The following is a 55,340-nucleotide window of genomic DNA, read 5'->3' as shown; positions in this document are numbered from 1 at the left end:
GAGCAGTGCCTTCAGCCTGGTTCGCGAAGGTGTCGGCGTGACCCTGGTGCCGGAAATGACCCTGCCAGCCCAACGCCAGGGCCTGCGGGTGATGCCACTGGCCGTGCCCGTGCACCGCGAGTTCTCCCTGGTCGCAGCGCAACACTGTCCGCCCTCCGCTGCTGCCGGCGCATTGTTAAAAATGCTGGCTGACTAGTGGCCTTGCATAGCGCCAAGCCGTGTCTATGCTCACCCAGAACCGTTGATGACGCTTGGCATATAAAGCGATTTGGATGGTTATTTCCCCATGAAGGTGTGCCAGCAATAGCCAACAAATGAATGGAATGCGCCTTCTGGGCGCCGGTAATCAAGGGTGATCTGACCATGTTCAACCGCCATCACAAATCCGACCTGCAACAAATCGAACGTTTCTCCTGCGCACTCACTGAATCCAACGCCAAACTCGCCGCCATCAGCCGTTCCATGGCCATGATCGAGTTCGACCCCAGTGGCGTGATCCTCGACGCCAACGACAACTTCTGCAAAACCATGGGCTACAGCGCCGAGGAGATTTGCGGCAAACATCACCGCCTTTTTTGCGACGAGGCCTACACCCAAACCGACGCCTACGCCAAGCTTTGGCGTGACCTGGCGCGGGGCGAGGCGCTCAGTGGCACCTTTATGCGCTTGAACAAACAGGGCCAGGAAGTCTGGCTCGAAGCCAGCTACATGCCGGTGCTGGACAAAGACAATCACGTATTGAGCGTGATCAAAGTCGCGTCGGATATTTCCGCACGGGTTCACCATGAGCATGAAAACCAGAGCCTGATCGACGCCATCGGCCGCTCTATGGCGGTGATCGAATTCACGGCCCAGGGCCAGATCCTCAACGCCAACGACAACTTCCTGAAAACCGTGCAGTACTCCCTGGATGAGATCGTCGGCCAGCACCACAGCCTGTTCTGCCACCGCAGCGAAGTGGAGTCGCCCGCCTATAAGGCGTTCTGGGCGTCCCTCAACCGCGGCGAGTACCACTCGCACCGCTTCGAGCGCAAAAACAAATACGGCAAGACGCTGTTCCTGGAAGCCTCCTACAACCCGATCTTCGACACCAATGGCCGCTTGTACAAAGTGGTGAAGTTCGCCAGCGACATCACCGACCAAGTCACCACCCTGCGCAGCGCCGCTGACTCGGCTCACGCCACCTCGGTGCAAAACGATGCCTGCGCCCGTAAGGGGTCGGAAGTGGTGCAGCAAACTGTGCAGATCATCGAAGAAATCTCCCTCGACCTGAACCAGGCGGCCGTGAGTATCGACGCGGTCAGCAAGCAGTCGGACATCATCGGCGCCATTGTGCAGACCATCCGCAGCATTGCCGAGCAGACCAATATGCTGGCGCTCAACGCTGCCATTGAAGCGGCGCGGGCCGGTGAGCATGGGCGCGGGTTTGCAGTGGTGGCCGACGAAGTGCGCAGCCTTGCGGGGCGGACCAGCCAGGCGACGGTGGAAATTGTTGATGTGGTGCGCAAGAATCACGACCTGTCGCTGAGCGCCGTGTCGAGCATGCAATCGAGCTTGAGCCGCACAGGGCTGGGTGTAGAGTTGGCGAACGAAGCGGGGCAGGTGATCCTGGAGATTCAGGAAGGCTCACGGCATGTGGTGGATGCGATCGGGCAGTTCAATTCGACGTTGCAGTTGCAGTAACCCCGAGCACGCTTTGCGTAGTGAGCGGGCTTGCCCCGCGCTGGGGGGCGAAGCCGCCCCAATAAAAACGCCGCATTCTGTCAGGCAGAATGCGGCGACTGGTTTTAGGGCGGCTTCGCCCCCCAGCGCGGGGCAAGCCCGCTCACTACAGGCTAAGGGGCTTAGATCGCGGCCAGGGTTTCTTTTACCGCCCGCGCCTGCGGGTCAGTGGTCTTTGCAGCTACCTGCTGCTCTTGCTGCTGCTTCAAGCGTTCCGCCACTTGCTTGGAAATAGCGTCCTGCTTTTCCTGCGACATGTTCTGCACATCCGCCTCGGTCAAACCCTGCTCCTTGAGCAACTGCTCACGAATGCGCTCGGCCGGGGATTTGCTCATGTAATCGGTGAACTCGGACCGCGCCGTGCTGGTGGTCGAACCGGTTTTCGGCACGTCTGTTGTCGCCGTGGAGGCGGTAACGGCCTCAGTGGTGGTCTGCAACTGCACGCGGGTCTTGGCGAAGGCTTCGTCGATACGGTCAGTCGCCTTGTCCAACTCCTTCTGCGCGGCCGGCACGGTCACGCTTTGCTGCGCAGCTTGCAAGGCACCGCTGTACAGCGCGCTGGCGGCGGCGTTGGCGGGGTCCATGTCGGGCCGTTTGATCTGTTGAAGGGTCGACACGGCTTGGGTGTTGTTGTTAACCAGCATGATCGGTCACCTGGGGAAATGTTCGGTGCCTCAGGAGGAGCAAATAGCGTGCCGGGTGTGAACGCCTGGAATTAGGGCGCGTATCTATGTCGCTAAGGCAAGAACTGTCCTGTTTGCGGCCAATTCTTGCCGTTGGCGGCTGTCTCACGGCATCACTCAGTGTGTGGTGGTGTGATGGCTTGGTTGTTATCTAGAACGCCAATTCCAGTCAAATCCATCTCCCCACCATTGACTTCTAAGGAGTTTCCATATGTGTCACTGGCTCTGAAGTAGAACCTTGCGAAAACTTTTCCAGTGTTGGTATTAAATTCAAAAAACGTAATTTGCCCCGCTGTCGCTTGAAAACGGATCTGCTGAGGGTCGGAGGCGTATTTTAAATCGCAGGTAGCGGTCACTGGGCCGCCGGGGGTGATGTCGTATTTGTCGCGGTTTCCGGTAATTCCAAGTGGGAGATGGAATTCCATATAAACGACATCGCTACCTCTCTGAGTCGTGTCCAATGTGTAGCGGAAGGCCATTCTTCTTAAGCTGATTTCATCGGCTCTGTATTCAAGAACCAAACTACCTCTCACGAGTTGTGCTGTGAATTTCCCATTTGTGGGGTTCCTATGGTTACTTTCCATTTGGGAGTCTGTCATGGCGCCGTCCTTGTTTATTAACTGGTGAATTGACAGAGCTGTGTCGCAAGCCCTGCGCAAATCAGGCGCCCATAACTGCCGCAGGTCCACTGTCAGAAATAACAGTTACGACCAATGGTTGCGTCGTCATCAGTGGGCGATATTTTCCAGCGCCAGGTTACGCGTGCGTGGCCCGAACCAACTGATGGTGATCATCACGATCAACATGCTGCTGGCAATAAACGCCAGTACGCCCGGCGTGCCCAGGTGTTCGAGGATAAAGCCGATCAACAGGCTGCTGAACACCGTCGACAAGCGGCTGAACGAGTAACAGAACCCGACCGCCCGTGCGCGGATGTTGGTCGGGAACAGTTCGCTCTGGTACGAGTGATAACTGAAGCTCAGCCAGGCATTGCAGAAGGTGATCATCACCCCGCAGATCACCAGCCCCACCGCCGTGGTTTGCAGGGCAAACAGGCTGCCGAAGATCACGGCGCCCAGGGCCGAGCCGACGATTTGCCATTTGTTTTCAAAGCGGTTGGCCACCTTCACGAATAACAACGGCCCCAGCGGGTAGGCGAGGGTAATGATGAAGGCGTAGAGCAAACTGTGGGTCACGCTGACGCCCTGGCCTGAGAGCAGTGCGGGCAGCCAATTGCCGAAGCCGAAGAACCCGATGGCCTGGAACACATGGAACACGATCAGCATCAACGCGCGGCGGCGGTATGGCGGTTGCCAGATGTCGGCAAAGCGGCCGCTGCCGTGCACGCTGACGGCTTGCGGTTCGGGCTCGTCCAGCGGTTTGCCGTGATCCTTTCGGCAGCGCGCTTCCAAGTTGTCCATGATCTTCCCGGCTTCGTCAAAGCGGCCTTTCTGTGCCAGCCAGCGCGGTGATTCCGGCAGGCGTTTGCGCAGTTGCCAGATAAACAACGCGAACACGGCGCTCGACAGCACCACCCAGCGCCAACCCGAGATGCCGAACGGCGCCTGCGGCACCAGCCACCACGACATCAGCGCCACCGCCGGCACCGACAGGAACTGGATAAAAAACGCAAAGGCAAACGCCGAACTGCGCATGCGTTTGGGCACCAGTTCCGAGAGGTAGGCGTCGATGGTCACCAGCTCGATGCCCAGGCCGATGCCCACCAGGAAACGCATGCAGATGATGCCCAAGGCAGAGGTCTGGATGCCCATCAACACGGTGGCGACGGTGTACCAGATCAACGCAAAGGTAAAGATTGCCCGGCGCCCAAAACGGTCGGCGATGGGGCTGAGCAGGCTGGCGCCGAGGAACAGGCCCAGGAAGGTCGCAGAGGCGAAGGCCGCCTGGTCCGAGAAGCCGAACACGCCTTCGCTGCCGGTGTGGAAAATCCCGTCGCTGATCAGGCCGGGGCTGATGTAGGCGGTCTGGAACAGGTCATACAGCTCGAAAAAACCACCAATCGACAGCAGCGCCACCAAGCGCCAAACGGTAGCGACGGCGGGCAGACGGTCAATGCGCGCGCTGATGTGGGCGGCGCGGAGGGGGTCGATGCCGTCGGTACTGGAGAGTGTGGGCATGGGGAAACTCAATAAGTGATCGGAATCTCGAATGTTTGAAACGCGTCATCCTGGGGATGGTAACCCAGCACCCGCGTGGTCTCGCTCAAATCCAAGCGCTTGAAGCGGTTATTGGAAATACCATGGGCAATCAAGTGCTTCACGCCCTCGGCCTCCACCGAACGTTGCAGCAACTGCACCGCATCACGGGGGCTGAGCCACGCGCTGAGGTCGCGGGCGTTGTTCAGGTCGTGGGTTTCGGGGAACTCGAAGGCGCCGATGCGCAGGGCAATCGTCGACAGCGGGGTTTTTGCCGCGTAGTAGCCGCACAACGCTTCGCCGTAGCATTTGCTCACACCGTACAGGTTAGCGGGCAACACGGGCATGCCGGGTGTGATCTGGCGATCCACCGGGTAGCCTTCGATGGTTTGCGCGCTGCTGGCGAATACCAGGCGTTTTACCCCGGCGTTCACAGCGGCTTCAAACAGGTAGGTCGTGGCGAGGATATTGTTGGGCAGCAACTCGTCGAACGAGGCGCTGGCATGGGGGATGCCCGACAGGTGCACGATCACGTCGATGCCGTCGAGCAGGGCAACCAGGCTGGATTGATCGCTGAGGTCGGCGTGCACGAAGCGGTGTTGGCCCACGTCGAAATCCGGCGCGATGCGATCGGTGAGGGTGAAGCGGTAGCGGTCTTTCGAGCCTTCGAAAAACGTCTTGCCGATTCTGCCGCAGGCGCCGGTCAGCAGTACGTTGAGTCCTTTCACGGTGTCGTCCTTGGTTTAGTTGTGACCGTCGAGGGCAAAGGCCTTGAAGCCAGCGTGCTGACTGAGGCGTTGATAGTACGCCGCGATGGCGGGGTAGGGCGGGCGCTCCATGGGCGTCATTTGCCAGCGGTGCACCGAGAGGCCGATCAGGATATCGGCGAGGGTGAATTCGTCGCCGGCCACGTAGGCACCGGTCTTGGTCAGCTGGCGTTCCAGAATGCCCATCTTGTCGTTCCACCGCTGCACGGCGGCGGCAATCTGCGTCGCGTCCAGACCCTCCGGGTTGCCGCGCACCAGGGCTGTGAAGGCATCGCCCCAGGCGCGGTTGAGTTCGACGGCTTGCCAGTCTATCCACTGCTCGACCCTGGCACGTGGCGCGGGTTCGGCGGGCAGCAGGTCATGCCGTTGGTAGAGGTTCACGAGGTAGCGGCAGATGGTGTTGGACTCCCACAGCACGCCGTGGTCGTCGACCAATACGGGGATCTGGGCGTTGGGGTTCAGGGCGAGGAATTCGTCGGACTGGGTGGGCTTGAAGCCAATGCCCCAGTCTTCGCGCTGGTAGTCGATGCCCAGTTCCTGGCAGGTCCAGAGTACTTTGCGCACGTTGATGGAGGACGTGCGACCCAAGATTTTCAGTGAGTGGCCCATGGTGCTTCCCTGGCGGTGGAAATGTGCAGTGGCCAATGTAGCAGGGAGCACGTATAAGAGCGAGTTGCGCGGAAACTGTGCCTATGAAAGAAACCGGCCCAGAGTGTTATAGAGAGCCGGTTGGCTGAGAAGACTCAATGTGTGAGAAGTTGTTATAGTTCATCAAAGTATTGAATGTTGGCCTCACCTTTAACTTCGTGCTCCTGTCCTTTTATGTTTATAAAAAAACTGAATTCCAGCGTTACATGCAGTTGGTTAGGAATATAGGTTGATTTAACCTTCCCGCGTGAAGCCTGGTAGCCTGTAGTGTCGATATCGTAAAAACCCCAAGGAGGTACGTCATCACTTACGATCTCACCCTCGAAAGAGCCGGGCCCATCGCCGATATACACAGTGACTCGAATGCTTTCGTTTGAGTGAATATGAGTGCCGGTTAAGCGAAGTATGCCCTGTCCCTTGGTCATAATTACATCGTTAGTAAAAAAAGCTCCGATCGGAGACGCTTCAATATCAAAGTGCCCTTTAGCCTTTTTAGTTTTGATGTTGATGTCGGGTGTGTGTGGAATGCCAGCGGTCATGATTGCTTTCCTCCGGTTTAAATAAACGTTTGGTCCTGAGCATATTGGGAGTCAGGAAGCTTATTAGTCCGTATTATCGGTATCACGTCTACTGTCAGAAATCACAGTGTTTTATTGTATTTGACTGGGCTAACGTACTGAGATTTTATAGTGGGCTTTCTGACGCAATAACTTGGACTTTGTCCTGCAGGGGCAATCAATTGTTAAACGCACGCAGCCTTCCTTCAGCAGCTTGGTGTGTGCTGGTCCACGGCTTTTCCTAGCAGCAAGATGCTCAGTTCACTCAGTTGGTAAATCGCCAGGGCCACATCGCGGTGCTTGCCGCTGAGGTCATCGGAGAGGTCGAGCAGCAAGGTGCTGACGGAACATACGGCTTCGTAGCTGTTGATCAGCAGGGTTTCTGTGGAGGTGTCAGGGATGACAGTGAAGAGCGTGTGCGTGGGGATGCTGTGCATGAGTGAAGTACCTGATATGGGCTGATACCTCATCGCTACTAAACGAGGGTGGCAGCTGTACGCAGGTTAGTAGACCGGTATCCCACACAAACCCGGCGCACCCGAAGGCGCCCTGCGCACAGCCACCATCAAGCATCGATAGGCTCATGCATCTTGTGTGAGGAAGCGGGCTACTAAACCCGATCACCGAGAAATTCAGCGACCAGACAACCTTAGAGACCCCCACCCAGGCGCACAAGCCGGCGGATTCTGACGTAAGCGTAGGCAACCGGGCAAGGCGCTTACCGCAATGTCAGCTGCGTCCTACAGGCGTCCTACGTACTCTCCCGCACCTGCAACTCAAACCCCATGTCCACCACCGGTTTGGCGATCTTGTTGCCCGCCATGATCGTCAATAAATGCTCCGCCGCCCGCCGGCCAATCGCTTCACGTGGGGTGCTGATGCTGCTCAGGCGCGGCACCATGAACGACGACGCCGGCAAGTCGTTGAAGCCCAGCACCGCCACACGCTCCGGCACCTTGATGCCATGGCGCAAGGCTTCCAGCAGCGCGCCTTGGGCCAGGTCGTCGTTGCCGAAGAAGATCGCGTCCACGTCCGGATGCGCCGCCAGCAACTGTAAAAACAACTCGCCGCCCAGGCCCACGGAGGAGGGGCGCGGCGTCAGCAATTCCAGCGCCGGGTCGTACAGGCCGGCCTGTTGCAGCGCTCGGCGAAAACCTTCGCCACGCAGCAAGGTGCGTTGGTCCAACTGCGCACCGATGTACGCCAGGCGCTTGCGCCCACGGGAGATCAAATGCGCTGCCGCGGTCTCGCCCGCCGCCAGCTGCGAGAACCCCACGCAGTTCACGCCGGCGTTCGGGTCCAGGTCCATCATGTACACGCACGGCACATTGCTGGCCTCGACCATCCGTCGGGCGCTTTCGGTGCGATCAAACCCGGTCAGCAGCAAACCGCGTGGCTGGTAGGCCATGTAGTTGCGCAGCAGGTTTTCTTCTTCATCGCGCGAATAGTGGGAGTTGCCGATCAACACTTCAAAGCCTTTGGGCCGCAGTACCTGGTGGATGGCTTCGAGGGTTTCGATAAACAGCAGGTTGGACAACGACGGCACCAGCACCACCACCGAATGGCTCTGGGCCGAGGCCAGGGCGCGGGCCGCGGGGTTGACCACGTAGTTCAGTTCGGCTGCGGCGTGTTGCACTTTTTCCACCAGTTCGGTGGCGACGGTGCTGATGCCGCGTAGGGCACGGGAGGCGGTAATCGGGCTGACGCCGGCCAGGCGGGCGACTTCGTTAAGGGTCGGGCGACCGGTAGTGCGCATTTTTTTATCGTTCTTAGAGGTCATCAGGCGGCTTGCCAAACAAAAATCGAGGCACTAAGGTAGCGCTGTCTCCAAAGGGCTGCAAATTCTTGAACAAAGGGTTGCCTGATCCTGTTCAACGCGTTGGAGCGGATGCACGCGTCACTCCATAAAAAAAGACAAGACGGCGCGGGAAAAGCCTGTTTTTGCACTAGCCTTACAGCGTGCAAAGGTAGCGCTATCTGCGTCCTGAGGTGTTCCATGAGTCAACCTGTTACCGCCCTGGTCATCATGGGTGTTTCCGGCTGTGGCAAGTCCAGCGTCAGCGAGGCCCTGTGCCGCCTGAACGGTGCGACCGCCATTGAAGGCGACAGCTTTCACCCCGCCGCCAACATCGAAAAGATGAGCGCCGGCCACCCCCTCAACGACGACGACCGCGCCGGCTGGCTCGACATCCTGTGCGATGAACTGCGTCGTTCGCTGAAAGCGGGCGAGCATCCCGTACTCACCTGTTCAGCGCTTAAAAAGAAATACCGCGACCACCTGCGCGAAGCCGCGCCGGGCCTGGGTTTCGTCTTCCTGGAACTGACCCGCGCCGTGGCCGCTGACCGCGTGTCCCATCGCCCCGGCCATTTCATGCCGGCAAGCCTGATCGACAGCCAGTTCGCCACCCTTGAGTCGCCCAAAGGCGAGCCGCTGACCCTGGCCCTCAACGCCAGCGAAGACAGCGTCGAGGAATTGGCCGAGCAGACCAATGCCTGGTGGCTGAAACACGGTTTTGAACCATCCAAATAATTTTTTGCCGGAAAAGATAGCGCTATCCCCGGCAGGAAATTCAACACCCGCTTTAATAACAACAACAAACAGGAGAGACCCCCCATGTTTGGCATGTCCCACGAGTCGTACCTGCTGTTAGATGCAGTCGTCACCATCATCGGGCTGATCGTGTTGATCACCCGGTTCAAGGTTCACCCCTTTATTGCGTTGATCATCGCCGCAGGTTTCCTCGGCCTGACCTCGGGCATGCCCGTGGACAAGATCATCAAGGCCTTCCAGGACGGCTTCGGCGGGGTGCTTGGCTTTGTCGGCATCATCCTCGCGCTGGGCACGATGCTCGGCAAGATGATGGCTGAGTCCGGCGGCGCCGATCAGATCGCCCAGACCCTGATCCGCGCCTTTGGCAAGGACAAGGTCCAGTGGGCCATGATGTTCGCCGCGTTCCTGGTGGGCATCCCGCTGTTCTTCGAGATCGGCTTTGTGCTGCTGATCCCGCTGGTGTTCATTGTCGCGCGCCGTACCGGTGTGTCGCTGATCAAGATCGGCATCCCGCTGCTGGCCGGCCTGTCGGCGGTACACGGCCTGGTGCCACCGCACCCCGGCCCGCTGCTGGCCATCGGCGTGTTTGGCGCGGACATCGGCAAGACCATCCTGTACGGCCTGATCGTCGCCTTGCCGACCGCCATCATTGCCGGCCCGATCTTCGGTACGTTCATCGCCAAGTACATCCCGGGCAACCCGTCCCAGGAACTGGTCGACCAACTGGCCCGCGAGACCGATAACAAGTCGTTGCCGAGCTTCGGCATCACCCTGGTCACCGTGCTGCTGCCGGTGTTCCTGATGCTGCTGAAAACCTTCGCCGACATCGCGTTTGCCGAAGGCAACGTGGTGCGCAACTGGATGGACATGATCGGTCACCCGATCACCGCGTTGCTGCTGGCGTTGCTGCTGTCGCTGTACACCTTTGGCCATCGCCAGGGCATCCATTCCAAGCAGATCCTCAAGCTGCTCGACGCCAGCCTGGCGCCGACCGCCGCGATCATCCTGATCATCGGTGCCGGTGGTGGCTTCAAGCAGATGCTGGTGACCAGCGGCGTGGGTGACGTGATCGGCCACATGGCGGTAAACGCACAGATCAACCCGATCCTGCTGGCGTGGCTGGTGGCGGCGGTGATTCGCGTGGCAACCGGTTCGGCCACCGTGGCAACCATTACCGGCGCGGGCATCGTGGTGCCGGTGGTGGGGATGATTCCAGGCGTTAACCGTGAACTGCTGGTGTTGGCAACGGGGGCAGGGTCGTTGATTCTGTCTCACGTCAACGATGCGGGGTTCTGGCTGGTGAAGCAGTATTTCAACATGACCGTGGCTGAGACGTTCAAGACGTGGACGGCGATGGAGACCATTCTGTCGGTCGTGGCGTTGATCTTCATCATGTTGCTGTCGTTGGTGGTGTAAGCCACACCGCAGCATCCCATGGGGTCACCCAATCAAATGTGGGAGGGGGCTTGCCCCCGATAGCAGAGTGTCAGTCACTGCATCCGGTGACTGAACCACTGCCATCGGGGGCAAGCCCCCTCCCACAGTTTGAGCACATTTCTTCAGGTGGATCGGGTCAGGCTTTCTGGGCCAACCCATCCGCCCTGAACATCCCCCGGATCCCCCGCACCGCCTGGCGAATGCGGTCCTGGTTCTCGATCAGCGCAAAGCGCACATGGTCATCGCCATACTCGCCAAAGCCAATCCCCGGGGACACACACACCTTCGCGTCCAGCAGCAATTTTTTGGCAAACTCCAGCGACCCCATGGCGGCATACTGCTCGGGAATCTTCGCCCAGACGTACATCGACGCCTTCGGATTCTCCACCATCCAGCCCAGCTCATGCAGGCCCTTGACCAGCACATTGCGGCGCTGGCGGTACTGCTCGGCGATGTCTTTCACGCACTGTTGGTCGCCTTCCAGCGCCGCAATCGCCGCCACCTGCAGCGGGGTGAAGGTGCCGTAGTCGTGGTAACTCTTGATCCGCGCCAGGGCGTTGACCAGTTCCGGGTTACCGACCATGAAGCCGATGCGCCAGCCGGCCATGTTGTAGCTCTTGGACAGGGTGAAAAACTCCACCGCAATGTCCTTGGCGCCCGGCACCTGCATGATCGACGGGGCTTTCCAGCCGTCGTAGACGATGTCGGCGTAGGCCAGGTCATGCACCACCAGCACGTCGTACTGCTTGGCCAGCGCAATCACGCGCTCGAAGAAGTCCAGTTCCACGCACTGCGCGGTGGGGTTGGACGGGAAGCCGAGGATCATCATCTTTGGCTTGGGGATCGAGCCGCGAATCGCCCGCTCCAGCTCGTCGAAGAAGTCCACGCCGGGCACCAGCGGCACCGATCGCACCTGGGCGCCGGCAATCACGGCACCGTAGATGTGAATCGGGTAGCTCGGGTTCGGCACCAACACCGTGTCGCCCTGGTCCAGGGTGGCCAGCATCAAGTGCGCCAGGCCTTCCTTGGAACCGATGGTGACGATGGCCTCGGTTTCGGGGTCGATGTCCACTTCATAACGGTCTTTGTACCAGCGCGAAATCGCCCGGCGCAGGCGCGGAATGCCTTTGGACGTGGAGTAGCCGTGGGTGTCTTCACGCTGGGCGACGGTGACCATTTTCTCCACGATATGCGGGGGAGTGGCGCCGTCCGGGTTACCCATGCTCAAGTCGATGATGTCTTCGCCGCGCCGACGCGCAGCCATCTTCAGCTCGGCAGTGATATTAAAAACGTAAGGGGGGAGTCGATCTATGCGCGCAAAGCGGCGCGGCGAACCTTGGTCTGCCATTGTTGCCTCGAGAGTACGTAAGCGCCCGGAACCGTCCGAGCGACGTCGGCCACTGCGGTGGCCTGCGGGGCAGACAATACGGTCGATGATGGCCAGTTGTCCAGATGCGTAGGAAAATTTTCTGCATGGAGTCCAGCGCGGATATGCCCCTATACTCGATACGGGTTTGTACCCTCATAAGAAGGAGACTGTTCGTATGGATCAGCAGACAAAACAACCGTTAGAGCCACGCATGGAAGCCGGTAAAGCCCTGGTGATCGCCGGGGTGCAAGGGCGTTACTCAAAGGCCACCGTGGGGGATATCCCCAGGCTGTGGGAATTGTTCGATACCTGCATCAAGGACATCAAGAAACGGGTTGGCGGTGTGACGTATGGTGTTTGCCACAACCCCAAGCATGGCGAATTCGACTACATGGCCGGTGTCGAGGTCCCGACCAAGGGCGACGTACCGAGCAACTTCGAGTCCATCGAGATTCCGCCGCTCAACTATGCCGTGTTCCCGCATTACGGGCCGGTGCAGGCACTGGAACAAACGTACGAGCGCATCATGTTCGAATGGCTGCCGCATTCGGGTTACAAGGTGATGGGCGCGGATTTCGAGCGCTACAGTGCCGATTTTGACGGGCGCAAGGGCACCGGGACGGTGGAAATCTGGTTGCCGGTAGGCGAAAGAGGCTGACCGCGACCCTTGTGGGAGCCGGCAAGCCGGCTCCTACGGGACATCAATACAACGTACTTCTGACCCGCTCCGGCATCTCTCGGTCATACGCCTCGGCATCAAACTGCCCATCATTGAGCCGCTTGTGAAACGCCCCCGCTGACGGCAACGCCGAGCGGTCCAAGTGTTTCTCCGGGTTCCAGCAGTCCGAGCGCACAAACGCCTTGGAACAGTGGAAATACGCGGCCTCCACCTGCACCAGAATCACCGACCGCGCCGGCTTGCCATTCACCGCAAAACTCTCCAGCAGTTCAGGCTCGATGGAAATCTGCGCCCGGCCGTTCACGCGCAAGGTTTCGCCAACCCCTGGAATGATGAACAGCAACGCAATCCGCGGGTCCTGCACCAAGTTGCGCAAGGTATCCACGCGATTGTTCCCCGGCCGGTCCGGAATCGCCAAGGTGCGCTCATCCACAATCCGCACAAACCCAGGCACATCGCCGCGCGGCGAACCGTCGATGCCGTCCGGCCCGGACGAACTCACCACCACCAACGGCGACGCCCGCACCATGGCCTGGTAGTCCTCGTTGAGAAACGGGATTTCCTTGCGCACGGCACGCTCGTGGGGGAGGCCGTAGAGGGTTTCGAGTTGTTCGAGGGTTGTCAGCATGTGAGTCACCTTTGCAAAAGGCAAAAAGCCTAATCTTTGAAAATTTCGGCGAGTTCTTCAAGCATTGGCAAACGTGCCGCTACCAGTATTACCTCACTGCTTAAGGCTGCCATCACGCGTGAATAGGCACCCATTGAAACGGACATACTGCCTTGCTCGATCTCTATTAGTTTCTGGCGAGTAACGCCCGCTAGCTTGGATAGATCTGATTGCTTAAAACCTTGGCTGAGACGCTTCGCACGAATCTGCTTGGCGAGCCTCTGCGTGATGAGTGAAGCATCCATGTCACGTAACCATTACATAGCTTGAGAGGTGTCATGTTTGCGTTACATTGGCTTGCCGTCAAGATTCACTTGGCAACCACCCACCTCAACCTTCGCTCATACCCAATCCGCCCCTTATACGCCTCCCCGCTGTCGACCCACCCAGCCCTGAGATACAACCCCATCGCCGCCACATTGTCCGCGTCCACCGACAATTCCAGGCCCTTGATCTGCGGCCATGCCTGTAATGCCGCCGCCGGCAGCGCCTGCAAGCAGGCCCTACCGAACCCGCGCCCTTGTTGATGCCGATCCACCTGCAACGCATGCAAGGTCGCGCTGTGCTCATCCGCCCAATGGGGCAGGCACGGTGGGCGTTTGAGCAGCAGAAAGGCCACGGGCAGGTCGTCGGCGAGCAGGGCGAAGCCTTTGATGGCGTTGGGGTTGGGGTTGACGAGCAGGCTGTTCAGCGCACAGTAAATATCGCCGGAGTACGCCAGTTGCTCGGGATGCACTTGCAGGGTGTCGAGGTGCTGTTTCTGCACAAGGCTCAGCGTCTCATAGGGGACGAGGCGGGTTTCCATCAGTGGCGCATCCGAAATCCTACAAAGAGGCGTGGATTCTAGCGGGTTTGCCGGGGGCGAAATTATTTTTCAGTGGGTTGTCGATTTGCCGCTGGCTTATTCGATTAAGGGTGTATTCCGCGCTTTTCCTCCCGAAGGAGTATCACCATGAGCACTGCCATCAACACCCTGATCGAACAATGGAAACACGCCGTCACCGCCAAGGATGTCGAGAAGATTGTCAGCTTCTACGCCGACGATATCGTCGCGTTCGACGCCGTCAGCGCCCTGCAATTCAAGGGCAAGGCCGCTTACCAGGCGCACTGGCAGGCCTGCATGGAGTTTTGCCCCGGCCCCAGCGTGTTTGACTTTCATGAGCTGCATATCGTCGCCGCCGACGACAGCGCCTTTGCCCACTGGCTCGCCCACGGTGGTGGCACCGGGCCGGATGGCGTGCTTAAAACCTGCTGGATGCGCGTGACCGCCGGTTACCAGCGCATCAATGGCCAATGGAAAGTGGTGCATGAGCACTGGTCTGCACCTTTCGACATGGAAACCGGCACCGGTCTGTTCGACCTGAAACCTTGACCATCGCGATCTATAGTCAGTAGTCCGAAAACGGAGAACGTCATGAAATACCTGTGCCTTGTCTACAGCGACGAAGCGTTGCTGCACAGTCTGCCCGACAGCCCCAAGGACCCGGAATGCCATGCCTATGCAGAGTCCGTTCACGGCAGTGGGCGCATGCTGGCCGCCGAAGCGCTGGAGTCGGTCACCACCGCCACCACCGTGCGCATGCGCCATGGCAAGGTGTCGATCACCGACGGGCCGTTTGCCGAGACCAAGGAGCAGCTCGCCGGCTTCTACCTGATCGAGGCGCGGGACCTGAACGAAGCGATCCTGGTGGCCGGCGGCATTCAGGCCGCCCGGGTCGGCAGTGTGGAAGTGCGCCCCGTGCGCGAATTGAATCTCTGAACAACAACCATAAGACTCAAGAGGTTTACCCCATGTCTACGCAACCTGCCGAGTTTGAATTGTCCATCAGCCGCGTGATCGATGCACCGCGAAGCCGCGTGTTCCGTGCCTGGACCGAGCCCACCTTGCTTCAGCAATGGTGGGGCCCCCACGGCATGACCACCCCCGAGTGCGAAATGAACCTGTGGGTCGGAGGCCTGTTTCGCACCCTGATGCGTGCGCCCGACGGTGCGGAATACCCGACCCAGGGCGTGTTCCTGGAGATCGTCGCGCCACGGCGGTTGGTGTTTACCGACGCCTTTACGCCGGGCTGGATTCCGTCGGGCAAGCCGTTCATGACCGCCGAAGTGACCCTGCAGGAGGTCGAGGGCAACAAGACCCTCTACACCGCCCGCGCCATGCATTGGCGTGCCGAAGACAAACAGGCCCACGAAGCCATGGGCTTTCACGATGGCTGGGGTCAGAGTCTCGACCGCCTGGTAACCCTGGTCACCCAAGGCATGCGCGATTGACCCTTTCGGTCGAGGCGATCTACCGCAGCGAATCAAGGCGTGTGCTCGCGACGCTGATTCGCGTGCTCGGCGACTTCGACCTGGCCGAAGAAGCCCTGCACGAAGCGTTTTTCGTCGCGGTGCAACGTTGGCCGCTGGACGGTGTGCCGCACAACCCACGCGCGTGGCTGGTCTCGACCGGGCGCTTCAAGGCCATCGACCGTCTGCGCCGCCAGGCGCGTTTTACCCCGTTGCTGCAGGCGCAGGCCGATGCGCTGGAGGCGGCTGACTGGAGTGATGAAGACGTGGAAGACGACCGCCTGCGCCTGATCTTCACCTGCTGCCATCCGGCGCTGGCGGCCGACGCTCAGGCGGCGCTGACCTTGCGCGAGATCTGTGACCTCACCACCGAGGAAATCGCGCGGGCGTTTCTGGCCACGCCGGCCACCATCGCCCAACGTATCGTGCGGGCGAAGGGCAAGATCCGCGAGGCCGCAATTCCGTATCAGGTGCCGTCCCTGGCGGAGCTGCCCGAGCGTCTCGACAGCGTGTTGCGCGTGATTTACCTGGTGTTCAACGAGGGCTATTCGGCCTCCATGGGCGCTGACCTGACCCGTGAAGCGTTGACGCGCGAAGCTATCCGCCTGGGGCGTCTGTTGATGGCGTTGCTGCCCGAGCCGGAAGTCATGGGGCTGCTGGCGCTGATGCTGTTGCACGAGTCCCGACGCTCGGCGCGCACTTCGGCGAGTGGCGAATTGGTGCTGCTGGATGAACAGGACCGCTCGCTGTGGGATGCGTCCCTGATCGCCGAAGGCTGTGCGTTGGCGGAACAGGCGCTGAGCGCCCGGCGCTTTGGCCCGTATGGCCTGCAGGCCGCCATCGCGGCGGTGCATGCCGAAGCCACACGTGCAGACCAGACGGACTGGCGGCAAATCGTCGGGCTCTACGATGTGCTGCTCAGGACAATGCCGTCACCGGTGATCGAACTGAACCGCGCCGTAGCGGTGGCCATGCGCGATGGCCCGCTGGCGGGGTTGCAGCAGGTAGAGCAGATTCTGGCGCGCGGCGAGTTGCAGGATTACCACCTGGCGCATTCGGCGCGGGGCGAGTTTTGTCGGCAACTGGGGCGTGTCGAAGCGGCGCGCACGGCCTACGAAAAAGCCCTGTCACTTACCCAGCAAATCCCGGAAAGACGCTTCCTCGAACAACGCCTGGCCGAACTCCAATCCCCCAGACAATGAAGCCCGCTCCCACACTGTCTTCATTGTCCAGAGGACTCACTCCAGCATCGTGGCCAACAACCAACTCCCTGCTGGCCCCGGTGCATGCTGGCGCGACCACAACGCATCCACCGTGACCGAGCGTGGCCAGCCGCGCACCTTGAGTTCCTGCAGGCTGGCGTTGCCAAAACGCTCGACCAGCCAGCGGGGCAGGGGCGCCCAGCCGAAACCCAGCTGGGCCATCTCCATCAACATCAGGTAACTGGCGGCGGACCAGACCCGGCCAGCGGCGCGGTTGTCGTAAGGTTTGACGATGCTCGCCAAGCGCAATTCGCGATGGTGTTTCAAGGTCTGGTGGTCGACGCTGTCGAGGCTGGCCAAGGCATGTTGCGGCGACACGAACAACGCGATCTCGGTGCGCTCCTGCACCGGCGAGCGCGTCAGGTCAGGCGGGTAGACGTCCTGCTGTTCGATAAACGCAATCTGCGCCCGGCCGCTTTGCACCAGGTCGATCAGGTCGTCGCATTCGGCGATCAGCCATTCCAGTTCGAGGTCGGGGTAACGCTCGGCGAACGCAATGATCGCGGTTTCAAAACGCTGCGATTGATACGTGTCCGACATCGCAATCGTCAGTCTCGGCTCCAACCCCTGGGCTAACTGACTCGCCGCCAGTTCCAGGCGGCTGCTGGCTTCCAGCACCTGCTCGGCCCGTTCCAGCAGCACATGGCCGGCTGGCGTCAACGTCGGCTTGCGGCTGCTGCGATCGAACAGCACCACATCCAGGTCGATCTCCAAGCTCGCGACTGCCGCGCTGACGGTGGACTGGCTCTTGCCCAGCTTGCGCGCCGCGGCGGAAAACGACCCTTGGGTGGCCGCCTGGACAAACGCTTGCAGCACTTCGTTGGACGCCATGTCTATCGCCTTGGTCGATGGTTATTGGTTATGAAGTATCGAGTCAGGGCGTGATCATGGCAACCCTCGTCATTCATGGAGCGCAGGTTATGAGCCCTACCAAGTCGATTACTGAACGCGTTTGCCAAGCCCTGGGCTTTGAAGGCTTGGCGTTGTTGATGTGTACACCGCTGCTGGTGTGGATCACCGGCAGGCCGGCCCTGGAAATGGGCGCGGTGACCTTGGGGCTGAGCCTGCTGGCATTGACCTGGAACATCGTGTTCAACAGCCTGTTCGACCGCCTCAAGGTGCGCCTGCAACTCGCCGCAGGTGGCTGGACGCGGGTGCTGCATGCGCTGATGTTTGAAGGCGGGCTGATTATCGTGGCCGTGCCGCTGATCGCGGCGTGGCTGAATATCAGCCTGATGCAGGCGTTTATGCTCGACATCGGTGTACTGCTGTTCTTCCTGCCGTACACCTATGTGTATCACTGGGGGTATGACGTGCTGCGCGACAAACTCCTACAGAAACATACCGCCCGAGGCCTCGATCCGCTGGCCGGTGATCCAGTGGCTACCGTCGGCCAGCAGGCTGGCAATCGCCCCGCCGATATCGTCCGGTAAGCCGGCGCGGCCCAGTGCAGTGTTACTGGCGACCATTGCGTTGAGGTGGGCGTTATCGCGTACCGCGCCGCCGCCGAAGTCGGTTTCAATCGCGCCAGGGGCGAGGATGTTGACGCTGATGCCACGCCCACCCAGTTCCTTGGCCTGGTAGCGGGTGAGCACCTCCATGGCGCCTTTCATGGCGGCGTAAGCGGCGTAGCCGGGCAGGCTGAAACGCGCCAGGCCGCTGGAGATATTGAGGATGCGGCCGCCGTCGCGGATCAGTGGCAACAGCTTCTGGGTGAGGAAAAACGGGCCTTTGAATTGAATCGCTACCAGTTGGTCGAACTGCGCTTCGGTGGTGTCGGCAAAGCTGGCGTGAATGCCGATACCGGCGTTGTTGATCAGAAAATCGAGGTGATCCTGTGCGAAAACATCCTTGAGTGTGCTGGCAACCTCGCCGACGAAATCGCCAAAGGTCGCGCTTTGGCTCACGTCGAGTTTCAGCATCACCGCGCGGCTGCCCCGTTGTTCGATCTGGGCGACCAACGCCTGCGCTTCATCGGCCTTGCTGTGGTAAGTGCCGATGATATCGACGCCTTGAGCTGCCAAGTGCAACGCGGTGTTTTTGCCCAGGCCGCGGCTTGCGCCGGTGATCAATGCGATTTTGCGGGTCATGGTGATGTCCTCTGTGATTGAGCGTTGGGAGCAGTTTATTTGTCCGGCCATATCGTGATAAACAGCGCTATACCGGAATCACTGGCCGGATGAGGCGAACAATCCCATGAACAAACTTGAGCTGCTGCGCACCTTCGTGCGCGTCACCGAACTGTCGAGTTTTACCCAGGCCGGCGAGAGCCTGCGCTTGCCGCGCTCAACCGTGTCCGAGCACGTGCAGGCGCTGGAGGAACTGCTCGGCGCGCGCCTGTTGCAGCGCACTACGCGCACGGTGCAGGCGACTCAGGACGGACGTGTGCTGTATGAGCGCAGCAAGGATTTGCTGTCGCACATGGAGGAGCTGGAGGGGCTGTTTCGCCAGGATGAAGCGCAACTCAGCGGGCGTATTCGAGTGGACATGCCCAATATGATGGCGCGGGAATTGATCCTGCCGCGCCTGCCGCCATTCATGGATGCGCACCCGTTGATTGAGCTGGAAATCAGCACCACCGACCGCCAGGTCGACCTGCTCGCCGAAGGGTTTGATTGTGTGTTGCGGGTCGGCGCACAGCCGGACCAGACGGTGGTGGCACGGCGGTTGTGCAGCCTGCCGATGATCAACTGCGCGAGCGCGGCCTACCTGCAACGTCATGGCGTGCCCGAGACCCTGGCCGACCTGGCGCAGCATCAGTTGGTGCATTACGTGCGACCACTGGGCGCGCGTTCGGCGGGGTTTGAATACGTGCAGGGCAACAAGGTGCAGCGTATTGCCATGGCCGGGCGCGTGACGGTCAACAGCACCGATGCGTACAAAGCGGCGTGCCTGGGGGGCTTCGGGATTACTCAGGTGCCGGCCTTGGGCATCGGTGATTTATTGGCCAGCGGTGAACTGGTCGCAGTGCTGCCGGATTACCCCGCGCCAGCGCTGGATGTATCACTGCTCTACGCGGGCCAACGGCACCTGCCGCAACGCGTGCGGGTGTTCATGGATTGGCTGGCGGCAACGTTGCAATCCCAGCTCTAACGCCGCGCCGATAATTGCTGCGGGGCCAGGAATGCATCGTGGAAGTAATCGCGTACCGCCTGCATCGCCGGGGTGAATGTGCGCTCGCGGTGCCAGGCCAGGCCCACGCTCATCGGCGTGACCGGGTCAGTCACCGTCAGGGTTTCGATGCGCTTGCCTTCCAGTGACCAGGGCCGATGCACCAGGTCCGACAGGATCGCCACGCCGCTGCCGTTGGCGACCATGCTGCGCACCGCCTCCACCGAGCTGGTACGCAGCCGCACCTGGGGCGTTTGCCCGGCCTGTTCCCAGTAGCGCATGGCGCTGTGTTCGGCCTCGTCGACGGTGAGCAAAATGTAGGGCTCGCGGGCCACATCGGCCAGGCTCACGGCGCCACGTTCGCACAAGGGATGATGGCTGGGCAGCCACAGGCGGCGTTCCGAATTGAACAGGATTTCCGAGACAATATCCGGGTGAGTGAGGTTGGCGGTGAGCACCACGGCCATGTCGAACTGGCCGTCGAGCAAACCGTGCTCGATGGCCTGGCGCTCCTGCTCGAAGACCTCGATGGTCACGTCCGGGTGCCAGTGTTCCATGCGCTGCAAGTGGTGCGGCAGGAAGTAGCCGAGTACCGTGTAACTGGCGGCCAGGCGCAGCACGCCGCTGGCGCGGTAGTCGGGCAGCGGGCTGTTCAGCGCGTCATCGACGCTGCGCAGAATCACATAGGCGCGGTTGAGAAAGTGCCGCCCGGCGTCGGTCAGGTTCATGCCTTGGGCCGAGCGCACGAACAACTGCACGCCGAGCATGGCTTCCAGTTCCTTGATTGCCGTAGTCACCGCCGACTGGGAGATGTTCAGGTGGATGGCCGCCTGGGAAATCTGGCCGATTTCGGCGGTGGCGACGAAGTAGCGGACTTGGCGCAGGGTCAGGGACATCGGCCTCTCCAAAACGTAGGGCTATCTGATTTTCAGAAGATGGGCCATCTGATAATAGATCTTCCCAAGGGGTCAAGCCGCAGCCTACTTTTCCAGCATCACTTAGGCGGAGCGACCTCGATGCAGGCAGTGGATTTCAATTCGGACATGGGCGAAGGCTTCGGCCCCTGGACCATCGGCGACGGTGTGGATGCGGAGCTGATGGCGTACATCAGCTCGGCCAATATCGCCACCGGCTTTCACGCCGGCGACCCCGGCACCATGCGTCGTACGGTCGAGCGTGCCAAGCAATTGGGCGTGGCCATCGGCGCGCATCCGGGCTTTCGGGACCTGGTCGGCTTTGGCCGTCGCCACATCAACGCGCCGCCTCAGGAATTGGTCGACGACATGCTCTACCAGCTCGGCGCCCTGCGTGAAATCGCACGGGCCCAGGGCATGACCCTGCAACACATCAAACCCCATGGCGCGCTGTATATGCACCTCGCCCGCGATGAAGAAGCGGCGCGGTTGCTGGTGCAGAACCTGCAAATCCTCGAGCCGACGCTGTTGCTCTACTGCATGCCCAATTCGGTGATCTGGCGGGTTGCCACGGAACTGGGACAACCGGTGGTGCGCGAGTTTTATGCTGACCGTGAGTACGATCTCAGCGGCTCCATCGTGTTTACCCGCCAGGTCCGGGCGCTGGATCCGGCAACGGTCGCTGCGCGAGTCTTGCGTGCGTGCCAGACCGGTCTGGTGCGCACCGTAGAAGGCGAAGACGTGTTTATCGAATTCGATTCCATCTGCCTGCACAGCGACACGCCCGGTGCGCTTGAGTTGGTAGAAGCCACCCGCGAAGCCCTGGATCAAGCAGGAATCGTGGTAACGAATGGGTTTCTGTAGTGAGCGGGCTTGCCCCGCGCTGGGTGGCGAAGCCGCCCCTATACCCGACGCCGCGTGTAGCCTGACACTACGCGGTGGTCTTACTGGGGCCGCTTCGCAGCCCAGCGCGGGGCAAGCCCGCTCACCACAACAAGCTTGTTCACCACAGCAAGCCCGCTCACCACAACAAGGGTGTTCACCACAGCAAGCCCAGTCACTACAACAAGAAACGCCCTGAACATTTTTTTTCGCCTGCCTTTCTACAATGATTCCAAGAGGAACAGACATGGCTGAAATGTCCCCCATCCGCTACAGCTTCGGCGGTGATGAACACCTGTTTGCCGAGGTCAGTGACAGCATGTCCCTGGAGGCCTTTTTCAAAGGCATGGCGGTGACACGCGCCGTGGAACGCCTGGCGCTCGAAGGCGTGCTGGATGTGTGCCTGGCCAATGCGTCGTTCCAGATTCGCTTCGACCCCGACCGCATTGCCCCCCATGTATTGCTCGATGCGGTGCAGACTGCCGAAGCCCAGGCTGTGGCCGAGCGCACCTTGCACACGCGCATCATCGAAATCCCGGTGCTCTACAACGACCCCTGGACCCATGAAACGCTCATGCGTTTTCGCGACCGCCATCAAGACCCCAGCGGCACCGACCTGGAGTACGCCGCGCGCATCAATGGCCTGGCCGATGTCGATGCGTTTATCGCCGCCCACAGCGGCGCACCGTGGTTTGTGTCGATGGTCGGGTTTGTCGCGGGCTTGCCGTTCATGTTCCAGATGGTCGAGCGCGAGCGCCAATTACAGGTGCCCAAGTACCTGCGGCCGCGCACCGATACACCGAAGCTGACCCTCGGCCATGGTGGCTGTTTTGGTTGCATCTACTCGGTGCGCGGTGCCGGCGGTTACCAGATGTTCGGCGTGACCCCGGCGCCCATCTACGACCCGGCGCAGCAATTGGCGTACCTCAAGGAACACATGGTGTTCTTCCGCCCCGGTGACATCGTGCAGTTCAAACCCATGGACCGCGACGCTTACGATCTTGCCGTCGCCGAGGTGGACGCAGGACGCTTCGACTTGCGCATCCGTCCGGTGGAGTTTTCCCTCGACGCCTTTCTCGCCGACCCCATCGGCTATCCGAAAACCCTGCAGGAGGCGCTGGCATGATCAAGGTCCTCAAACCCGGCCTCGCCACCTCCGTGCAGGACCTTGGCCGCGAAGGTTATTACCATTTGGGCATCCCGCCGTCGGGCGCACTGGACCAGTACGCACTGAGTGCGGCCAACCACCTGGTGGGCAACCCGGTGGGCGCGGCGGGCCTGGAATGCACGCTGATCGGCCCCGAGCTTGAGTTTCAGCAGGACGCGCTGGTGGCACTCAGCGGCGCCTTGATGTCGCCGCGCCTGGACGGTGAAGTCGTGCATCAGGACACTGCATTCCAGGTGCGCGCCGGGCAGGTCTTGCGCTTTGAGTTTCCCAAGGCCGGCGCGCGCACCTATCTCGCGGTGGCGGGTGGCATTGACGTGCCGCTGGTGCTCGGCAGTCGCTCCACCTATACCCTTGGCGCACTCGGCGGGTTTCACGGTCGACGCTTACAGGCAGGCGATGAATTGCCCGTCGGCGAACCCAGCGGCACGGGCCGTGCGGGCAACAGCCTGCCGATGGCGTTGCGCCGGTCGGTGGGTGGCGATGTGACCCTGCGTGTGGTGCCTGGCCTGTATTACGAGCGCCTGACCGCTGCGGCCAAAAGCAGCTTTTTTGCCGAGCCCTGGACCGTGGGTTCCGAAGCCGACCGCATCGGCTATCGCTTCAAAGGCGGCAGTGCGCTGAGCTTCCAGCCACGGGAGCAGCCGTTTGGCGCGGGATCGGATCCGTCGAATATCGTCGACAGTTGCTACCCGATCGGCTCGATCCAGGTACCGGCCGGGCTGGAGCCGATTGTGTTGCACCGGGACGCGGTGTCGGGCGGTGGCTACGCGATGATTGGCACCGTGATCAGCGCCGACCTGGACTTGATCGGGCAGATGCAGCCGAACCAGCGGGCGGGGTTTGTGGCGGTGACACTGGAGGAGGCGTTGGAGGCGCGGCGTGTCTACAAGAAGCGCCTGAAGATGATGGCTGGACTGTTCGCTGGATAAAACTGTGGGAGGGGGCAAGCCCCCTCCCACATTTGGTTCTCTGTTCACTTTTGCTTTGGTTTTGTGTCAGAAGAGTTGGGTGAACAGCCAGTAAAGGCTGCCGGAAAGCAGGATCGCCGCCGGCAACGTGAGTACCCACGCCATCGCCAGGTTACGGATCGTACGCATCTGCAACCCACCGCCATTAGCCACCATCGTCCCCGCGACGCCCGACGACAACACATGCGTCGTCGATACCGGCAACCCATACATATCCGCCGCACCGATGGTCAGCATTGCCACCATTTCAGCCGAGGCGCCTTGGGCGTAAGTCAGGTGGGTCTTGCCGATCTTTTCACCCACGGTCACCACGATGCGCTTCCAGCCCACCATGGTGCCGAGGCCCAGGGCGATTGCCACGGCGATCTTGACCCACAGCGGAATGAAACGCGTGGAATTGTCGATCTGTTGCTTGAACAGTTGCAGCTTGCCTTGGGTATCGGCGTCGAAATTGCCGACCTTGCCCTTGTCCATCAGGCGAATGGTTTCGCTGCTCAGGTACATGTCGTTACGCACGTTGCCGACGGCTTCGGCAGGCACTTTGGCCAGGGAGCCGTAGCCTTTGACTTCCTCACCGATCTGCCCGGCCAGGGCCGCGAGGGCCGGCACCAGTTCTGCAGTGGGTTCCTTGGTGCGCACGTAGGTCGAGAGAATCGGGCGCGGATCGCCGCTCAGCGGTTGCGGTGCGCTTTTCACCAGGGCGACCTGGGTGACTTCGGCCACGGCCGCGAACTGCAACGACTGCTCGGCCGGCATGGTGCGGTTCAGCGCGTAGGCCATCGGCAGGGTGCCGACCAGGATCAGCATGATCAGGCCCATGCCTTTTTGCCCATCGTTGGAGCCATGGGCGAAGGACACGCCGGTGCAGGTGGCGATCAGCATGCCGCGGATCCACCATGGCGGCGGGGTGTCGCCTTTCGGCGCCTTGTACAGCGCACGGTTTTTGACGAAGGCGCGCAGGGCCAGCAACAGCATGGCCGCAAACGCGAAGCCGATCAGCGGCGACAGCAGCAAGGCGTAACCGATCTTGATCGCCTGGCTCCAGTCCACGCCGCTGGTGCCGTCACGCCCGTGCATCAAGGCATTCGCCACGCCCACGCCGATGATCGAGCCGATCAGGGTGTGCGACGACGACGCCGGCAAACCCAGCCACCAGGTGCCGAGGTTCCACAGGATCGCGGCGATCAACAGGGCGAAGATCATCGCGAAACCGGCCGACGAACCCACCTGCAAAATCAGCTCGACCGGCAGCAGCGCAATGATCCCGAACGCCACCGCGCCGCTCGACAGCAGCACGCCGAGGAAGTTGAAAAAGCCCGACCACACCACCGCGAAATGCGGCGGCAGCGAGTTGGTGTAGATCACCGTCGCCACGGCGTTGGCGGTGTCGTGGAAGCCGTTGACGAACTCGAAACCCAAGGCGATCAACAGCGCCACGCCGAGCAGCAAAAACGGCGTCCACGTGGTGAGTTGGGCGCCCATTTCATGCATGTCATGCATCAGGCTGTAAGCGGTGAACAACAGCCCCATGGCGAGCACGGCGAAGAAGATGATCACCGTCACCAGGCTGGGTTTTTTGTCCAGCCTGGGTTTGGGGTCTGCAACTGAGGTGTGGGTGGAGGCAGTCAGGGAAGGGGTGGCCATGCCGGAGCATCCAGTGTTGTGAGGATGCCGTTCATAGTCATTGCAGAATGTTACAGAGATGCTGCCATAGGTCAGTGTTTGATGGAATTGGGATAGCCGCTGATCCTGTATACGCCGCAGAACCTATGTGGGAGGGGGCTTGCCCCGATTGCAGTAGGTCAGCTAAAGACAAACTGCCTGATCCACCGCTATCGGGGGCAAGCCCCCTCTCACATGTCAACTGCGTTCCAGTTCAGTAGTCTTTGCGCTTCCTGAAGGCCCATCGCCCGGCAATCAAGGTAAAGGTCGCCACCAACGCCACCAATATCCAAAAGCCTTCAGGGTCCTGCGAAAGTGGCACACCGCCCACGTTCATGCCGAAAAAACCGGCGATTATATTGATCGGCAATGCCAACACCGTCACCACGGTGAGGGTGAACAGCGTGCGGTTGCTTTGCTCGTTGAGGTTGGCGGCGATCTCTTCCTGCAACAGCTTGATCCGCTCACCCAAGGCCATCAGGTCGTTGATGATCAGCGCAAACTCCTCGGTGGATTTACGCAATTCCTTCACGTCTTCCTTCTGCAGCCACTGCGGCGGCCGGTTGAGCAGGCGCAGCAGCGAGCCCGGTTCCAGCGCCAGCAGGCGTTGCAGGCGCACCAGCACCCGGCGCGCGGCACCAAGCTCCGCGCGGTTGGTGGACAGGCGCGAAGACAGCAACTGGTCTTCGATATGGTCGACGCTGATGCTGGTCTTGCGCACGATCTGCGTCAGCACTTCACCCTGGTCGCGCAGCAGGTGCACCAGCAACGCCAGCGGCGAGCGAAAGCTTTCACCGGCTTTCACCGACGAGCGCAACTTGTCCACCGAATGCAGCGGTTGCAGGCGCGCGCTGATCAGCAGGCGGCTGCGGGCGCAAACCCACAGCGTAGAAATATCCGACGACACCATGCTGCTGAAATTGAACACCACGTCGTTGACCACCGCCAACAAGGCCGAGTCGACGTGTTCGATACGCGTGGAGCGTGAACCTTCATGCAGGGCTTCGAAAAATTCTTCCGGCAAATCCAGGTGTGCCTGCATCCAACGCTCGCACGCCGCGTGGGCGAGGTTCAGGTGCAGCCACAAAAACTCATCCGGGTCGGCCGGTTGTTGCAGCGCCTGGAGCGCCGTGGCCGAATCGATTTGCTCACCCTTTTCACCGGGGCGGAAACGGAAACCGTAAAGCAAGCCAAACAGGTCGGAGTCCTGGTGGCTGTGGTCGATGCTGTGGTTCATGAGGGCTCGCAGAGAAAAGGCCTGTAGGACGTTTCACAGGGCGCGTAGCGAATCATTGCAAGGGAATTTGACAGTTTTGTGACGGCTTGCGATTTATTTCGTTGCGGTGACATTTATTTGACCTCTTGTCAGGAACCGTTCAAGAAGCCTCTAGCACGGCGGATCCAAAGCATTAGCAACCGCTGTGGACCGGCGGTGCTTTTGATGACAGGGAAGTTAACGGCGTGCATGCACCACTTCCTTGTATCGAGGCTTTTCCCCGATGAATGTTTTGCGAACCTCCTTGAGAGCACAAATCCTTTCGCTGCTCGGTGGCAGCCTGTTGGCGATGCTATTGATCGCCCTGGCGTGTTTCAATTTCCTGTCCAACGGGGTGCAGAGTTACCGCAGTTTGATCGATGGGCCATTGCTGACCTCACAATTGATCGACGAGGCCAACCTGCAATTCAAGGTGCAGGTGCAGGAATGGAAAAACGTGTTGCTGCGCGGCAAGCAGCCGCAGGACATGGAGAAATACTGGGGTCAGTTCCAGGACCGCCAACGCGATGTGCAAGGCATCCTCGCGCGTCTGGTCACCCAGACCACCCGCGACCCGGCCCTGAACCAGCGCATCGAAACCCTGCGCCAGGCACACCAGCAACTGGGTGTGGCCTACCAGAAGGGCCGCGATGCCTACGTGGCGGCGGGTGGCGATGCAACCGTCGGCGACACCGCAGTCAAGGGTGTGGATCGCGCCGCGAGTGAGCAGATGAGCGCGCTGGTCAGTGACCTGCGCGAACAAGGCAGCCAGCAATCCAAGGCCATCAGTGCCTACGCCGAGCGCACCGTGCTGGTGGGCCTGGCGATCATGTTGCTGTCCGGTGTGTTAATCGGCCTGTTCAGCCTGTGGCTGATCAACCGCAATTTGATCCTGCCGATCCGTAGCCTGATCGACTATGTGACGCAACTGAGCCACGGTCGCTTCGCTGAGCGCGTGGCCAGCCGGCGCCAGGATGAGCTGGGCCACCTGGCCGCTGCCGCGAATACCTTGCGCGACTTCCTCGCCGAAACCTTCAGCCGCTTGCAGCGCAGCGCCACCGACCTGGTCGGTGCCAGCGGCGAACTGAATGCCATCGCCGGGCAGATGGCGACCGGCACCAGCGATCAATTCAACCGCACCGACCAAGTGGCCACGGCCATGACCGAAATGTCAGCCACCGCCCAGGAAGTCGCGCGCCACGCCGCCAGTGCTTCCCGTGCGGCCGACGAGGCGGACCACTCGGCCCGTGAAGGCGGCGAAGTGATGAAGGTCACCATCGCGACCATCGGTCAGATGCGCAACGAGATCCTCAACACCGGCACCATCATCCGTCGTCTGGAAACCGATAGCGTGCGCATCGGCAAGGTGCTGGAAGTGATTCGTGGCATCGCCGAGCAGACCAATTTGCTGGCACTGAACGCCGCCATCGAGGCCGCGCGCGCAGGCGAAGCCGGCCGCGGTTTTGCGGTGGTGGCCGATGAAGTGCGCAGCCTGGCGCAACGCACGGCGGCGTCGATCATCGAGATCAACGGGATTATCGAGGCGGTGCAGACCGGCGCGGTGGATGCGGCCCAAGCGATTGTGAGCGGTCAGTCGTGCAGCGATGACAGTGTGGAGAAGGTCACCCAGGCCGGCGCCATGCTCGCGCACATCACCCAGGCCGTCGAGGCCATCCGTGACATGAATCGCCAGATTGCCACGGCGGCCGAGGAGCAGACGTCGGTGGCCGAGGACATCTCGCGCAATATCACGCAGATCACCACGGTGGCGACGGCCAACCTCGACAACGTCAAGCGGACCGAAGCGGCGAGCCACAACCTGCGCGGGTTGTCGAGCGAGTTGAACGAGGTGACGGCGCGCCTCGGCGCCTGATCAGGCCGTTGGCAGGCTGAACGTGAACACGGTGCCGTGCTCAGCGGTGGTGGAGACGCTCAATTCACCGCCATGGGCGTCGGCAATCTGCTTGACGATGTACAACCCCAGTCCCAGACCGGCCTGGGGGGTGTCCTTGGCGGGGCGCGAGTAGGGCTCGAACAGCCGGGGCAAGGCTTGGGCGTCAATCTGTCCGGGGTTTTTCACGCTCAGGTTGAAACGACCCTGTTCGATTTTTGCCGTGACCTCCACCGGTCCATCGTGATGACCATGATGGATGGCATTGGCCACCAGGTTGGAGAGCAACTGCGCCAGGCGATCGCGGTCGCCGCTCACGCCCTGCAGGTCGCCGATATCCGCCTGGATCACCCGTTGCGGGTGCACGCTCTGTACTTCCGAGACCACATGCTGCAATGCCTCCTGCAAACCCTGGCAATCGCCGATGTTCAGCGGGATACCGCTGCCCAGGCGGCCACGGGCAAAGTCCAGCAGGTCTTCGACCAACTGCGCGGCGCGGCGACCGCTGGTGAGGATATGGCGTACGAGGGTGTCGGTGGCCGGGTCGGGGAATTTGCGCAGCAGCCGTTCCGCAGCGAAGTTGATCGCGAACAGCGGGTTGCGCAGGTCGTGGCCGAGCACTGCAATGAATTGCTCGCGCAATTCGGCGGTGCCGCGTTCTTCCTGCAATTGCGCTTGCGTGTAATGCGCGGCTTCTTCGGCTTCGATTTGCAAGGACAGCACCCGGGCGAACGACTCCATGGTGCTCTGGATACTGCTGCTGCGCAGATGGGCGGGGTTGGGGTCCAGGGCGCAGATGGTGCCGAAGAATCTGCCGTCGGTGCGGAACACCGGCACCGAAATATAGCTTTCAAACTGGTAGAGCCGCGGGGTGTGGTGGTCGTGGTAGACCGGATCTTCGCTGGCTTTGTCGATCACCACGGACACGTGGGAGCCGCGAATCTCGTGGCAGATCGTGGTGGCCAGGTCCAGCTCACCGCCCACCCCAAGGCCGAAGTCCAGTTGGTCGAGCACGGCGCAGGCGGTCCAGGTGTCGTCGGTTACCCGCGCGACGGCGGCAAAGCGCAGGCCGGTCATATCGCTGATGACTTTGAGCATCGCGGGGACGGCACTGATTCTGCCAATGGTGGCGATGTCGGCGGCTTTTTGCCCCATGCAGCACTCTCGATCCGTAAGGTGGTGAGCGTTATGCCCCGGCCAATGAGTGGGATTTTAGCGACCTTGTGCGCTGTAGGTGTTATTTCATTCGTTAGAGGGAGGGTTTTCCTACCCGCAGGCATAAAAAAACCGCGCTACCCAAAGGTAGCGCGGTTTTTATGTGAGGCGATCACTCAAGTATCGAGTTTGTCTTCCAGCACGGCGCCGGTCTTGGCGTCGAGTTTCACTTCAAACTTCTTGCCGGTGGTGTCGGTCAGGTCAACTTCGTAGACCAGTACGCCGCTTTTGTTGTGGTCCAGCTCGGTGTCATTGATGGTGGCACCGGCGTGTTTGGCCACAGCGGCCGCGTTGAGTTTCTCGAAAGGCATCACTGCGCCGGACTTGAGCAGGCCTTCGATGTGGTCCGGGCGAACATCAGCCTGGGCCAGGCCGGCGGTCAGGGTCAGGGCGGTAGCGGCGAACAACGTAGTCAGGGTTTTCATGGTGTGTCCTTCTTCGGTGAGCTGTTTAAGTGGGATCAGGTTAGCCAGTGCAACTTAATTCATCCTTAATTAGTTCAAGCCGTTACGCCGTTTGTTCAATCCGATTAACACTCAGGCTTTCAGGCTTGAGCCTCCTGTAAAAGCGAGACTCGGATGAAACAGTTAGCGACTGGCCTCTATGCGTCCCAGCGCCCCGAGGATCAGGCCGTTGACTCAGTACTTATAGTCGTTCAACAGATCCTGCACGCTGGACGACGGCCAGCGCTTGTAGAACTTCAGCAGTTCGGCGGCGCGGTTGGTGAAGATGCCGTCGACGCCGGCTTTCATCACCTTGTCGAAGTCCACCGGCTCATCGACGGTATACACGTGCACCAGCAGGCCTTTGTCGTGGGTCAGCTTGTTCATTTCGGGTTTCACCAGGTCGGTGTAGCTCTGGTCGCCATGGGCGGTCAGCTCAGCCGAAGGGCCGGTGCCGATGGCGCCGAGGCTCTTGGCTTCGTCGACCCATTTTTCGAACTCGGCAGCATCCTTCGGCTCTTGCTTGGCGTAATACGCGGCCTTGGTGGTTTCGCCGGACTCCGCGAAGGTCTGCTTGTTTTTCGGCTCGATGCTGCCTTCACCCACCCACAACAGCAGGATTTTCGGGGTGTTGGGCATTTCGTTCTGCAGCGCTTTGAGGCTTGCCACTTCAAAAGTTTGCAGCACCACGCGGCCCTTGCCCTGGCCGACGCCGGTGTTGCTCTTGCCCAGCTTGGAACCGGCCGAACTCAGCCAGCCTTTGTCCAGCAGCTTGTTCTTCAGGTCGGCTTCGATGCCTGGGAATTGCTTGGGTTCTTTGGTCTCGATGTACAGGCCCGGTTTGTGTTGCGGGTTGCCTTCGGCGATCTTGATGATGTCGTCCAGGCTCTGGATTTTCAGGCCGACGAAACCTGGGCGCGCACGGTCCGGGTAGGCGGCGTTGAACCAGCTGCCGGCGTCGAGGGTTTGCAATTCTTTCCACGTGAATTCGTTGGCCGGGGCGTCCTTGCGGTCGGGGAACTTGGTGGCCACGTCGGTGGTGCGCTGCAGGTTGTTGTCGTGCAGGGCGAACAGCACGCCGTCCTTGCTGCGCTGCAGGTCCATTTCCAGGTAATCGGCACCCAGGTCGCGGGCGACCTTGTAGGCGGCGGCGGTGGACTCGGGGGCGTCATAGGAGGCGCCACGGTGGGCGATCACGGCAGGGTAGGGGATGCCTTCGTTAGTCGCCAATTCAGCCGGGCTGATCGGGTCTTGCGCATGTGCCTGGCCGAGGCCGAGCATCAGGGCGAGCAGCAGGGCGCTCTTGGTAAACGTGACAGGCATATGCGAAGTCCTTTCGTGGAGGTAGCTTTGAGAAGGCCTCCTTTTTAACAAGTGATTGCGAAAGGCGCTATCACCAAACCGACATTAACGTGCGCACGGCCAAAGTTTTTCGGGTTTTTAGGGGATGCATTGCAGTACTCTTGCGCCAAGCTGCCCCGTCAGAGGGCAGTACTTTCGCCACGCGTGTAAACCATCTTTCCAGTCCCTGTGGGACTTTTCAGTGAGGTTTACCATGCGCATCACCTCCGAGCTTATCTGCCAGGCCGCCGACCAACTCCACGGGTTTGTTGGCCTCAACCGCAAGACGGGCCAGTACATCGTACGTTTCAGCGAAGACGCCTTCGGCATGGACGTGGCCGATGACGGCATCATCCCCACCGCCGAATTCGTCTGGCTGCCGGCCCCGGAGCAGACCATGACCCTGTCCCGCGAACGCATCCAGTTGCTGCTGGACCAGAACATCGACGACCGCATCAACATCACCGAGCCGCTGCGGGTGTATATGCGCCGGGTCGAAATCCCGCAGATCACTGCGTTACGCAGCCTGGTCAGTTAGGCCCACGAGGGGCCTGTCTTTCAATTCTGGAAGGCGTAGGCCCGCTCGACTTTGCATACCCGGGTCTGAAAGGCCGAATACCACGTGGCGCGCCCCTGTTCGCGCACCGCCTGGTGCTCGGCCTGCTGCTTCCAGGCCAGGATCGCCGCCTCACTCTCCCAGTACGATACGGTGATCCCCAGGCCGTCTTCCCGCGCCGATTCCACGCCGAGAAACCCCGGTTGTTCGCGCGCCAGTTCGAGCATGCGGCCGGCCGCCTGGCCGTAACCTTGGTCGCCCTCGGTGCGCAGTGAGCTGAAAATCACCGCGTAATAGGGCGGGTTGGGCGTACGGGCGATCATGCCGACACCGCCTGGCAGGCGTTGAGCAGGGCAATCGCCAAGGGCGGGGTGACGCCTTTCAGCGCGCTGCGTTCGGGCTGGAACAACGTGGCCACGAAGAACGGATGATCGAGCAGTTCCACCGCGCGCAGGTCGCCAGCCGAATCATGGCCGCTGGGGATCAGGTCGCCTTCGAGCAGGGCATCGACGAACTCAGGGTTCACGCCGTAGCGGCAGCGATAACCTTCCAGCAGATCAAGGGTGCCGTAGGCGTCGGCGATGCGAGTGTAGGGCACCAGACGCACGTTGTCGGTGGCTTCCACCAGGGTACAGCTCAACGGCGCGATCACCGCGCGCTTGGCCTGTGGGGCGAGTTCGCCGTGCTCGGCGTCCTTCCAACCGAGCACATTGCGCGCGTATTCCAGTACGGCATGTTGAAAACCGCCACAGGTGCCGAGGAACGGTCGCCGCTGTTCGCAGGCAAAACGGATCGCCCGCAGTGCGCCATCGGTGTCGCGGTAGGGGCTGCCGGGGACGCACCAGAAACCGTCGAAGTCGTGGAGGGTTTCTGGCATCGCCTCCGTGTCGAGCCATTGGGTATGGAGGGTCAGGCCCAGCGTGTCGGCCGCCTGTTGCAGCGCCAGGGGAATCGCCTGGTGAGCGACAACATCAGGGTTGTAATCGCCGATCAGGGCGAGGTGCAAGGGCGTGGCGTTCATGGTGTACATCCCGTGGCTTGTGGTGTCCTGGGGTGCACTATAGATTGGCGTTCACGCAATCAAAATTGGCGTTTGCCCACATGCTCAATGCAGCCACGCACTATTCCATTGACTACCCTGACCTGTCGCTGATCCTCGCCCTGGTGCGCGGCGGTACCTTGGCGCGGGCGGCGACATTATTGCGCGTGGATGTGTCCACGGTGTTCCGTGCAGTGCGGCGCCTGGAGGCGGCGTTGGGCCAGACGCTGTTTGAAAAAAGCCGCGCCGGTTACCTGCCCACGAGCCTGGCGAGCCACCTGGCGCAGCAGGCGGAATGTGCCGAACAAGCGCTGCAAGCGGCGCGCATCGGTGTGGAGCAGGGCGGTGAGGTGATCAGCGGCACGGTGCGCCTGACCTGTACCGACTCGGTGCTGCAAGGTTTGCTGTTGCCGGCCCTGGCGCAGTTCATGCCGCAGTACCCGGCGCTGACCTTGGAGCTGAGCACGTCGAATGATTTCGCCAACCTCAGCCGCCGCGATGCGGATATTGCCTTGCGCCTCACCCGCGCGCCGCCGGAGCATCTGGTTGGCCGCCGTTTGGGCGGCGTGGCCTATCGGGTGTGCGCCAGCCCAGGGTTGGCAAGCCAATACGCGGGCCGGGAGTGGGCGGACCTGCCTTGGATCGCCCCGGATGACTTCCTGCCCGATCACCCTACGGTGGCCTGGCGTCGCGAGCACCTGCCCGGCGTGCGCTTGAGTTATCGCTGCAACAGCATGCAGTCGGTCACCGAACTGGTACGGGCGGGGTTGGGCGTGGCGGCGTTGCCCGACTTTCTAGTCGACGACGGCCTGCAACCGCTGGGCCCCGCGTTGGCGGGGCACGATACGGCGCTGTGGTTGCTTACGCGCCCTGACTGCCGGGCGTTGCGCTCGGTGGTGACACTGTTTGATGAGCTGAGTGGGCATGTGCGCTTGCCTTAGGTTTTTCGCACAAAGTGCTCATGCATTTCGCACGTCAGGCTTTCGATATGTTCTGTCAGCTGTTTGGTCATTTCCGTTAGCCGGGTGTTTTGCTCAAGCAGTTCCAGCAACTGCTTGGTGGTCTGCGCGGCCTGTGCCTGGCGTTCGGTTTTGGCAACGGCCAGCGCTTCGCGGTGCTGCGCGTCGGCGTCGGACTGGGCTTTGTCGCGAGCGGCCTGGCGCGTCTGGGCCAGCAGGATCAAGGGCGCGGCATAGGCCGATTGCAGGCTGAAGGCCAGGTTGAGCAGGATGAACGGGTACACGTCGAAATGCGTGATGCCGGTGATGTTCAGTACCACCCACAGCACCACAATGGCGGTTTGCGCACCGAGGAACGTGGGCGTACCGAAGAAGCGTGCGAAGGCTTCGGCCTTGAGGGCAAAGGTGTCGTTACCGAAGGTCGGCGCCAAATGGGCGTGGCGGCGGTGGAAGCGCAGGTGGTCGACGGGGGCGGCTTCGGGCTTTTCTGAGGTCATGGCGGGCTCGGGTGCTCAACAAATAGACAGTTGTGCACTATAGACCGAGCCCCCGGCTGCCCGCATGAAGATCGGGTCAGTTGGCCCCACGTTCATTGGCAAACGCACTCACCGCCTGCACAGCCTCGCTCGTGCCTGCGCGGATCTGCAGGATCACCGTACCGGCGCGATCGGCCAGGTCGAGACCTTGCGCGGCGCGGTCGCGGGTGCCGTCCATGCTGTGGATGGCCTGGCGGGTTTCGTCCTGGATCATTGCGATCATGCTGGAAATTTCCGTCGTGGAGCCGCTGGTACGTGCTGCCAGTTGCCGGACTTCATCAGCCACTACGGCAAACCCGCGACCTTGTTCGCCTGCCCGCGCCGCTTCAATGGCGGCGTTGAGTGCCAGCAGGTTGGTCTGGTCGGCGATGCCTCGAATGGTGTTGACGATGGCGGTGATTTGCTGCGAACGCTCACCCAGCTTGGCGATCAGTTGCGAGGAGCCATCGATGTCCGCGGCAATGTCGCGCATGCCGCTGGCTGTTTGCTGGATCACCTCGGCACCTTTTTCGGCGATGTCCCGCGTGTTCAGGGAGATGTGGTACGCCTGGGCGGCGCTGGCGGCGTCGGCCGCATGTTGTTGCACCGTGGCGGTGATATCCGAGGCGAATTTCACCACTTTGCACAGGCGCCCACTGGCGTCGTACACCGGGTTGTAGTTGGCTTCAAGCCATACGGTCCGGCCGTTTTTATCGACCCGCTCGAACTGGCCGCTGAACAATTCGCCCTGGTTCAGGCGTCGCCAGAAGTCGCTGTAGGCCGAACTGCCGGCCAGTTCCGCAGTGCAGAACAGGCGGTGATGCTGGCCCTGGATCTGCGCCAAGGTGTAACCCATGCGCTGCAGAAAGTTTGCGTTGGCCGTGATGATGGTGCCGTCGAGGTTGAATTCGATCACCGCCATGGCACGCCCGATGGCCTCCAGTTTGGCATTGGCTTCACTTTCCGCCTGCAGGCGTGGGGTGACGTCCATCGCGTACTTCACCACTTTTATCACCTGGCCGGCGTCATTTCGCACCGGGTTGTAGCTGGCTTCCAGCCACACCGATTGGCCATTGCCGGCCACTCGTTCAAAGGTGCCGGACTGGAACTGGCCATTGCGCAGGTTCGACCACAACTGGTTGTACTCGGCACTGCGAGCGAACGCCGGGGTGCAGAATATGCGGTGGGACTGGCCCTCCACCTGCTCGGCGCGGTAGTTCATGGTCTGCAGGAAGTTGGCATTGGCGCGCAGGACATTGCCGTGCAGGTCGAATTCGATCACCGCCATGGCGCGCTCGATGGCATCCAGCAGGCTGGCCTGTTGGGCGACGGTGTGTTGCAGGGTGTTGATGGTTTGTTTATGGGTGTTGAATAACATGGTCGGGTGCTCGGGCAAGCGACTGCTGGAGTTTCCTTGGGTATGCGCCTGCCCCCGTAAGGCATACGCCATACGGTTGACTTGCTCATTGTCAGCTTCCTTGTGCCGACAGAACGGGGTGGAACAACGGGTTCAGAGTGATCAGCCTGACGGGAAGTTCGCCCCAGGGGCAGGACCTTTTTTGGGCAGGCGACCAATGGTGGCATTATGCTGCTGCCTGGGGTGCAGGACGCACTATTCAGACGAGCAGTTATCGGACAACGTCAAGCGGAATAGGCGACCTTGTCGTCACTTACGCTGACCCGGTTGCGCCCGGTGTCTTTGGCGGCATACAGCGCCCGGTCCGCGGCATTGAGCCACATGGCGGCATTGGTAAAGGACGGCTGGAACCCCGCCAGGCCGATGCTCAGGCTCACGCGCAGTTCCGGGATCTGTGGGTTGCGGTAATTGCTGAAGGTTTCACGCATGCGCTCCATGACCTGGGCGGCTTGTTCCAGCGGCATTTGTGGAAGAATCACACAGAATTCATCGCCTCCGTAACGCCCGGCCAGGTCGTTTTCCCGCAGGTTGCGCCGCAACTCCAGGCTTAGTTGCCGCAGTACCGCGTCGCCGACGATATGCCCGTGGGTGTCATTGATTCGCTTGAAGTGATCGATATCGATCAAGGCGATGGTGGCATGGCTTTGCTGTTGCTGGCACTTGTGGAACTTGAGGTGCAGCAGGTCTTTCCACGAACCGTGATTGAGCAGGCCGGTGAGGCTGTCGATACGGCTCAGGGCGCTGAGGGCTCGCTTGTGTTCCGACAGTTTGATCGCCAGTTGATAGCAGACCATGCCGATGGCCATGGGGTAGAGCGTGAGCATGGGCAGGCAGGCGTAAACCTCAACCAGGCTGACCGACGGGTTGAAGTGCAGGCCGAACACCACAGCGCCGATAGCGGCGCCGAGTACTTGGGCCAGTGCGCCGCGTATCAGCAGGCGCTTACCACCGGCAGCGACGTTGTTCATGGCGACCATCGACAGCAAGGTCACGGTGGTCAGCGGGGTAAATTGCAGCGTCGCCGCCCAGAACCCACTGAACAGTGCGTCATACAGCAGGTTGCGTTGCTCGGCGTCATAGGGGTATTTGGAGCGGGTTGCCCATTGATACGCCACGTGTGGCCAGACGAAAGCATTGACCAATAACAGCGCCCAGAGCCAACCCGGCATCGCGAGCGGGTACAGGGCCGCTATCACGCTGATACAGCACATGGCTGTGCCGATAATCCTTGGCCTGTAGATACGCCTGGCAAAGGAAAGTCCTTTGCCTTGTCTGTTTTCCATAAATTCCTGGGTCAGCTCTTTTTTGCAGATACGACGACACATGTTCGTGGGCTTCACCGCTGATCGGAGAATGCCCACGAATATTGTCAATTATTCGCGGGGGAATAATCAGTGTCCTTCCAGGCCATTTGCGCAAAACAGAGGGCGAATGCGTCAAAAACGACCTGGGACGTCGCTCGTACAACGGCTTTTTACGGCTGGCCCGGTGCTTTGACTTCGTAGCCGGCCAGGAACAGGTCGATGGCCGACTCGATTACGCTGGCTTGGCTGGCCGCATCCAGGGTCGGTTGCCCAAGGGTAATCTGTGGCCAGAAGGCAAACGCCTTGAGCAGGCTTTGGATCTGGTGGGCGGCAAAGGCCGGGTCACTGCAGTTGAGCCGGCCATCTTCCTGGGCGGCACGCACCCATTGGGTAAACCCTTCTTCGCGTTGGCTCAGGCGGGTGACCATGTCCTGCGCACGTTCCGGCGAATGGATGGTGGCAGCGATAGCGACCCTGGCGAGGTCGAGGAAATTCACGTCCGACATCATCTTCATCTTTGCTTCCAGCAACCCCCGCAATTGTTCGCGCAACGGGCGGTCGCTGGCGTAGCTGACGTCGAGCTGTGCAACACTGCTGGCCCAGAGTTTGTGGAGGATTTCGGCGAACAGTTCTTCCTTGCTGGGGAAGTGGTTGTACACCGTACGCTTGGAAACGCCGGCGGTGGCGGCGATCTTGTCCATGCTGGTGACCTCGAAACCGTTTGCGCGAAACTCGGCAATGGCCGCTGCCACGATGGCTTCGCGCTTGCGGTCGGTGAGGCGTTGAGGGGCAGTCATGGGTGGCGTTCGGCTCTTCAAGGAAATTACACTCGGCAGTTTACTTGCTCCGGATTTTGTTGCAATCTTGAAACTACACTGTGCAGTGTAACTTATAAGCGATCCGTAGGAGTCACCCGGTAATGGCCACGATCTCGTCCCGTGTCGATTCTTCGCCAGCAACGCCCAGGCACGATCAGGCGCATTTCAGCAACGAGCCTCCCGTGCAGCACGGAGGCTTTGGCAAGACCTTGCGTATTTTCTGGAACATGCTGTTCAACAAACCACGCAGTACACGGCCGGTGGGGCAGATCCCGGTGCAATCGCTGACCCGCGAGCAATTACTGGCCGCCCCGGATCACAGCGTGTTCCGCCTCGGGCATTCGACGGTTTTGCTGAAAATGCGCGGTAAATTCTGGGTCACCGACCCGGTATTCGCCGAGCGTGCCTCACCGTTCAGTTGGGCCGGCCCCAAGCGCTTCCACCAGCCGCCCATCAGTCTTGAAGCGCTGCCACCGTTGGAAGCGGTGATTCTTTCCCACAACCATTACGACCACCTTGACCGCAAGGCTGTCGTTCAATTGGCCGAGAAAACCCGCTGTTTTCTTGCGCCGTTGGGTGTCGGTGACCTGCTGGTGAAGTGGGGGGTGGAGGCCAGCAAAGTGCGCCAGTTGGATTGGTGGCAGGGCACTGAGGTGGACGGTATTCGGTTTGTCGCGACACCTGCGCAGCATTTTTCCGGGCGCGGGCTGTTTGATGCCAACCAGACCCTGTGGTGTTCCTGGGTGATGATCGACGGGGCGCGGCGGATCTTTTTCAGCGGCGATACCGGTTACTTCGACGGCTTTAAACGTATCGGTGAACAGTACGGCCCCTTTGACCTGACGCTGATGGAAACAGGTGCTTACAACGTCGATTGGCCCCATGTGCATATGCAACCTGAGCAAACCCTGCAAGCCCATATCGACCTCAAGGGGCGCTGGCTGCTGCCGATTCACAACGGTACCTTCGACCTGGCGTTCCATGCCTGGCACGAACCGTTTGACCGGATCATGGCGCTGGCCTGGGAGCGCAACGTGTCGATTACCACACCGCCGATGGGGCAGGCATTCAGCTTGAACCAGCCTGAGCGTGGGTATGCGTGGTGGCTGGAGGTGGAAACACAAGGTGCGCAAGAGCACTTGGCTGGCTGACGACTGGGCTGGCAGTCGGAAGACGCGTCGGAAAAAGGAGTTTTCCGGGTGTTTCCAAGCAGTTCCAGGCCTCGGATGAGGGTGCGATGATCCTTCGGAAAGTCATCTTCCGGAGGGCTGTCCACATGGACATCAAGTGTAGGAAAATTTGGCTGCTGGGCGTGCCTTGTCGACCGGGCTCACCTGCGCCGCCACCGTCATCTTCGCCGGCGGAGATAGCAGGTCTGGCGACAGTGCCACCCACTCCCTCCGTCGATACACCCGCCCCGAGCGGTATCGCTTTCGGGACGGCCCCCGGTGGCGACAAACGCCCCGCGGGCGGCATCCCGATTCCAGGGTATGACGCGCCTGCCCTGCCCGTGAAACCTGTGCGTGACCCATCGCTGTCGCTGATTGCCTTAAGCGGCATCGATCCTTCGGGGCCGGTGATGGTGGAGGTGCCTTTGGTGCAGAACAACACCACCTTCACGGCAGACCGGAGAACGACTGGGCTGTGCGTGGGGGTTGCAGAACGGTACGAGCACGGCAATGACCACGAACGTATTGAGCACCGTGCGCTCTTTACGCTGGCGCTGGAAACCCTTCGTCTGGCTGGGCTGACACTGGTGCCGGTGCCTGCACAGCGAGCGGATGACTCCCTGAGGTTCGATCTGCACACCCGCAATGAAATCGACACGCTAATGAGTCAATACCGCTTGGATGCGCTGGTGTCCGACAGTCAAAGCGCTGCGTTCCATGCGGCGTGCTGGACGGGTTACCCAAGGCTTGGCGAGCCGCTCGGGGACGGTTCAACGCTGTGGTTCTATGGCGCGCGATCTTCCAAGGATTTACTGCCGATTCTGGTGCGGGTGTACCGCAATGCTCGGCGCCTGACACCGGTACAGGCCGGGCTACTCGACGTGTTGACTAATCCCACGGTGTAAGCGACGTGCGTCGCAATGCTGGGAGGACGAGAGGTTTTTAGACTGGGGCATGGATCGATGTGGGTCCTTCGTCGTTTCTGACTCCCTGAAGAGGTCTTATGTTCTCTATTGCGTATGGTCTGGGCTCGATTGCCCAGCTGGCCCTGCAGTCCATTGCCGGCGACTACTTACCTGCGGCCTCCAAGCCAGTCGCCCCCGGTACCGAATACCTCAGTGTCAATGAGCTTGGCAGGCAAATGGCCCGGCCGGGTGGGCTCACCTCGGTCGATCTGGTCAGTTTCCTGCAGGTGCGGATTCGCAGGCTGGACCCTCAACTGAGGTCTGTTATCGAACTCAACCCTGAAGCGCTTGAGGCTGCGCGCGAGTTGGATCGCGAGCGAGCCAGCGGCAAAGTGCGCGGGCCACTGCATGGCATTCCCATTTTGCTCAAGGACACCCTCGAAACCACAGGCATGCAAACCAGTGCAGGTGCGTTTGGGCTTGTGGGGGCAAGTGCCGGCAAGAATGCCCCGTTGGTGGATTACCTCATCAAGCAGGGCGCGGTCATCCTGGGTAAAACCAACATGAGTGAAATGGCCGGGTTTCGTGGAGGCCCCGATGGCTGGAGCAGCCGGGGCGGGCAAACCCGTAACCCGCATCAGTCGGATGCCGACGTCGGGGGCTCCAGTTCCGGCTCTGCCGCCGCAGTCGCGGCAGGGTTGGCGCCCTTGGCGGTGGGGGCTGAAACCAATGGTTCGATCATTGTGCCGGCCGCCCGCAATGGTGTGGTGGGGCTCAAACCCAGCGTCGGCCTGCTGGACCGCAACGGGATTATTCCTGCGAGCCAGCGCCAGGACACGCCAGGCCCGATGGCTCGCTCGGTGATGGATGCTGCGTTGATGCTCAACGCCATGTCAGGCAGCGATCCCCAGGACCCGGCGAGCGTGGGCGCGCCTCAAGGCATTGATTACACAAAGCTATTGGTTCCAAGTGCGTTGAAGGGCAAGCGTATCGGTTACCCTGCGACGTTTTCCAAAGAGGGTGAAACCCTGCCCGTGGTGAACAGTGCGCAATTCAGTCGGACACTCGAGGTGCTTCGCGAGCAAGGCGCGGTACTGGTGCCGGTCAACATACGCCTGGCCGATGCTTCACGCTATGACGAGTTGTTGTTCTCGGACGCGAAAGAGGAACTCAATGCTTACTTGGCCAATCGCTCGGGACTACCGGTCAAATCACTGACCGAACTCATCAGGTTCAACGATGAACGTGATGGCGCCAACGAGGATCATCAACCACTACTCAAGGAAATCAGCGCCTCAACCCTGACGCCGGAGCAGCGCCAGCCACTGTGGGACGCGCTCATCCAAGATTTCCGCAACGCCATAGATGACCCGATCACCTCGGAGAACCTGGACGTCATGGTGTCGGATTTCGAGACAAACAGTTACTTCGGTGTCGCGGCAGCCGGCTACCCAGGGATCGCCGTACCTTCCGGGACGGATGAGGACGGTTTACCCACCAGTGCCTATTTTTTCGGCACTCGCTGGGCTGAACCTACCTTGTTGGCAGTGGCCCATGGGTATGAGCAGGCCGCCCAAGTGGCAATCAAACCTGGGTTTTGACCGGCCATCCCAGTACATCGCAAAGGGAGCGTCGGGCGCTGTTGTGGGCAGTGGGCTCGGTTGAAGGAAGGTCGAACCGACGCACACTCATTCCCCACCCCGGCGCAAAGCCCGGAAAAAACACCAGCCCCTCAGCCTCCAGCCTGAACGCCAATGCCAGGCGGGTTTCATCGCCCACGTCGCCCTGGCTTTCGAAGTGCTGAACCGCTTGCGGCGTCACGCCCGCCAACCGGGCCAGGTCTTCGGTGCTCCAGCCCAGCATCGCGCGGGCCTGCACGCTGTGCTTGGCGGTGAATTGATGCAGGACGATCTGCTGTTCTACAAAAGAGCTCATTGCCAGAGAGGACATGGTTTTCTCCAGGATTCGACGGGGGAGGGCAAACTATACTGTGTTTTTGTACAGTTGTTTTGACCGCTCATCAACTGGATGTTTAATCAGCCGTTACTCCACCCCCGGCGCCTCCCGGATAATCAGGTGATCCAGGTTCTCGATGTTCGCGCTGAACACCCCGAACGTCTGTTCGGGGTTTTTTGTGCTCGGTACGTGTTTCAACGCCGGCGTCACCCCGTAGAAGAAGCAATACAGCGCTCGCTCACTGTCCACCGCCGCCTTGATCTGCTCCAGGAAAGCCTTGCGCTTGCGGTAAGTGTCGATGAGTTTTTTGCTCAGGTAGACGTTGACCGAATAGGGCTTTTTGTCGAGCCACACCTTCTTCTCGAAGTCGATGCGAAAGCTGCTGGTGTAGTCCTTGATCGCCTTGATCTTGCCCCAGTAGATCAGGCCCTTGTTGTCTTGCAGGTATTCGATTTTCTTGAAAAACGTCCAGTAGGTCGCGGTGTGGTCGCCAATCTTCAGCGGCATCGCCTTGAGCTTGTCCTTGTCGTCGATATTCGACACATAGCATTCCACCGGGTGGGCGAAGACGCTGGTTTTGTCCGGGGTGGTGTCGTGGGTGCTGTGGGGCGAAGAGCTACGGTTTGAAGGCGCTTTCGCTGGCTCGCGTGGGGCACTTCCCTCAGCCCCGGCAAGCGGGGCCTTACGTTCGTATTGACGGCGCGTGAGTACAAATTCCGAGGGGAAGTTGTCTTCACGCTCGTCGTCACCTTCACCGGTCGCGGTCTTGTGGGTGCTGGCGTAACGGCAGCCGTCGATATGCTGGGTGCTGGTCTTGTTCTTGAAATGGGGCGTGCGCTGATAGTTAACGTTCTTCGCGTTGAAGGTGCTCAGCGTATTGCCCGTATCGAACGCCGCACGGCAGGCCTCGTTGGGGCAGAGGAAGCTGTCCTTGTCGGAATCGAAGTCGGCGGTTTCGTCGAAATTCAGGTCTCGTACGTCGTAGATCGACAGCTTGTCGTCGAGACTCAGGCTGTAGGCCGTGTCGAATTTCATGGGGCTCGGGTCCGTGAGAAGTTTCGCTATTAATAGCGGGATCCCGCGCAAATATCAGCAAGAAACTGCAACCCTTCGGCCGCTCAAGAAGCACAGCGTTCCACCGACCGCCGTCAGCGCCCCCAATGCATAGAACATGCTGGCTGGCGCCGCATTGATCAGCAAATACCCACACATCACCGGGCTCATTGCCCCGCCAAACGCGGCCAGGTTTTGCGCACCGTAATAACTGCCGCGCAGGGCATCGGGAGCAATGGTGTCGATAAACAGAAACTCCGAGGGGTAGATGATCATCTCGCCCAAGGTGAATACGAACATCGCCAGGCACCAGGTGACCAGGCTGTCGGCCAGGCTGAACCCGATCAGCCCGACAATGAACAGCAAGGTGCCGAGCACGATCCAGTAACGCAGTTGCTCACGCTTGAGAAACCGCCCGATCTGGTACTGCATCAAGATCACGGTGATGGCGTTGCAGGCCAGCACCGCAGACAGAATCTTCAATGCCTCGGCGGGCTTGTAGGCCACCAGCAAAAACTGCGACAGATACAGGGTGTAGCGCCCGTGGACAATGGTGCTCAGCAGGCTGCCGCTGGTGAATAGGATCAGCGTGCGGTCGCTGCGCAACGTGCGCAGGGTGCTGAGGAAACTCAAGGGTTTGTGGCTGTCATCCCGTTGGGTGGGTGGGATGCCGATCATCAGGAACACGCTGCCAAAGGCGATGGCGCTGGCGATCAGGAAGGGCGCCAGCGGCAGGTGCCCGGCGATCACCACGCCGACCATCGGGCCGGTCGCGTAGCCCACATTGGTCAGGGTGTAGCGCAGGGAAAACACCTTGGCACGGTCACCCACCGGCAGGTTCTCGCTGATGATGGCTTTGGAGCCGATCAGGAACAGCGCCGACGCCGCTTCGGTGATGACCAGGGTCAAGGTGGTGAGGTAGAGGTTGCTGGCAAAAGTCAGCAACAGAAAACCGATGGCGCTCGAGAGCATGGCCAGGATCAGCAGCTTGCGTTTTTCCAGGCGGTCGATGATGTAGCCGCCGTACAGGCCCAGCAGTGTCGCGATGAAGACGGCGATGCCCATCAGCAGGCCGATGTCCTGCTGGTTGAGGCCCAGGCGCGTGCTGAGCAGCAAGGCCAGCAGCGGGCTGGTCATGGCACGGCTGACCACGATGGTCACCGAGCAGACCAGCAGGCGGCGGATTACCAGGGAGTAGGTGGCCACGGTGGGGGCAAGTGTCCTTGTTATTTTCTAAAGACAACACACATCAAATGTGGGAGCTGGCATGCCTGCGATAGCGGTGGTTCAGGCAATGATTATGCAAGATGACGCCGCCATCGCAGGCAAGCCAGCTCCCACACTTGGATCGACTTACTGGCCGGAGTTGATGGTGATCTTCTCGACCGCGCCTTGCTCCAGCTCCCACTTCTTCAGGATCTTGCCGTAGGTCCCATCATCAATCATGCCCTGCAACGCTTCACTGATCGCCGTGACCAACTCGGTGTTGCTCTTCTCAATCCCCAGCCCGGTGAACTGCTTGGAAATTGCCAGGCCCACCGGCTTGTACTTGCCCTTGTCCAGCGCCATCAAATAAGGAATCGTCTCGCTGCCCTGCATCGCCGCATCCAGGCGGTTCTGCTGCAACTGCGCGCGAGCATCCGCCGAGCCTTCAGTGCCAATCACCACGATGGCCGGCTTACCCGCCGCTTCGCAGTTTTGCTTGCTCCACGCGGCAATTTCCGACGGCCAGGTGGTACGGCGGCTGGTGCCGACTTTTTTACCGCACAGGTCAGTCAATTCCTTGAGGTCTTCACGCTTGGCCAGGGTGTACAGCTGCGGGCCGCTGGTGAAGTAGTCGATGAAAGTCACCGCCTTTTGGCGCTCGGCGGTGTCGCTCATGCCCGACAGCACAATGTCCACACGCTTGGTGGTCAGGCCGCTGAGCATTTGCTCGAAGCCGGTTTCCTGCCACTTGATCTTCACACCCAGGCGCTCGGCCAGGGCGTTGCCCAAGTCGAAGTCGAAACCCGTGAGCTTATTGGTGGCGGGGTCCTTGAAATCCATCGGTGGATAGTTCGGCACGATGGCCGCGCTGATCTCACCCTTGTCCTTGATTGCCGCCGGCAAAGCCGCGAAAACAACAGTGGAGGCCATCAGGCCTGCGAGCAACGTGGGGATAAACAATTTTTTCATGGGGGCGTTCTCGTTAGTTTTCTAGTTAAGTGCGAACGGCAGAAATAAAGCTTTGGGTACGCGGGTTTTGTGGGCTTATTAGAATTTCTTCAGGGCTGCCGGCTTCCACAATCTGGCCGGCATCCATAAACACCATGCGGTTGGACACTTCGCGAGCGAAGCCCAATTCATGGGTGACCACGATCATGGTCATGCCGGTGGTGGCCAAATCGCGCATCACCGACAGCACTTCGCCGACCAGCTCCGGGTCGAGGGCTGATGTGGGCTCGTCGAACAACATCAACTTGGGGCGCATCGCCAACGCACGGGCAATTGCCACGCGCTGTTGCTGCCCGCCAGACAATTCCACCGGGTAAGCATTGCGTTTGTCCGCCAGGCCGACGCGAGCGAGCAACTCCAACGCATCCTCGATGGCTTCCTTGGGCGAGCGCTTGAGCACTTGGCACGGGCCTTCGATGATGTTCTGCAGCACGGTCATGTGCGGGAACAAATTAAAGCGCTGGAACACCATGCCGGTGGCCAGGCGCTGGCGGGCGATCTGCGCTTCATTCATCTCATGCAGCTTGTTGCCGATGACGCGGTAACCCACCAGTTCGCCGTCGACCCACAGGCCGCCCTTGTCGATTTTTTCCAGTTGGTTGACGCAACGCAGCAGGGTGCTTTTACCCGAGCCGGACGGGCCGATGATGCACATCACTTCGCCTTGCTCGACCTCGATATTGATGTCGCGCAGCGCGTGATACTGGTCGTAATACTTGTTCAGGTTGACGGCCTTGACGATGCTTCTCATGGGGCAAATCTCCTCAACCCAAACTTACGAACGCTTGCCGGCGCCGCGGGCAAAACGACGCTCGAGGCGGCTTTGACCAAATGAAAGAACAGTCACCACCGCCAGGTACCAGATGCCGGCCACAATCAGCAGCTCCATGACCCGGGCGTTGGCGTAGTAGATGTTTTGCGCGTTGTGCAGCAGCTCCGAGTACTGGATCACGCTGGCCAGGCTAGTCATTTTCACCATGCTGATGAACTCGTTGCCTACAGGCGGGATGATCACTCGCATCGCCTGCGGAAGAATGATCCTACGTAGCGCTTGCAGGCTCGGCATGCCGATGGACTTGGCGGCTTCGTACTGGCCGGTGTCGACCGACAGCAAGCCGGCGCGCACCACCTCGGCGGTGTAGGCACCCTGGTTGATGCTCAAGCCGAGCAGGGCGGCCACGAACGGTGTCATCAGGTCGACGGTGTCGATGCTGAACAGGCCGGGAACCGCGATCACCGGGAAAATCAGCGCCAAGTTGAACCACAGCAGCAACTGCAGAATCAACGGCGTGCCACGGAACAGCCAGGTGTAGGTAATGGCCACATACCGCAGGATCGGGTTGGCCGACATGCGCATGATCGCCGTGATCACCCCGATCACCACGCCCAGCGCCATCGCCAGGATCGACATGACGATGGTGTTCACCAGGCCCCAGAGGATGGCCTCAGACGTAAGGAACTGACCGATGTAGGACCATTCGATCTGGCCGTTGGCGAATGCGCGCAACAGCGCGGCCAATACGATCACGATCAACGTGGCAAAAAACATCCGCCCGTAATAGCGACGCGGCACGTGTTCGTACTGCGTGATATCGAACTGGTTCTCGGACAACTTGCGCTCTATTTCCAAGCGCTCGGCCGGGGTTTGGTTCATGGTGATTCTCCAAAAAAGCGATTACCGCTCTACTCGATCCAACAGTTAAAACCCGATCCAATGTGGGAGCTGGCTTGCCTGCGAAAGCGCCAGCCCAAACACTACAAATCTCCCAGGCTTACATCCGAAACCCCTGATAACTCTCAGCCCATCGCTGTTGCTCAGCCAACGCCACCTTCAACCGCCCAATCTGCTCCCTGACCCGCTCCGGCGCCGTCCCACCCCACCCACTGCGCGCCGCAATCGCCGCCTCCAGGGTCAAGCAGTCCCGCACCTCAGGCAGCAACCGAGCATCCACCTCCGCCAACATCGCCGGCGAGGCTTCCCACAACTCAATCTCATGCTTCTCACAGGCCTGCACCAGCGCGCCGGTAATCTCATGGGCTTCTTTAAACGGCACACCCCGGGTGGCCAACCAATCCGCCACCTCCGTCGCCAAGGTGAAGCCCATCGGCGCCTGGCGACGTAGCTCTTCCACCTGCACCTTCATGGTCGCAACCATCCCGGCCATCGCCGGCAGTACCAGCAGCAAGGTGTCCACGCTGTCCAACACACTGTGCTTGTCTTCACTCAAATCGCGGTTGTACGACAGCGGCAACGACTTGAGCGTCGACATCAACCCGGTCAGGTTGCCAATCAAACGCCCAGCCTTGCCCCGCGCCAATTCGGCAATGTCCGGGTTCTTCTTCTGCGGCATGATCGAGCTGCCGGTGGCGTAGGCATCGTCCAACACCACCCAGCGAAACTGGCGCGACGACCACAGGCAAAATTCCTCCGACAGCCGCGAAATATTCACCCCGAGCATGCCCGCCACAAACAGAAACTCCGCCACATGGTCACGGCTGGCGACGGCGTCAATCGAGTTTTCGCACGGCCCGGTGTAGCCCATTTCCTTGGCCGAATGCTCCGGCTGGCGCGCAATCGCCGAACCGGCCATGGCTGCCGCACCCAACGGTGACAGCGCTGTACGCGCATCCCAATCCACCAAACGCTGCACATCACGCAGCATCGACTGCGCATGAGCGAGCAAATGGTGGGCAAACACAATCGGCTGCGCCTGCTGCAAATGGGTAAAGCCGGGGCAGATGCTCTCGATATGCTGCTCAGCCTGCTCCACCAACGCCTGTTGCAGACCCAGCACCTCGGTAGTGATGGTGCGCGCATGGTCGCGTAGGAAAAGCCGCAGGTCATTGGCCGTCTGGTCGTTACGCGAACGCCCGGCGCGCAACTTGCCGCCCAAGGCGCCGAGGCGCTCGGTCAATACGCGTTCGATGAAGGTGTGCACGTCCTCGTCATCCAGGGTCGGATGCAGGCGGCCGGCAGCGAAGTCAGCGCCGATCCCCTCCAGGGTTTCGAGGGTACGCAAGGTCTCCGACTCATCCAGCAAACCGGCGCGCTGCAACTCACGGGCATGGGCACGGGAGCCGGCCAGGTCGTAGGGCGTCAGGCGAAAATAGCGCTCAGGGCAACGCGACAACGCGGCCAATGCAGCAGACGGACCGGTCTTGAAACGAGCGCCCCAAAGGCGGTCGGTGGGCTGGGACATGGGTATTCCTCACGCTTGTTTTTAGAAGAGTCGGAGGCAGTAAAAATAAGTTTTCAACTAGACTGAATCAGCGTCTGACGCGCCGTATTCAAGGTTGCCAAGGGCGGTTGTTTATGTTCATTATCGCCGCCTGGCTATGTTCAAGGACTGGGTTGAAGCCTGTTGAATATGGCACTTGAGGTCAACGCGTATTATGGAAACTCCACTTTCCACTTCTGGAAACCTACCGCCAAAACCCGGCACACGACCGCCCCTGCAACTGAGCGGGCTGGACTTCAAATTGCTGCGGGTATTTATGGCTGTGGTCGAAGCCGGCGGCTTCAGCGCCGCGCAAAACGAGCTGAACGTGGGCTTGGCAGCCATCAGCAAACAGATCTCCGACCTGGAAATCCGCATCGGCATGCGCCTGTGCACACGGGGGAGGGAAGGGTTCGGGCTGACCGAAGAAGGCAAGTTGGTGTATCAGGCGTCCATCGAGTTATTTACCTCGGTGGACAGTTTTCGCGACAAGCTTAGTTCGGCGCAAAACGAACTGATCGGCGACCTTAGTGTGGGGGTTATTGATAACACCGTGTCCGACGTTAATTCCCCACTAATTACCGCGTTGGGGAAATTACATAGCGAATCGCCAAAAATTAGATTGCGCCTACATGCCTCGCAATTGGACGAAGTTGAACGTGGCGTGGTGGAAGGGCGCTTGATCGTCGGCATCGTGCCGGTGTACCAACGCCGAGAGGAATTTGACTACTTCCCGCTGTACGAAGAAAAAGCCCACGCGTACTGTGCCGTAGGACACCCGCTCTTCACCGCGAACGACATTACGCCCGACGTGCTGCGCCAATATGAAGTGGTCAACCACCGGTATGCGATCCATCGCGACAAGGCCACCTTCGTCAATTACGACAGCCAGTCCGCCTCGGCCTCGCAAGTCGAAGCCGTCGCGATCCTGATCCTCACCGGCCGCTTCCTCGGCTTCCTGCCCGAACACTACGCCGCGCCATTGGTAAGGGAAGGGCGCCTGCGCGCACTGTGCCCGGAACAGGTTCACCTGAGCACCGCATTCAACCTGATCCTGCGCCATAACGCCCCGCGCAGCCCGATGGTAAAAGCCTTTGCGACGGCGTTGGGCGTAGAACTCAAGGCCTCTGTTTGATCAACCTGTGGTGAGCGGGCTTGCCCCGCGCTGGGCTGCGCAGCAGTCCCAATAAAAACGCCGCATGCTGTCAGACAGAATGCGGCGTTTGGTTTTAGGGCCGCTACGCGCCCCAGCGCGGGGCAAGCCCGCTCACCACAATGATCAGCGCAGCACTTTCGCCCGCTTCTTCTTCGCATGAAAATGCCGAAAATGCGCATCCTGCGCCGCCGCCAACAACTCCCGATCCCCACGCGTATCGCCCCAGGCCCGCAGCCGATACTCGCCCAAATCCCCGTACACCGCCTCAAGCCGCAGCACCTTGTTCTCACACCGGCAGTTATTCCCGGTGAGCTTACCGGTCAGCACCCCATCCACCACCTCAAGCTCAGTCCCGATCAACTTGATCCCCAGCCGATTCGCAAACGGCTGCAACACCAACGCCGGCGACGCCGAACACAGTGTGACCTCCGCACCGGAGCCCAACTCCTGCTCCACCGAAAGCACCCCCGCCGGCCGCATCAACCGCGCCCAATTGCGCTGGCAATACTCCTCGGCCTTCTGCTGCACCCACGTCTTCTGCACCCCAGTCATAAAGGTGCGGATCAACTGCGCCTTCAACTCATCCCGGCTGATCTGCTGCAACAAAAAGCGCAGACCTGGCACCGCCAGCTTGACCATCCGGCCATAAAACTCACCGGTGCCAAAGGCGAACTTGAGGAACGGCACGAAACTGTCGTGGTGGGTGAGGGTGCCGTCGAAGTCAAAGACGGAGAGTACTTTGGCGTCAGCGGGGCCAGCTTCGAGCATGTCTGGGTTCACGGGTGGTCCTTGATCGTTTGGAGCGGGTTCTCATAACTGTGTGACTGGTGCCCACTGCATGGGTTCAGGCTGATAACGGTTATGCAATTCAGATCAGCCAGATTTAGTGATGTTGTGCTTTTGCTGGCAATGATCAGGGGAGTTTACCCGGTCGGGCATAGGAATGAACGTAGGAAGGCGTCCTGCATTGTTACAGCGCGGGCTGGGAAAGGAATGTAGGTGCTCCGTCTGAGCATCAGCCCGGACGGACTACCTTTGGGATTTCAGAGTGTTGAATGGCCGGATGGCTGGAAACGCTCCGCCATTTTTTGAAACCAAGTCTTACTCGGTGGCGCTCGTCGGCGAGTCCTGTTGAGCAACAGATACGGCATATCTCGTAATCGAATCCAACCTTCATCCTGCCAATGTAGAAGACTCAACGACATCTCCGGCCAGTCCAGCAAGCTCAACATTGGACGGTCTGTAGATCGTGGTTGATGCTTATCACGCAAAGTCGCCACCACTTGATGAGTCAGCCATTCACGCAACAAGCGATGCCCTGGTGAGTAGTGATACACCAGCAATGCATAGACGCCGGACTCGCTGAGCATCAGCATGTTTTCAGGCTGACCGTGATAACAGATTTCCAGCGTCTGCCGCTGATCCTCGTCGAGCTTGCTCACCATTCGCTCTGCGAGATACAGCCCCATCAGGCGACCAAGATCGCGAGCACAGAACCATGGCTGGTTCTCTAGAAGCAGGGCATGCAGCTGCAGGTTTTGGCGGGTAAAGACTGTAGGTTCATGCATGACACACCTCCGAGCCGGAGCGTGTTTGAGAAATGGTGCGGGTGCTGCGAATGACCTTCGCAGGGGATGCAAAGTATCCAGGCATTTCCGTTACCTCTGGTTGCTTTCTTAGGGCAGGCGTTATGGGTGTCGGGAGCTAAGAAACCCACCAGAGACGGGCCGGACATATTCCCCTTTCGGGTCTTGTATTCGCCCACTCCCGACATAACGGGGATTTTTTCACAGACGTAGAGAAACCGCTGGCGAAAAAAAGCCGCATGGCTGTCGGGTGCGGAGGACCGCTCTGGTTTGGAGTTTCTTAGGCTCAAATCGAAGCCTATGAGCTTCCTTACGGATGGTCAAGCTGAATAAATGGTGTCAATATGCCATTTTTAATGTTGCTGTTGTCTATGCTCGATCTCATTCTGAGTGTTTCAAAGGATTGAAAAATAGACATATATAAAGCAGGGAGCGCTATTGATAAATTTAGACGACATATCGAGGAAGGGAGCAGGGTTAATTAGCCCAGTGGCCCCTTTAATTCGTTGGCCAGGAGGGAAGAGGGCTCTGGCTGCCGAGCTTCTAAAGAACTTTCCAACTGATTTCGATAAATACTACGAGCCTTTTTTCGGTGGTGGTGCCATTTATTTTGCAATGGCTCCTGAGAGAGCGTATTTATCCGATATAAATCCAGATTTGATTGGCTCATATATTGCTGTTCGAGATCAACTGGGCGATTTGATTGATGTTTTAGAAGGATATGAGAATACTGAGGAGTTTTATTATAAAGTCAGGGCAAGTAGACCCGTTGACCCTATAGAAAAGGCCGCTAGACTTTTATATTTAACCAGGCTTTCGTTTAATGGAATATATCGCGTTAATTTAAAAGGGGAGTTTAATGTTCCTTATGGAAAGAAAACTCATCTTGAAGTTTTTGACTCTGATAAGATTTTTAAAATAAGTGATGCTCTTCAGCGCGCTGTTTTAAAAAATGAGGACTTTCAAGTTGCTACCAACGGCGCGAATAAAGGCGATTTTGTTTACTTTGATCCGCCTTACACTGTCGCTCACGCGAATAACGGTTTTGTGAAGTATAATGAAAATATATTTTCGTGGGCGGATCAGGTTCGGCTGGCTGCGCACGCCAGAGATTTGGCTGAAAAAGGGTGTTTCGTAGCTATTAGTAATGCAGATCATGTTTCGGTTGATGCCTTGTATAAAGGGTTTAATAAGATCGTTATTAAAAGATTTTCTGTGATGGCGGCGTCGAGCGCTTTTAGGCGACAAATAACGGAATGTTTGTACTTTCTTGGAGGGGATTTTTCTTGATTGATAATATAGTTGCAGTTGATGAGCTGCGGACAATTGCCAGAGCAAGAGGGAGAGGATTCTCCCAAAAAAGTATCCCTCTAAAGGAGATTGGCACTGCTATAGAAGAGGGTTGGCTTATACAGAAAAAAGGGAAGGCGTCAGTTCAACTTCGTAAAGAAAAAGATCACGATGAGCTCTTTCACGATCGAGTCTGGACTTTGCTATATAAGATGGATATGAAGTACATGTCTGGTCTTGAGCAGCTTGAGGCAGGCGGTCTCGATGAAGACGATACTCCGGGGGCAATTTTCGCCATAGATCAAGAAATATCGGTATGTCTGAATGTCCTATCGTCGAAAGAGTACGTTGCAAAGACGGAGCTTCAAGTACTCATTCAGGCACTAATGTTGAATCGTGAACGGTTTATAAAAACTATAAGTAAGCGTTGGCCAGTTGAGCAAAAACGAAATACAGTTTTAGTTTTGTTTACAAATAATATTTTATTGAGTGATGAAGATCGGGAAAAAGCTAAGCTTTCAAATGTTTCATTGTTTGATGAGCAAGATCTTGACTATTATGAAAAGCTTGTTGCCCACATAGGTCTTGCAGCTAAATATCAATTTTTTGCAGATATGTTGCCCGGGAAGTCAATACCTGGTCTGACCATAAAGGTGCCAGCTGTAAAAACTCGGATGGGGAAGCAGGTGTGTTATACATTTCCTATATCTCCAGAGTATTTGCTAAAGATATCATATGTTTCTCATCGTTCTAAAGGCAAGGCGTCTGATGTACACACTTATCAGAGGATGCTCGCTAAGGGACGATTGAATAAGATTAGAGAATATATCTCAGATCAGGGCATATTTCCAACTAATATAGTTGTAAATATTGATAAGAAATATACTAGTTTTGAAAAGATTAAGCAGGAGACGATAAAAGAGGAAAGTGACGCGAGCGGAGTTTTAGGTTGGCTAAGTCTTCGGCCCGCTTATAAGTCTGCATGGATAATTGATGGTCAACATCGGCTTTACGCTTATTCGGGGCATGAATATGCGCGAACGGGACACTTATCCGTGTTGGCTTTCGAAGGTATTTCGCCAAGCTCTCAAGCAAAATTGTTCGTTGATATTAATGCAAAACAAAAAAGTGTAAAGCCATCGCTTTTGCAGGAGCTTTTTGCAGAGTTACATTGGGATGCGGAGTCTCCAAGTGTCAGAGTGCAGGCGATAATTTCTAAGTCTGTTCAAACATTGGATGCCGATAAGGACTCTCCATTTTTGAATAGGGTGCAGGCTGCTGATTCTACAAAAGATGTTCGGCGTTGTATATCTTTGGCTAGCCTCTATCGAGCTATTGATAAGCAGAGTTTTTTTATCTATAAAGAAGAAAGGAACACAGTTATAGAAGGTGGTCCTTTCTGGGCTGGGTCTAATGAAAAGACTTTGGCACGTACAGTGTCGATTATTAAGTTATGGTTTAACGAAATTCGACAAAGTGCGAGCGATTGGTGGGATCTTGGTTCGGCAGAAGGCGGTGGCCTGTCTATGAATGACAGTGTAACGGCGTGTTTGATGATTTTGAAAAGTGTTATTTTGCACATTGAGCTTACAGAGAAGAAGCTTTGCCGATTAGAAGTTGGTCAGATTTCTGCTCTATTGAGGCCTTACGCACAGGTTCTGGGTAGCTACCTGGCATCACTTACACTGGAGGAAAGAAAGCGCTATCGAGATTTGAGGGGCGCGCAGGGGCAGTCTGCAAGAAGTCGTCGTGGGCAGCAGGCTTTAAAATTGATATATCCAGATTTCAATCCTGCCGGGCTTGAAGAGTATTTGAATCGCGAAAAAGAACAGACAAATATTCAGGCTAAGGTCGTAATTGATAGAATTGAAATTATGATTAAAGAGCTTGTTATTCAGGAACTTCGTCAGGAGTTTGGTGATGACTGGTGGAATGGCGGAGTGCCTCGATCTGTTCGAACCCCAATAAGCGGCAGGCGAGAGAATGATGATAATAAGAGAGGGTCGTTAGAGGCTTATTTTGATTTAACAGACTACCGTGCTATAGCTCAGAATAATTGGGGTATTTTTCAGCCGCTTTTAGGTTATGGTCGAAAGAATGAAAGTAAGGATAAGCAGACCAAGTGGCTGGTTGATGTGAATGAGATGCGCAACTCCGTAGCCCATGCTTCATCAGGTGTGTCTTTGTCTGTTGAGAAGTTAAGCGCTCTTAGGCAGTACGAGAGTTGGCTGAAGACCAAGATAAGAAGTGATGGGAGTGAAGAATATGAGGAGTATTCTGAGCTAGAAGAGTGATACTTAATGATTTATATAAAAAGCCCCGAGCCTTTTGCTCGGGGCTTTGTTTTCGGAAATAATGTAATCTGCTTATCTTAGTCCCAGCTCAACGCCCCACCCGTCTGATACTCAATAACCCGAGTCTCAAAGAAATTCTTCTCTTTCTTCAAGTCCATAATCTCGCTCATCCACGGGAACGGGTTGGTGGTGCCTGGATACTCTTCCTTCAAGCCAATCTGCGACAAGCGACGGTTAGCGATGAACTTCAAGTA

At 59.2% G+C, this 55,340-nt stretch carries 58 protein-coding genes and 2 pseudogenes (1 of these 60 running past the window's edge); 24 read left to right on the top strand and 36 right to left on the bottom strand.

All coding sequences use genetic code 11. The features are described 5' to 3' along the window. The 3 genes and pseudogenes from BM403_RS12960 to BM403_RS32505 all read left to right on the top strand — a co-directional run. Positions 1–196: the 3' portion of a LysR family transcriptional regulator gene (locus BM403_RS12960; RefSeq protein ID WP_093543157.1), read on the top strand. It extends 674 nt beyond the left edge of the window; the window shows 196 of its 870 coding nt (coding positions 675–870); its start codon lies off the left edge, out of view; its stop codon occupies positions 194–196. A gap of 122 nt (positions 197–318) precedes the next feature. Further along, positions 319–1,140 (top strand): annotated as a pseudogene (locus BM403_RS32510) (PAS domain-containing protein); the annotation flags it as partial. Further along, a complete protein-coding gene (locus BM403_RS32505; protein WP_370636903.1) occupies positions 1,114–1,683 on the top strand; it encodes a methyl-accepting chemotaxis protein in 570 nt (189 codons plus the stop codon). The pseudogene BM403_RS32510 and the gene BM403_RS32505, both read left to right, overlap by 27 nt. A 161-nt stretch (positions 1,684–1,844) precedes the next feature. Here BM403_RS32505 and BM403_RS12950 read toward each other — a convergent pair whose 3' ends face one another. From BM403_RS12950 to BM403_RS12915, 8 genes are all read right to left on the bottom strand, one after another. Continuing rightward, complete coding sequence (locus BM403_RS12950) at positions 1,845–2,366, bottom strand: hypothetical protein (RefSeq protein ID WP_015885532.1); 522 nt, start codon at positions 2,364–2,366, stop codon at positions 1,845–1,847. Between the two features lie 152 nt (positions 2,367–2,518). After that, positions 2,519–3,004, bottom strand: a complete 486-nt coding sequence (locus BM403_RS12945) for a hypothetical protein (protein ID WP_043205795.1) — start codon at positions 3,002–3,004, stop codon at positions 2,519–2,521. Between the two features lie 129 nt (positions 3,005–3,133). Continuing rightward, positions 3,134–4,543 carry an MFS transporter gene (locus BM403_RS12940; protein ID WP_015885531.1) on the bottom strand — a complete coding sequence of 470 codons (1,410 nt, stop codon included), beginning with the start codon at positions 4,541–4,543 and terminating at the stop codon, positions 3,134–3,136. Between the two features lie 8 nt (positions 4,544–4,551). Further along, positions 4,552–5,289, bottom strand: a complete 738-nt coding sequence (locus BM403_RS12935; protein ID WP_093543155.1) for an NAD-dependent epimerase/dehydratase family protein — start codon at positions 5,287–5,289, stop codon at positions 4,552–4,554. Positions 5,290–5,304: 15 nt separating this feature from the next. Next, on the bottom strand, positions 5,305–5,937 hold the full coding sequence (locus BM403_RS12930; protein WP_093543153.1) for a glutathione S-transferase family protein: 633 nt from the start codon (positions 5,935–5,937) through the stop codon (positions 5,305–5,307). Positions 5,938–6,089: 152 nt separating this feature from the next. Further along, positions 6,090–6,515, bottom strand: a complete 426-nt coding sequence (locus BM403_RS12925; protein WP_093543151.1) for a hypothetical protein — start codon at positions 6,513–6,515, stop codon at positions 6,090–6,092. A gap of 224 nt (positions 6,516–6,739) precedes the next feature. Continuing rightward, positions 6,740–6,970, bottom strand: a complete 231-nt coding sequence (locus BM403_RS12920; RefSeq protein ID WP_043205792.1) for a DUF6124 family protein — start codon at positions 6,968–6,970, stop codon at positions 6,740–6,742. Between the two features lie 314 nt (positions 6,971–7,284). Beyond that, a complete protein-coding gene (locus tag BM403_RS12915) occupies positions 7,285–8,316 on the bottom strand; it encodes an HTH-type transcriptional regulator GntR (RefSeq protein WP_162471082.1) in 1,032 nt (343 codons plus the stop codon). A gap of 213 nt (positions 8,317–8,529) precedes the next feature. Between BM403_RS12915 and BM403_RS12910 the strand changes: the two genes are divergently transcribed. Together BM403_RS12910 and BM403_RS12905 are read left to right on the top strand one after the other, a co-directional pair. After that, positions 8,530–9,063 carry a gluconokinase gene (locus BM403_RS12910; protein ID WP_015885525.1) on the top strand — a complete coding sequence of 178 codons (534 nt, stop codon included), beginning with the start codon at positions 8,530–8,532 and terminating at the stop codon, positions 9,061–9,063. 84 nt (positions 9,064–9,147) lie between these two features. Beyond that, entirely contained in the window at positions 9,148–10,500 is a 1,353-nt protein-coding gene (locus BM403_RS12905) for a GntP family permease (RefSeq protein WP_015885524.1), read from the top strand. A gap of 157 nt (positions 10,501–10,657) precedes the next feature. Here BM403_RS12905 and alaC read toward each other — a convergent pair whose 3' ends face one another. Continuing rightward, positions 10,658–11,869 carry an alanine transaminase gene (alaC, locus tag BM403_RS12900; protein ID WP_015885523.1) on the bottom strand — a complete coding sequence of 404 codons (1,212 nt, stop codon included), beginning with the start codon at positions 11,867–11,869 and terminating at the stop codon, positions 10,658–10,660. 196 nt (positions 11,870–12,065) lie between these two features. On the opposite strand from alaC, the gene BM403_RS12895 reads away from it, so the two are divergent. Beyond that, a complete protein-coding gene (locus tag BM403_RS12895) occupies positions 12,066–12,548 on the top strand; it encodes a GyrI-like domain-containing protein (RefSeq protein ID WP_093543149.1) in 483 nt (160 codons plus the stop codon). Positions 12,549–12,591: 43 nt separating this feature from the next. Here the strand turns inward: BM403_RS12895 and BM403_RS12890 are convergent, their stop codons facing one another. The 3 genes from BM403_RS12890 to BM403_RS12880 all read right to left on the bottom strand — a co-directional run bounded on the left by BM403_RS12890 (position 12,592) and on the right by BM403_RS12880 (position 14,041). Next, on the bottom strand, positions 12,592–13,197 hold the full coding sequence (locus tag BM403_RS12890; protein WP_064053690.1) for a pyridoxamine 5'-phosphate oxidase family protein: 606 nt from the start codon (positions 13,195–13,197) through the stop codon (positions 12,592–12,594). A 29-nt stretch (positions 13,198–13,226) separates the two neighbouring features. Beyond that, a complete protein-coding gene (locus tag BM403_RS12885; RefSeq protein ID WP_043205788.1) occupies positions 13,227–13,481 on the bottom strand; it encodes a helix-turn-helix domain-containing protein in 255 nt (84 codons plus the stop codon). A gap of 65 nt (positions 13,482–13,546) precedes the next feature. Continuing rightward, positions 13,547–14,041: a GNAT family N-acetyltransferase gene (locus BM403_RS12880; protein WP_015885520.1), complete on the bottom strand. Its 495-nt coding sequence runs from the start codon at positions 14,039–14,041 to the stop codon at positions 13,547–13,549. 147 nt (positions 14,042–14,188) lie between these two features. Between BM403_RS12880 and BM403_RS12875 the strand changes: the two genes are divergently transcribed. Genes BM403_RS12875 through BM403_RS12860 form a run of 4 tightly spaced genes read left to right on the top strand, consistent with a single transcriptional unit; the run spans position 14,189 to position 16,727 of the window. Then, positions 14,189–14,608, top strand: coding sequence for a YybH family protein (locus BM403_RS12875; protein ID WP_093543147.1), 420 nt, complete (start codon positions 14,189–14,191; stop codon positions 14,606–14,608). Positions 14,609–14,650: 42 nt separating this feature from the next. Then, positions 14,651–14,995 carry a YciI family protein gene (locus BM403_RS12870; protein WP_093543145.1) on the top strand — a complete coding sequence of 115 codons (345 nt, stop codon included), beginning with the start codon at positions 14,651–14,653 and terminating at the stop codon, positions 14,993–14,995. 32 nt (positions 14,996–15,027) lie between these two features. Beyond that, positions 15,028–15,507 (top strand): SRPBCC family protein, encoded by a 480-nt coding sequence (locus BM403_RS12865; RefSeq protein WP_046036465.1) that lies wholly within the window; start codon positions 15,028–15,030, stop codon positions 15,505–15,507. Continuing rightward, the gene (locus BM403_RS12860) at positions 15,504–16,727 is read left to right on the top strand and encodes an RNA polymerase sigma factor (RefSeq protein ID WP_093543142.1); all 1,224 of its coding nucleotides are present in this window, start codon (positions 15,504–15,506) and stop codon (positions 16,725–16,727) included. The genes BM403_RS12865 and BM403_RS12860 overlap by 4 nt, the downstream gene beginning before the upstream one ends. A gap of 36 nt (positions 16,728–16,763) precedes the next feature. Here BM403_RS12860 and BM403_RS12855 read toward each other — a convergent pair whose 3' ends face one another. Then, positions 16,764–17,618, bottom strand: a complete 855-nt coding sequence (locus BM403_RS12855) for a LysR family transcriptional regulator (RefSeq protein WP_015885515.1) — start codon at positions 17,616–17,618, stop codon at positions 16,764–16,766. 89 nt (positions 17,619–17,707) lie between these two features. Here BM403_RS12855 and BM403_RS12850 point away from each other — a divergent pair, with 89 nt between their 5' ends. Next, positions 17,708–18,220: a multidrug/biocide efflux PACE transporter gene (locus BM403_RS12850; protein ID WP_093543140.1), complete on the top strand. Its 513-nt coding sequence runs from the start codon at positions 17,708–17,710 to the stop codon at positions 18,218–18,220. Here the strand turns inward: BM403_RS12850 and BM403_RS12845 are convergent. Next, a complete protein-coding gene (locus BM403_RS12845) occupies positions 18,119–18,877 on the bottom strand; it encodes an SDR family NAD(P)-dependent oxidoreductase (RefSeq protein ID WP_093543138.1) in 759 nt (252 codons plus the stop codon). The two genes, BM403_RS12850 and BM403_RS12845, sit on opposite strands and share 102 nt — an antisense overlap. A gap of 106 nt (positions 18,878–18,983) precedes the next feature. On the opposite strand from BM403_RS12845, the gene BM403_RS12840 reads away from it, so the two are divergent. After that, entirely contained in the window at positions 18,984–19,880 is an 897-nt protein-coding gene (locus BM403_RS12840) for a LysR family transcriptional regulator (protein WP_093543136.1), read from the top strand. On the opposite strand, the gene BM403_RS12835 is transcribed toward BM403_RS12840, so the two are convergent. Then, positions 19,877–20,794, bottom strand: a complete 918-nt coding sequence (locus tag BM403_RS12835) for a LysR family transcriptional regulator (protein ID WP_046036460.1) — start codon at positions 20,792–20,794, stop codon at positions 19,877–19,879. The genes BM403_RS12840 and BM403_RS12835 overlap by 4 nt on opposite strands. Positions 20,795–20,914: 120 nt before the next feature. Between BM403_RS12835 and BM403_RS12830 the strand changes: the two genes are divergently transcribed. From BM403_RS12830 to BM403_RS12820, 3 genes are all read left to right on the top strand, one after another. Then, on the top strand, positions 20,915–21,676 hold the full coding sequence (locus tag BM403_RS12830; RefSeq protein ID WP_015885511.1) for a 5-oxoprolinase subunit PxpA: 762 nt from the start codon (positions 20,915–20,917) through the stop codon (positions 21,674–21,676). Positions 21,677–21,941: 265 nt separating this feature from the next. Next, positions 21,942–22,820, top strand: coding sequence for a 5-oxoprolinase subunit B family protein (locus tag BM403_RS12825; RefSeq protein WP_043205785.1), 879 nt, complete (start codon positions 21,942–21,944; stop codon positions 22,818–22,820). Next, positions 22,817–23,791 carry a 5-oxoprolinase subunit C family protein gene (locus BM403_RS12820; protein ID WP_093543134.1) on the top strand — a complete coding sequence of 325 codons (975 nt, stop codon included), beginning with the start codon at positions 22,817–22,819 and terminating at the stop codon, positions 23,789–23,791. The genes BM403_RS12825 and BM403_RS12820 overlap by 4 nt, the downstream gene beginning before the upstream one ends. Positions 23,792–23,857: 66 nt before the next feature. Here BM403_RS12820 and BM403_RS12815 read toward each other — a convergent pair whose 3' ends face one another. Both BM403_RS12815 and BM403_RS12810 read right to left on the bottom strand, forming a co-directional pair. Then, positions 23,858–25,474 carry an inorganic phosphate transporter gene (locus BM403_RS12815; RefSeq protein WP_064053680.1) on the bottom strand — a complete coding sequence of 539 codons (1,617 nt, stop codon included), beginning with the start codon at positions 25,472–25,474 and terminating at the stop codon, positions 23,858–23,860. 232 nt (positions 25,475–25,706) lie between these two features. Then, a complete protein-coding gene (locus tag BM403_RS12810) occupies positions 25,707–26,729 on the bottom strand; it encodes a transporter (RefSeq protein ID WP_015885507.1) in 1,023 nt (340 codons plus the stop codon). 262 nt (positions 26,730–26,991) lie between these two features. On the opposite strand from BM403_RS12810, the gene BM403_RS12805 reads away from it, so the two are divergent. Then, complete coding sequence (locus BM403_RS12805) at positions 26,992–28,620, top strand: methyl-accepting chemotaxis protein (RefSeq protein WP_015885506.1); 1,629 nt, start codon at positions 26,992–26,994, stop codon at positions 28,618–28,620. Here BM403_RS12805 and BM403_RS12800 read toward each other — a convergent pair whose 3' ends face one another. The 3 genes from BM403_RS12800 to BM403_RS12790 all read right to left on the bottom strand — a co-directional run bounded on the left by BM403_RS12800 (position 28,621) and on the right by BM403_RS12790 (position 31,619). Then, positions 28,621–29,793, bottom strand: coding sequence for a GAF domain-containing sensor histidine kinase (locus tag BM403_RS12800; protein WP_046036457.1), 1,173 nt, complete (start codon positions 29,791–29,793; stop codon positions 28,621–28,623). Positions 29,794–29,969: 176 nt separating this feature from the next. Then, on the bottom strand, positions 29,970–30,278 hold the full coding sequence (locus BM403_RS12795) for a PepSY domain-containing protein (RefSeq protein ID WP_015885504.1): 309 nt from the start codon (positions 30,276–30,278) through the stop codon (positions 29,970–29,972). Positions 30,279–30,491: 213 nt separating this feature from the next. Further along, entirely contained in the window at positions 30,492–31,619 is a 1,128-nt protein-coding gene (locus tag BM403_RS12790) for a glycerophosphodiester phosphodiesterase family protein (protein ID WP_046036456.1), read from the bottom strand. A gap of 232 nt (positions 31,620–31,851) precedes the next feature. Here BM403_RS12790 and BM403_RS12785 point away from each other — a divergent pair, with 232 nt between their 5' ends. After that, positions 31,852–32,175 (top strand): DUF2025 family protein, encoded by a 324-nt coding sequence (locus BM403_RS12785; RefSeq protein WP_015885502.1) that lies wholly within the window; start codon positions 31,852–31,854, stop codon positions 32,173–32,175. Positions 32,176–32,195: 20 nt separating this feature from the next. On the opposite strand, the gene BM403_RS12780 is transcribed toward BM403_RS12785, so the two are convergent. Both BM403_RS12780 and BM403_RS12775 read right to left on the bottom strand, forming a co-directional pair. Further along, a complete protein-coding gene (locus tag BM403_RS12780; protein ID WP_015885501.1) occupies positions 32,196–32,516 on the bottom strand; it encodes an antibiotic biosynthesis monooxygenase family protein in 321 nt (106 codons plus the stop codon). Then, entirely contained in the window at positions 32,513–33,214 is a 702-nt protein-coding gene (locus BM403_RS12775) for a CTP synthase C-terminal region-related (seleno)protein (RefSeq protein WP_175538069.1), read from the bottom strand. Before BM403_RS12775 ends, BM403_RS12780 begins: the two co-directional genes overlap by 4 nt. Positions 33,215–33,294: 80 nt before the next feature. Between BM403_RS12775 and BM403_RS12770 the strand changes: the two genes are divergently transcribed. Beyond that, positions 33,295–34,173: a LysR family transcriptional regulator gene (locus BM403_RS12770; protein WP_015885499.1), complete on the top strand. Its 879-nt coding sequence runs from the start codon at positions 33,295–33,297 to the stop codon at positions 34,171–34,173. Here BM403_RS12770 and BM403_RS12765 read toward each other — a convergent pair. From BM403_RS12765 to BM403_RS12750, 4 genes are all read right to left on the bottom strand, one after another. Beyond that, on the bottom strand, positions 34,170–34,688 hold the full coding sequence (locus tag BM403_RS12765; protein ID WP_093543128.1) for a DUF1003 domain-containing protein: 519 nt from the start codon (positions 34,686–34,688) through the stop codon (positions 34,170–34,172). The genes BM403_RS12770 and BM403_RS12765 overlap by 4 nt on opposite strands. Before the next feature lie 76 nt (positions 34,689–34,764). Next, positions 34,765–36,084 (bottom strand): methyl-accepting chemotaxis protein, encoded by a 1,320-nt coding sequence (locus BM403_RS12760; RefSeq protein ID WP_093543125.1) that lies wholly within the window; start codon positions 36,082–36,084, stop codon positions 34,765–34,767. Between the two features lie 263 nt (positions 36,085–36,347). Then, complete coding sequence (locus BM403_RS12755; RefSeq protein WP_093543123.1) at positions 36,348–37,406, bottom strand: diguanylate cyclase; 1,059 nt, start codon at positions 37,404–37,406, stop codon at positions 36,348–36,350. A gap of 191 nt (positions 37,407–37,597) precedes the next feature. After that, on the bottom strand, positions 37,598–38,224 hold the full coding sequence (locus tag BM403_RS12750; protein WP_015885495.1) for a TetR/AcrR family transcriptional regulator: 627 nt from the start codon (positions 38,222–38,224) through the stop codon (positions 37,598–37,600). Between the two features lie 122 nt (positions 38,225–38,346). On the opposite strand from BM403_RS12750, the gene BM403_RS12745 reads away from it, so the two are divergent. The 3 genes from BM403_RS12745 (at position 38,347) to BM403_RS12735 (ending at position 41,920) form a co-directional block, all read left to right on the top strand. Next, positions 38,347–39,396, top strand: coding sequence for an MBL fold metallo-hydrolase (locus BM403_RS12745; RefSeq protein WP_093543120.1), 1,050 nt, complete (start codon positions 38,347–38,349; stop codon positions 39,394–39,396). Positions 39,397–39,521: 125 nt separating this feature from the next. Continuing rightward, positions 39,522–40,319, top strand: coding sequence for a hypothetical protein (locus BM403_RS12740; RefSeq protein ID WP_256577162.1), 798 nt, complete (start codon positions 39,522–39,524; stop codon positions 40,317–40,319). A 98-nt stretch (positions 40,320–40,417) separates the two neighbouring features. After that, positions 40,418–41,920, top strand: coding sequence for an amidase family protein (locus BM403_RS12735; RefSeq protein WP_093543115.1), 1,503 nt, complete (start codon positions 40,418–40,420; stop codon positions 41,918–41,920). Here BM403_RS12735 and BM403_RS12730 read toward each other — a convergent pair. From BM403_RS12730 to argH, 7 genes are all read right to left on the bottom strand, one after another. After that, entirely contained in the window at positions 41,904–42,269 is a 366-nt protein-coding gene (locus tag BM403_RS12730) for a helix-turn-helix transcriptional regulator (RefSeq protein ID WP_093543112.1), read from the bottom strand. The genes BM403_RS12735 and BM403_RS12730 overlap by 17 nt on opposite strands. A 93-nt stretch (positions 42,270–42,362) precedes the next feature. Beyond that, the gene (locus tag BM403_RS12725) at positions 42,363–43,310 is read right to left on the bottom strand and encodes a hypothetical protein (RefSeq protein WP_093543109.1); all 948 of its coding nucleotides are present in this window, start codon (positions 43,308–43,310) and stop codon (positions 42,363–42,365) included. Between the two features lie 54 nt (positions 43,311–43,364). Then, positions 43,365–44,534, bottom strand: coding sequence for an MFS transporter (locus tag BM403_RS12720; protein ID WP_093543106.1), 1,170 nt, complete (start codon positions 44,532–44,534; stop codon positions 43,365–43,367). Positions 44,535–44,681: 147 nt separating this feature from the next. Continuing rightward, a complete protein-coding gene (locus BM403_RS12715; RefSeq protein WP_046036446.1) occupies positions 44,682–45,503 on the bottom strand; it encodes an ABC transporter substrate-binding protein in 822 nt (273 codons plus the stop codon). A gap of 25 nt (positions 45,504–45,528) precedes the next feature. After that, the gene (locus tag BM403_RS12710) at positions 45,529–46,293 is read right to left on the bottom strand and encodes an amino acid ABC transporter ATP-binding protein (protein WP_046036444.1); all 765 of its coding nucleotides are present in this window, start codon (positions 46,291–46,293) and stop codon (positions 45,529–45,531) included. A gap of 24 nt (positions 46,294–46,317) precedes the next feature. Then, positions 46,318–47,196 (bottom strand): amino acid ABC transporter permease, encoded by an 879-nt coding sequence (locus BM403_RS12705; protein WP_093543103.1) that lies wholly within the window; start codon positions 47,194–47,196, stop codon positions 46,318–46,320. Positions 47,197–47,314: 118 nt separating this feature from the next. Continuing rightward, the gene (argH, locus tag BM403_RS12700; protein ID WP_046036443.1) at positions 47,315–48,742 is read right to left on the bottom strand and encodes an argininosuccinate lyase; all 1,428 of its coding nucleotides are present in this window, start codon (positions 48,740–48,742) and stop codon (positions 47,315–47,317) included. Positions 48,743–48,935: 193 nt separating this feature from the next. Here argH and BM403_RS12695 point away from each other — a divergent pair, with 193 nt between their 5' ends. Beyond that, positions 48,936–49,895 (top strand): LysR family transcriptional regulator, encoded by a 960-nt coding sequence (locus tag BM403_RS12695; protein WP_093543101.1) that lies wholly within the window; start codon positions 48,936–48,938, stop codon positions 49,893–49,895. 144 nt (positions 49,896–50,039) lie between these two features. Here the strand turns inward: BM403_RS12695 and BM403_RS12690 are convergent, their stop codons facing one another. Next, a complete protein-coding gene (locus BM403_RS12690) occupies positions 50,040–50,684 on the bottom strand; it encodes an HAD-IB family hydrolase (protein WP_093543098.1) in 645 nt (214 codons plus the stop codon). Positions 50,685–50,959: 275 nt separating this feature from the next. Further along, positions 50,960–51,484 (bottom strand): BRO-N domain-containing protein, encoded by a 525-nt coding sequence (locus BM403_RS12685; RefSeq protein ID WP_093543096.1) that lies wholly within the window; start codon positions 51,482–51,484, stop codon positions 50,960–50,962. 456 nt (positions 51,485–51,940) lie between these two features. Between BM403_RS12685 and BM403_RS12680 the strand changes: the two genes are divergently transcribed. After that, positions 51,941–52,792: a DNA adenine methylase gene (locus BM403_RS12680; RefSeq protein ID WP_218189863.1), complete on the top strand. Its 852-nt coding sequence runs from the start codon at positions 51,941–51,943 to the stop codon at positions 52,790–52,792. Next, complete coding sequence (locus BM403_RS12675; RefSeq protein WP_093543093.1) at positions 52,789–55,086, top strand: DGQHR domain-containing protein; 2,298 nt, start codon at positions 52,789–52,791, stop codon at positions 55,084–55,086. Before BM403_RS12680 ends, BM403_RS12675 begins: the two co-directional genes overlap by 4 nt. 77 nt (positions 55,087–55,163) lie before the next feature. Here BM403_RS12675 and BM403_RS12670 read toward each other — a convergent pair. Then, positions 55,164–55,340 (bottom strand): annotated as a pseudogene (locus tag BM403_RS12670) (ribonucleotide-diphosphate reductase subunit beta); the annotation flags it as partial.

It is taken from the genome of Pseudomonas sp. OV546 (assembly GCF_900116845.1).
GTDB classification, from domain to species: Bacteria; Pseudomonadota; Gammaproteobacteria; order Pseudomonadales; family Pseudomonadaceae; genus Aquipseudomonas; species Aquipseudomonas petroselini.
The sequence above is the reverse complement of the archived record's forward strand: the minus strand, read 5'-3'. Positions and strand labels throughout refer to the sequence as shown.

Coding starts and splice junctions, on each gene's coding strand:
- BM403_RS12950 (WP_015885532.1), bottom strand. CDS start 2,366: ATGCTGGTTAACAACAACACCCAAGCCGTGTCGACCCTTCAACAGATC.
- BM403_RS12945 (WP_043205795.1), bottom strand. CDS start 3,004: ATGACAGACTCCCAAATGGAAAGTAACCATAGGAACCCCACAAATGGG.
- BM403_RS12940 (WP_015885531.1), bottom strand. CDS start 4,543: ATGCCCACACTCTCCAGTACCGACGGCATCGACCCCCTCCGCGCCGCC.
- BM403_RS12930 (WP_093543153.1), bottom strand. CDS start 5,937: ATGGGCCACTCACTGAAAATCTTGGGTCGCACGTCCTCCATCAACGTG.
- BM403_RS12925 (WP_093543151.1), bottom strand. CDS start 6,515: ATGACCGCTGGCATTCCACACACACCCGACATCAACATCAAAACTAAA.
- BM403_RS12920 (WP_043205792.1), bottom strand. CDS start 6,970: ATGCACAGCATCCCCACGCACACGCTCTTCACTGTCATCCCTGACACC.
- BM403_RS12910 (WP_015885525.1), top strand. CDS start 8,530: ATGAGTCAACCTGTTACCGCCCTGGTCATCATGGGTGTTTCCGGCTGT.
- BM403_RS12905 (WP_015885524.1), top strand. CDS start 9,148: ATGTTTGGCATGTCCCACGAGTCGTACCTGCTGTTAGATGCAGTCGTC.
- alaC (WP_015885523.1), bottom strand. CDS start 11,869: ATGGCAGACCAAGGTTCGCCGCGCCGCTTTGCGCGCATAGATCGACTC.
- BM403_RS12895 (WP_093543149.1), top strand. CDS start 12,066: ATGGATCAGCAGACAAAACAACCGTTAGAGCCACGCATGGAAGCCGGT.
- BM403_RS12890 (WP_064053690.1), bottom strand. CDS start 13,197: ATGCTGACAACCCTCGAACAACTCGAAACCCTCTACGGCCTCCCCCAC.
- BM403_RS12885 (WP_043205788.1), bottom strand. CDS start 13,481: ATGGATGCTTCACTCATCACGCAGAGGCTCGCCAAGCAGATTCGTGCG.
- BM403_RS12880 (WP_015885520.1), bottom strand. CDS start 14,041: ATGGAAACCCGCCTCGTCCCCTATGAGACGCTGAGCCTTGTGCAGAAA.
- BM403_RS12875 (WP_093543147.1), top strand. CDS start 14,189: ATGAGCACTGCCATCAACACCCTGATCGAACAATGGAAACACGCCGTC.
- BM403_RS12870 (WP_093543145.1), top strand. CDS start 14,651: ATGAAATACCTGTGCCTTGTCTACAGCGACGAAGCGTTGCTGCACAGT.
- BM403_RS12865 (WP_046036465.1), top strand. CDS start 15,028: ATGTCTACGCAACCTGCCGAGTTTGAATTGTCCATCAGCCGCGTGATC.
- BM403_RS12855 (WP_015885515.1), bottom strand. CDS start 17,618: ATGGCGTCCAACGAAGTGCTGCAAGCGTTTGTCCAGGCGGCCACCCAA.
- BM403_RS12850 (WP_093543140.1), top strand. CDS start 17,708: ATGAGCCCTACCAAGTCGATTACTGAACGCGTTTGCCAAGCCCTGGGC.
- BM403_RS12845 (WP_093543138.1), bottom strand. CDS start 18,877: ATGACCCGCAAAATCGCATTGATCACCGGCGCAAGCCGCGGCCTGGGC.
- BM403_RS12840 (WP_093543136.1), top strand. CDS start 18,984: ATGAACAAACTTGAGCTGCTGCGCACCTTCGTGCGCGTCACCGAACTG.
- BM403_RS12835 (WP_046036460.1), bottom strand. CDS start 20,794: ATGTCCCTGACCCTGCGCCAAGTCCGCTACTTCGTCGCCACCGCCGAA.
- BM403_RS12830 (WP_015885511.1), top strand. CDS start 20,915: ATGCAGGCAGTGGATTTCAATTCGGACATGGGCGAAGGCTTCGGCCCC.
- BM403_RS12825 (WP_043205785.1), top strand. CDS start 21,942: ATGGCTGAAATGTCCCCCATCCGCTACAGCTTCGGCGGTGATGAACAC.
- BM403_RS12820 (WP_093543134.1), top strand. CDS start 22,817: ATGATCAAGGTCCTCAAACCCGGCCTCGCCACCTCCGTGCAGGACCTT.
- BM403_RS12815 (WP_064053680.1), bottom strand. CDS start 25,474: ATGGCCACCCCTTCCCTGACTGCCTCCACCCACACCTCAGTTGCAGAC.
- BM403_RS12810 (WP_015885507.1), bottom strand. CDS start 26,729: ATGAACCACAGCATCGACCACAGCCACCAGGACTCCGACCTGTTTGGC.
- BM403_RS12805 (WP_015885506.1), top strand. CDS start 26,992: ATGAATGTTTTGCGAACCTCCTTGAGAGCACAAATCCTTTCGCTGCTC.
- BM403_RS12800 (WP_046036457.1), bottom strand. CDS start 29,793: ATGGGGCAAAAAGCCGCCGACATCGCCACCATTGGCAGAATCAGTGCC.
- BM403_RS12795 (WP_015885504.1), bottom strand. CDS start 30,278: ATGAAAACCCTGACTACGTTGTTCGCCGCTACCGCCCTGACCCTGACC.
- BM403_RS12790 (WP_046036456.1), bottom strand. CDS start 31,619: ATGCCTGTCACGTTTACCAAGAGCGCCCTGCTGCTCGCCCTGATGCTC.
- BM403_RS12785 (WP_015885502.1), top strand. CDS start 31,852: ATGCGCATCACCTCCGAGCTTATCTGCCAGGCCGCCGACCAACTCCAC.
- BM403_RS12780 (WP_015885501.1), bottom strand. CDS start 32,516: ATGATCGCCCGTACGCCCAACCCGCCCTATTACGCGGTGATTTTCAGC.
- BM403_RS12775 (WP_175538069.1), bottom strand. CDS start 33,214: ATGAACGCCACGCCCTTGCACCTCGCCCTGATCGGCGATTACAACCCT.
- BM403_RS12770 (WP_015885499.1), top strand. CDS start 33,295: ATGCTCAATGCAGCCACGCACTATTCCATTGACTACCCTGACCTGTCG.
- BM403_RS12765 (WP_093543128.1), bottom strand. CDS start 34,688: ATGACCTCAGAAAAGCCCGAAGCCGCCCCCGTCGACCACCTGCGCTTC.
- BM403_RS12760 (WP_093543125.1), bottom strand. CDS start 36,084: ATGTTATTCAACACCCATAAACAAACCATCAACACCCTGCAACACACC.
- BM403_RS12755 (WP_093543123.1), bottom strand. CDS start 37,406: ATGGAAAACAGACAAGGCAAAGGACTTTCCTTTGCCAGGCGTATCTAC.
- BM403_RS12750 (WP_015885495.1), bottom strand. CDS start 38,224: ATGACTGCCCCTCAACGCCTCACCGACCGCAAGCGCGAAGCCATCGTG.
- BM403_RS12745 (WP_093543120.1), top strand. CDS start 38,347: ATGGCCACGATCTCGTCCCGTGTCGATTCTTCGCCAGCAACGCCCAGG.
- BM403_RS12740 (WP_256577162.1), top strand. CDS start 39,522: ATGGACATCAAGTGTAGGAAAATTTGGCTGCTGGGCGTGCCTTGTCGA.
- BM403_RS12735 (WP_093543115.1), top strand. CDS start 40,418: ATGTTCTCTATTGCGTATGGTCTGGGCTCGATTGCCCAGCTGGCCCTG.
- BM403_RS12730 (WP_093543112.1), bottom strand. CDS start 42,269: ATGTCCTCTCTGGCAATGAGCTCTTTTGTAGAACAGCAGATCGTCCTG.
- BM403_RS12725 (WP_093543109.1), bottom strand. CDS start 43,310: ATGAAATTCGACACGGCCTACAGCCTGAGTCTCGACGACAAGCTGTCG.
- BM403_RS12715 (WP_046036446.1), bottom strand. CDS start 45,503: ATGAAAAAATTGTTTATCCCCACGTTGCTCGCAGGCCTGATGGCCTCC.
- BM403_RS12710 (WP_046036444.1), bottom strand. CDS start 46,293: ATGAGAAGCATCGTCAAGGCCGTCAACCTGAACAAGTATTACGACCAG.
- BM403_RS12705 (WP_093543103.1), bottom strand. CDS start 47,196: ATGAACCAAACCCCGGCCGAGCGCTTGGAAATAGAGCGCAAGTTGTCC.
- argH (WP_046036443.1), bottom strand. CDS start 48,742: ATGTCCCAGCCCACCGACCGCCTTTGGGGCGCTCGTTTCAAGACCGGT.
- BM403_RS12695 (WP_093543101.1), top strand. CDS start 48,936: ATGGAAACTCCACTTTCCACTTCTGGAAACCTACCGCCAAAACCCGGC.
- BM403_RS12690 (WP_093543098.1), bottom strand. CDS start 50,684: ATGCTCGAAGCTGGCCCCGCTGACGCCAAAGTACTCTCCGTCTTTGAC.
- BM403_RS12685 (WP_093543096.1), bottom strand. CDS start 51,484: ATGCATGAACCTACAGTCTTTACCCGCCAAAACCTGCAGCTGCATGCC.